Annotated in this window: 33 protein-coding genes; 24 read left to right on the forward strand and 9 right to left on the reverse strand. The window is 36.0% G+C overall.

Annotated features, from left to right (window positions below):
• Positions 1–235 precede the first annotated feature (235 nt).
• The 3 genes from J2786_RS22605 to J2786_RS22615 all read right to left on the reverse strand — a co-directional run bounded on the left by J2786_RS22605 (position 236) and on the right by J2786_RS22615 (position 3444).
• Positions 236–1795 (reverse strand): Rne/Rng family ribonuclease, encoded by a 1560-nt coding sequence (locus J2786_RS22605; protein WP_047429450.1) that lies wholly within the window; start codon positions 1793–1795, stop codon positions 236–238.
• 368 nt (positions 1796–2163) lie between these two features.
• Complete coding sequence (locus J2786_RS22610) at positions 2164–2454, reverse strand: HU family DNA-binding protein (protein WP_002984212.1); 291 nt, start codon at positions 2452–2454, stop codon at positions 2164–2166.
• A 318-nt stretch (positions 2455–2772) separates the two neighbouring features.
• On the reverse strand, positions 2773–3444 hold the full coding sequence (locus J2786_RS22615) for a response regulator transcription factor (protein WP_047429454.1): 672 nt from the start codon (positions 3442–3444) through the stop codon (positions 2773–2775).
• Between the two features lie 180 nt (positions 3445–3624).
• Here J2786_RS22615 and tssO point away from each other — a divergent pair, with 180 nt between their 5' ends.
• The 19 genes from tssO to polA all read left to right on the forward strand — a co-directional run bounded on the left by tssO (position 3625) and on the right by polA (position 28193).
• Positions 3625–4161, forward strand: a complete 537-nt coding sequence (tssO, locus tag J2786_RS22620; protein WP_047429458.1) for a type VI secretion system TssO — start codon at positions 3625–3627, stop codon at positions 4159–4161.
• 11 nt (positions 4162–4172) lie between these two features.
• On the forward strand, positions 4173–4697 hold the full coding sequence (locus J2786_RS22625) for a type VI secretion system transmembrane protein TssO (protein ID WP_034697149.1): 525 nt from the start codon (positions 4173–4175) through the stop codon (positions 4695–4697).
• Positions 4698–4746: 49 nt separating this feature from the next.
• On the forward strand, positions 4747–5658 hold the full coding sequence (locus tag J2786_RS22630; protein WP_047429461.1) for a PKD domain-containing protein: 912 nt from the start codon (positions 4747–4749) through the stop codon (positions 5656–5658).
• A gap of 47 nt (positions 5659–5705) precedes the next feature.
• Positions 5706–8111, forward strand: coding sequence for a type VI secretion system protein TssR domain-containing protein (gene tssR / locus J2786_RS22635; RefSeq protein ID WP_047429464.1), 2406 nt, complete (start codon positions 5706–5708; stop codon positions 8109–8111).
• A 356-nt stretch (positions 8112–8467) separates the two neighbouring features.
• Entirely contained in the window at positions 8468–8875 is a 408-nt protein-coding gene (gene tssD / locus J2786_RS22640) for a type VI secretion system tube protein TssD (RefSeq protein WP_034697144.1), read from the forward strand.
• 173 nt (positions 8876–9048) lie between these two features.
• Entirely contained in the window at positions 9049–10980 is a 1932-nt protein-coding gene (locus tag J2786_RS22645; RefSeq protein WP_047429467.1) for a type VI secretion system Vgr family protein, read from the forward strand.
• A 95-nt stretch (positions 10981–11075) separates the two neighbouring features.
• The gene (locus J2786_RS22650; RefSeq protein ID WP_310026875.1) at positions 11076–12368 is read left to right on the forward strand and encodes a hypothetical protein; all 1293 of its coding nucleotides are present in this window, start codon (positions 11076–11078) and stop codon (positions 12366–12368) included.
• Positions 12369–12374: 6 nt separating this feature from the next.
• Positions 12375–12983 (forward strand): toxin-antitoxin system YwqK family antitoxin, encoded by a 609-nt coding sequence (locus tag J2786_RS22655; RefSeq protein ID WP_082001930.1) that lies wholly within the window; start codon positions 12375–12377, stop codon positions 12981–12983.
• Positions 12984–13008: 25 nt separating this feature from the next.
• Complete coding sequence (locus J2786_RS22660; protein ID WP_156121391.1) at positions 13009–14085, forward strand: hypothetical protein; 1077 nt, start codon at positions 13009–13011, stop codon at positions 14083–14085.
• Positions 14086–14112: 27 nt separating this feature from the next.
• Entirely contained in the window at positions 14113–14511 is a 399-nt protein-coding gene (locus J2786_RS22665; protein ID WP_310026881.1) for a hypothetical protein, read from the forward strand.
• Between the two features lie 270 nt (positions 14512–14781).
• The gene (locus tag J2786_RS22670) at positions 14782–17280 is read left to right on the forward strand and encodes an ATP-dependent Clp protease ATP-binding subunit (protein ID WP_047429478.1); all 2499 of its coding nucleotides are present in this window, start codon (positions 14782–14784) and stop codon (positions 17278–17280) included.
• 63 nt (positions 17281–17343) lie between these two features.
• Positions 17344–18207: a lytic transglycosylase domain-containing protein gene (locus tag J2786_RS22675; RefSeq protein WP_142018779.1), complete on the forward strand. Its 864-nt coding sequence runs from the start codon at positions 17344–17346 to the stop codon at positions 18205–18207.
• 343 nt (positions 18208–18550) lie between these two features.
• Complete coding sequence (gene tssD, locus J2786_RS22680) at positions 18551–18964, forward strand: type VI secretion system tube protein TssD (RefSeq protein WP_047429480.1); 414 nt, start codon at positions 18551–18553, stop codon at positions 18962–18964.
• Positions 18965–19165: 201 nt separating this feature from the next.
• A complete protein-coding gene (locus tag J2786_RS22685) occupies positions 19166–21334 on the forward strand; it encodes a type VI secretion system Vgr family protein (protein WP_082001931.1) in 2169 nt (722 codons plus the stop codon).
• 4 nt (positions 21335–21338) lie between these two features.
• Complete coding sequence (locus J2786_RS22690) at positions 21339–22391, forward strand: LysM peptidoglycan-binding domain-containing protein (RefSeq protein WP_047429482.1); 1053 nt, start codon at positions 21339–21341, stop codon at positions 22389–22391.
• Between the two features lie 14 nt (positions 22392–22405).
• Positions 22406–22936, forward strand: a complete 531-nt coding sequence (locus J2786_RS22695; RefSeq protein ID WP_047429485.1) for a hypothetical protein — start codon at positions 22406–22408, stop codon at positions 22934–22936.
• Positions 22937–23013: 77 nt separating this feature from the next.
• Positions 23014–24324 carry a hypothetical protein gene (locus J2786_RS22700; RefSeq protein ID WP_047429489.1) on the forward strand — a complete coding sequence of 437 codons (1311 nt, stop codon included), beginning with the start codon at positions 23014–23016 and terminating at the stop codon, positions 24322–24324.
• A gap of 357 nt (positions 24325–24681) precedes the next feature.
• Complete coding sequence (gene tssD, locus J2786_RS22705) at positions 24682–25095, forward strand: type VI secretion system tube protein TssD (protein ID WP_047429492.1); 414 nt, start codon at positions 24682–24684, stop codon at positions 25093–25095.
• A 263-nt stretch (positions 25096–25358) separates the two neighbouring features.
• Complete coding sequence (gene polA / locus J2786_RS22710) at positions 25359–28193, forward strand: DNA polymerase I (protein ID WP_047429495.1); 2835 nt, start codon at positions 25359–25361, stop codon at positions 28191–28193.
• 84 nt (positions 28194–28277) lie between these two features.
• On the opposite strand, the gene J2786_RS22715 is transcribed toward polA, so the two are convergent.
• On the reverse strand, positions 28278–28982 hold the full coding sequence (locus J2786_RS22715) for a hypothetical protein (RefSeq protein WP_047429498.1): 705 nt from the start codon (positions 28980–28982) through the stop codon (positions 28278–28280).
• 216 nt (positions 28983–29198) lie between these two features.
• Here J2786_RS22715 and J2786_RS22720 point away from each other — a divergent pair, with 216 nt between their 5' ends.
• Positions 29199–29360, forward strand: coding sequence for a hypothetical protein (locus J2786_RS22720; RefSeq protein WP_167497905.1), 162 nt, complete (start codon positions 29199–29201; stop codon positions 29358–29360).
• Positions 29361–29470: 110 nt separating this feature from the next.
• On the opposite strand, the gene J2786_RS22725 is transcribed toward J2786_RS22720, so the two are convergent.
• From J2786_RS22725 to J2786_RS22735, 3 genes are all read right to left on the reverse strand, one after another.
• The gene (locus tag J2786_RS22725; RefSeq protein ID WP_047429502.1) at positions 29471–30205 is read right to left on the reverse strand and encodes a protein phosphatase 2C domain-containing protein; all 735 of its coding nucleotides are present in this window, start codon (positions 30203–30205) and stop codon (positions 29471–29473) included.
• Between the two features lie 137 nt (positions 30206–30342).
• On the reverse strand, positions 30343–30741 hold the full coding sequence (locus J2786_RS22730) for an immunity 22 family protein (RefSeq protein ID WP_047429504.1): 399 nt from the start codon (positions 30739–30741) through the stop codon (positions 30343–30345).
• Positions 30742–30756: 15 nt separating this feature from the next.
• Positions 30757–31341 (reverse strand): hypothetical protein, encoded by a 585-nt coding sequence (locus J2786_RS22735; RefSeq protein WP_047429511.1) that lies wholly within the window; start codon positions 31339–31341, stop codon positions 30757–30759.
• A 187-nt stretch (positions 31342–31528) separates the two neighbouring features.
• Between J2786_RS22735 and J2786_RS22740 the strand changes: the two genes are divergently transcribed.
• Positions 31529–32176, forward strand: coding sequence for an MgtC/SapB family protein (locus J2786_RS22740; protein ID WP_047429520.1), 648 nt, complete (start codon positions 31529–31531; stop codon positions 32174–32176).
• 41 nt (positions 32177–32217) lie between these two features.
• On the opposite strand, the gene J2786_RS22745 is transcribed toward J2786_RS22740, so the two are convergent.
• Positions 32218–32703, reverse strand: coding sequence for a copper resistance protein NlpE (locus J2786_RS22745; protein ID WP_310026893.1), 486 nt, complete (start codon positions 32701–32703; stop codon positions 32218–32220).
• Between the two features lie 289 nt (positions 32704–32992).
• Between J2786_RS22745 and J2786_RS22750 the strand changes: the two genes are divergently transcribed.
• The 3 genes from J2786_RS22750 to J2786_RS22760 all read left to right on the forward strand — a co-directional run bounded on the left by J2786_RS22750 (position 32993) and on the right by J2786_RS22760 (position 37274).
• Positions 32993–35131 carry a S46 family peptidase gene (locus J2786_RS22750; protein WP_082001932.1) on the forward strand — a complete coding sequence of 713 codons (2139 nt, stop codon included), beginning with the start codon at positions 32993–32995 and terminating at the stop codon, positions 35129–35131.
• 71 nt (positions 35132–35202) lie between these two features.
• Entirely contained in the window at positions 35203–36201 is a 999-nt protein-coding gene (locus tag J2786_RS22755; protein ID WP_047429524.1) for a polysaccharide deacetylase family protein, read from the forward strand.
• Positions 36198–37274, forward strand: a complete 1077-nt coding sequence (locus tag J2786_RS22760) for a GNAT family N-acetyltransferase (RefSeq protein WP_310026897.1) — start codon at positions 36198–36200, stop codon at positions 37272–37274. Before J2786_RS22755 ends, J2786_RS22760 begins: the two co-directional genes overlap by 4 nt.
• Before the next feature lie 184 nt (positions 37275–37458).
• On the opposite strand, the gene J2786_RS22765 is transcribed toward J2786_RS22760, so the two are convergent.
• Positions 37459–40326: a M16 family metallopeptidase gene (locus tag J2786_RS22765; RefSeq protein WP_052186926.1), complete on the reverse strand. Its 2868-nt coding sequence runs from the start codon at positions 40324–40326 to the stop codon at positions 37459–37461.
• Positions 40327–40850: the final 524 nt, after the last annotated feature.

Below are 40850 nucleotides of genomic sequence, written 5' to 3' on the forward strand. Positions count from 1 at the left end.
AGATAAAAGATAAAAGATAAAAGATAAAAGATAAAAGATAAAAGATAAAAGATAAAAGATAAAAGATAAAAGATAAAAGATAAAAGATAAAAGATGTTGTTGTTAAAATTCAATAGGGGTGGGCTTTAGCCCAGCCTGCATAAACAAAAAACATCCATTGGCTTTAGCCGAAACTTATAGCAAGAAAAGATAATAAAAAAAACCTCCAGTACAACTGAAGGTTTTAAATTTTGTCTTAATTAGAAAATTCTATCAATTCTTCTTTTTTGGAATTGTAAATTTTATATTCTAAATATTTAAAAGAATCCCTTGGAACAATGGTTACCCACTTTTTGTATTTGATAAACCATTTCATCTGGATACTTTTAATGCCTTTTGTAAGGTAGGCTTCCACAAATGGGTGTACATGCAGGTAGATTTTTCCTTTTTCTTTCTGCAGGATGTTTCTTAAAGTTTCACCCATTCTTTCCACGATAACAATAGGAGCTACAATTTCTCCGTCTTTGTTCGGGTTTTCTTCTTTGGTGTCGATCTGTTTTTCCGGACGGTTTCTTTGTCTGGTGATCTGGATCAGACCAAATTTACTTGGAGGAAGGATTTTATGGCGCGCTTTGTCACGCTTCATTTCCTCTTTCAGATGCTCGTAAAGATCTCTTCTGTGATCAGAATTTGGCATATCTATGAAATCGATAACGATGATACCTCCCATATCGCGGAGGCGAAGTTGTCTTGCGATTTCTGTAGCAGCCATTTTGTTCACTTTCAGTGCGTGCTCTTTGTTGACAGCAGTTCCGGTAGTAATATTGTTTCCGGAGTTGACATCTACTACGTGAAGTGCTTCTGTGTGTTCAATAACAAGATAAGCTCCTTTGGAACTCGGAATGTTTACATGTTTTCCGAAGCTCTGTTTAAGCTGTTTTTCAACATTGTAATATTCCAGAAGTGGAATATGAGAATCATAAAACTGGACAATATTTTTCTTTTCAGGCGCAATTACTTCAATGTAATTTTTCATTTCGTTCACCATTTGCTCGTCGTCGCAGATGATATTCACGAAGTCCTGATTAAAATTGTCTCTTAGAATAGCTGAAGCTTTGTCTTCTTCGCTTAAAACTTTAGACGGAACTTTATTTCTCTGGATGTTTTTGAAAGTGCTTTCCCACTTCTGAACCAGCTGGTTCATGTCATTATGCAGGTCTGCAACTTTTTTTCCTTCTGCTACCGTTCTGATGATCACTCCGAATCCTTCAGGCTTAATGCTGTCGATAAGGGTCCTCAGTCTTTCTTTTTCCTCAGAGCTTCTGATCTTTTTGGAAATAGAAACTTTATTGTCAAAAGGAATTAAAACCAGGAAACGTCCTGTTAAAGAAATCTGGGTAGAGATTCTTGGACCTTTGGTAGAGATAGGTTCTTTGGTAATTTGTAACAGAACTAAATCGTCCTTGGCAATTACTTTGTCTACCGTTCCGTTTTTGTCTATTTCGGGTTGTATCTCGAAATTTTTTAAGCTCGAAGTGCTTTGTTTTTTAGAAATAGTATCTTTTAAAAACTTTCTGTACGTAAGATACTGAGGGCCCAGATCCTGGTAATGCAGAAATGCATCTTTGTCATATCCGATATTGACGAATGCTGCATTCAGATTGGGTGCCAGTTTTTTTACTTTTCCTATAAACAGATCTCCAACTATAAAATCGCTTTTGTCTTCTTGCTCATGAAGTTCACATAGTCTTCCGTCTTCCAGCAGCGCAATCTTTGTAAGATCATCTTCATGCGAAACTATTAGTTCTTTCTTCATTTTTTAATAAGATAAAATTGTTAAGATTATAGGAAGTGGATGTTTTTTATCGATTAATTCATCTATTAAATATAAGGATTTTGAATGAAAATCATTATATGTTTATTAAAATAATATTTGAAACCCTCCGTTTTCCGCGGAATCTTATAGTTGCAAACAAAAATATAGTTAGTGAACTTTAAAAATTTAAATCCACCAACTATATTATTATATTGTAAATCTCGAGAAAAAGAGATTATTTTTTCTTATGTCTGTTTGCTCTTCTTCTTTTCTTTCTTTTGTGAGTCGCAACCTTGTGTCTTTTTCTTTTCTTTCCGCTTGGCATAATTTTAATTTTTTAGTAACTAGTTAATATTCAGTTAATGTTCTTATTTTACTGCAACTTTAGTTTTTACTTTCTCAACAAAAGATTTTGATGGTTTGAAAGCAGGAATGTTATGAGCAGGAATCTCAATTGCAGTGTTTTTAGAAATATTTCTTCCTGTTTTAGCAGCTCTTGTTTTAATGATAAAAGATCCAAAACCTCTTAGATAAACGTTATCCCCATTATACATAGAAGTTCTGATCTCCTGCATAAAAGCTTCTACAACTTTCTGTGTTTCATTCTTTTCTGTTCCCAACTTATTTGAGATGGTGTTTACCAATTCTGCCTTTGTCATTTCCTTATTTTAATTTTAAATTTTAGGTGTGCAAATTTAGTTAAAAAAATTGAATACTAGCAAATTAGTGGCAAAATATTTTTATTCAAAGAGTTGGACTTTTTATGGATACACTAAATTAAGGTCGGGTGATGATAATTTAACAATAAAATAATACAGCCGGATAAAGGTACAAAAAATAGATGAACAAAATTTAATAAATGCTGGTTATAGCTGCCTTTAAAGCACTTTATAATCTTGAGCAGGATATGGTAAGATCCTCTTATCTGCCTTCATTCTTAAACCCGGATTACTTTTTTTAACCAAAATCAAATTTTTTTACAAACTCGAATTATAATATCCGTTTTCTACACAGAAACGGATAAGATGAAGCTTTGTTTTTAATCCCAGTTTTTCTGTAAGCCTGTTGATATAGGTATCAATAGTCCTGGTGCTCAGATTAAGCTTTTCTGCAATTTCTTTATTGCTGAAACCTTCATAGCAGAATCTCATAAGCTGTATTTCTGATGGTGAAAGCTCTTCCTGTCCTTTCTTCTGCCTGTCCATATATTCCTGTACAGCAAGCGGTTGCTGCTCCCATTCTTTGGAATAAGCCTGGTAATCGAAGTCGTCAGATGCAATACTTCCTTTGATAATATCCTTTATAATAGTGCTTTTTTTCTGACAGTAATAGATATTGGGAATCTTTGAAAGAATTTCAGCCATGTCCTCCTGATAAGTACCGGAATAGGTGATGATAGGGGTTTCTGTATTGTTTTTTCTGATGTATTTAATGGCTTCAATTCCACTTAATACCGGCATGAAAAGTTCAATAATGAACACATCTTCCTGTCTTCTGTAGATTCTGTTTACCAGTTCATGCCCATTGTTACAATCATTCAGAAGCATATAGAAGGGATTTTCCATAAGTGTTTTGATCATTATTTTTTTAAAATAAAAATCACTGTCAGCAATGGAAAAACGTACGGTATTAGATAATATTTTACTCATTCTTAATATCGATTTGGCGAATGATATTTAAAATTTAGAGGTCTAATTTATGAAAAACTTATCAAAGTGAAAATTAATATTAATTTAATCAGGGTTTTCACGAAACAGGCCTGGGGGAAATTACGTATTGTGCATAAAATTTTTTTTTTATATTTTCACAGGCCAAACAAATCGCAAATTATGTCTTCTAACAGGGAAAAAAAATTAAACAAATCTGACGTCAGAACGGGCATTTGGAAGTTTATTCTGTCATTTGCCGTTTTGTCAGTTGTATCTTTTGCTTGCTTATATCTCTTCTTTAAGAGTTATGATATACAGCGGGAGGGGATCAGCCGTGAAGCTGAAGCCTATAAAGAACTGATGCTTCGAAGTGACGTGCTTAAGGATCACATTGATGATATCTACGACAAAATGAACCAGCTTAGCATTAATAAGGTGGAGAATGAAGTGTTTCTCAGAACCAGTATTATGGATAATGTGAGAGATGCTAAAAATATTATGGGCAAAGACAGTGTACAAAGCTTTAAACACTATGCTGTACTAATGAAACAGATTGTACCCATGATGACTTTAAAAGCCAAGATCATTGAAGTGGAGTATCAGAAGAAAACAATTTTGAGAGATCTTGATGAATGTATGGGCAAGATCAAAGTGACCAATAATGAGCTGAGAAAAGACCCTACAAGAAATTTCACAGGAAGTAAAAGAAGAAGATAAAAAGAAAAGATATGCAAGGACAAATCACATTATCTAAGAAAGAAAGGCATTATCAGTTTTTTTATTTAATACTGATGCTGGTAACTGCAATGTTATTTTTGGGAGTGATCTTTTTAAAAGGATTTGTATCTCCTTTTTCTGATGAAGACGTAAGAGGAATTCAGAATCTTGAGCAGAAAGCAGAATTTGAACAACATCAGAAAGTTGTTCTTCCCATCATGGACAGTACATATACCATGATTACCAAACTTACTGATGACGGACCACAACCTTTTATCGAAAATAATATCCAGCTGGGTGTTAACGATCTTAACAGCTATTTTAATAGTACAGACGTGGTGGATATCCGTAAAGATGCCTATCCGCAGATTGCAAAATTTTATAAAATGTATTTTGATGACAAAAAAGTCATTTCAACAACCTCTGAAGACATTAAAATTTTCCAGAAACAGGTAGATGAATGCAGAATCGGATTTAAAGATAAGCAAAATAAGCTCTATCAGCGCGAGCAGGATCTGAAAGCAAGAATGCAGTAAGCAAATAAATACTAGGAATTTTAAATAAAACACATCACAATTACTAACTATGAATTATTTTCAAAAGAACAAGAAAAACATTATTATCGGTGTTATTGCAACTTTGCTGATCGCAGCATTGGTTGCTCTGTGGCTGCAGAAAAAGGTAATACATTCAGCCGATGATATTGTTGGGGTGGTTTATCCGTCTTCATTGGCGGTGGGAGACACACTTTTATTCGAAGATAAAACCCAGTTTGCGAAAACCAAAAGATGGAATTTCGGAGATGGGACAACTTCAGATAAAAACAGTGGTATTCACTTCTATAATAAACCAGGATATTATCAGGTAAGTTTGATCGTTGACAACAAGTACACGAAATCTTTCCCTGTAATGGTAGGCGCAAGAAGCGTTCAGAAACCAAAAGATACTGCAACAGCAAAAACAACCATCGAAGCTGTGAGCCAGGCCATGCAAAATGAAAATGTGACTTTCCGTGCCATTTCTGATGCAAAACAGTTTGCATGGAAATTCGGGGAATCCGGAAATACAGATGCTAAGGATAAATTTACCATCTATTCCTATAAAAAACCCGGAGAATATCTGGTAACACTGTATACAGAACAAAGCCAGGATCCTATCTATCACCGTATCAAAATTCTTCCGGCTTATGATGCTCTTGCAGAAGACGAAGTTTCAGTAGAAGACTCTTATGCAAAAGTAGATAATGATTTCAAATATCACCTGCAGCAGATTGCTAATGGAAACAGCTTCAACATGCATTACAATTACTTGTTGAAAACCTATCTGTGTAACAATGAAAATACTGTTGTAAAAGTAAATGACAGCAAAGTAAATAATTTTTACATGTATTGCGCAGGCCTTCAGTTTGACAAAAATACAGTGATCCAGACGGTAAAAGTAAATCTGGATGACACGCAAAACTGTGTAACTAAAGTAGATATTAATCAAAGCAAATAATTTCGTCCGGTCTTACGGATGTGCCAATCATAAAAAGATTAAATAGGATGAAAAATAAATTTCCTCTAGCAGCATATTATATAGGGTTATCAGTATTATTGACGAGTTGCCAGGTAAAACTGCCGTCAAAGAAAACCCCGGAGCCTTCACAATATGGGCAGGTGGATGCTTCCCCTGTCGTTAACGGATACCCAAAAAAGTCAGTTCCATGGATTGTTATTTCAGACAGATCAAGGAATACGGCTTATTTGGATAAAGATGATGAGAAGTCTTACAAAGAAGTGAAATTCCTTGAACCTTTAATGGTTTTAAAACATAGAGACGGAATGGTAAAAGTAGCGGAATATGTTCCGGATGCTTTAATGAAGAAAGTCTCGTCAAAATCTGTCAAAACATATGGCTGGATCCAGGAGTCTGATCTCCTTCTTTGGAATAATGCTCTGAAAAGCGAAAAAACAGGGTATCCTGTAAGAGTAGCCGTAGTACCTAATAACAGCGAAGTCATCAGAAATGCTGAAAGGTACTATAAAAATGACTCTATTATGGTGTTTAATTCACCAAGTCTTATTGAGACAGCCAATGTAAAAATTCCTAACGGACAGATTGTATATGTATACAAGATGGCTGAAAATAACAAACGTTTCCTGGTAGGTAAAAAACCGTCTGTGGATATGGACAGTATCAACAAAGGTCTTTACGGATGGGTAAGTTCAAACGTAATTTCAAGCTGGGGAGAACGTTCTGCTATCAAGCTTAAAAATACAACAGGAATTACCGATACAACACTGGGGATTCATGAAGGACATCCAGGCGGATCTGCTTCAGATGCTGATAATAAAACGGCTGTTCTTCTTACGGATGTAAATAAGAGAACGCCGCTGGAAAATATCTTCCCGGTAAATCTTCCTTTAGAAGAAACTCCAACTCCTGATTCAAAGACAAAATACTTCACCAATATTTTAGATTACAGCAAGAACTTTGTTTCCAATGTATTAGGTGAACCTATCTATTTTGACCGTTACCGAGAGATTACGGAAAGAGATAAAAATATCAATATTGTTTTTGCATTAGATGTAAGTGCAGCCAATGCGCCTTATGCACCTATTGTAAAATCACTTTTACAGGATCTTCAGCTTAGATTTGAAAAACCATCGTATTTTAATAATGTTAAATATGGTGTGGTTTTATACAAAAACAATCCATGTGGAGAAAATATCTCTGTGTCTAACTTAAGTACAGATTACAGTAAGATTACCACATTTATTGATCAGAAGACCAATGAAATGAACTGTGCAAGCACTACCGGTTATCAGCCGGTAGGAGAGGCTCTTACAGCAGCAGGAAACCTTCTTTCAAATGTTTCTGATGAAACCAATATTGTGGTGACTGTAGGTACTTCTGCCAACCAAAGCGGAAATATGTACAGTGTTATCAGCTCGTTGACACAGGCTCAGGCAAGGTTAATCATGTTCCAGACCAGTGCAAGATCATCTGATACTTACAATGATTTTGTATTGATGGCTGAAAATGTGGTAACCAATACAGCGAAAAATATTGCTGAGCTTAAAAAGCAGAAGATCATTAACCAATATGATGTTTTGACCAAGAACAACTTCAGCCTTGTAGAAGGAGATACCGGATTCTTCTCTTTAGCTTATCCTAAACAGAGTATGTCTCAGGGATTTGTTATCTTCCCTAAAAAAGGAGACATTACCACTCCGGGATACCTGAAAAAATCTGTTGACAGCCTTATTGCCCAGGTGACTTTGGATAATCAGACTGTTGATAAATCTCTTAATGAATATTTCCATTCATCCGTAGGAGCAGGAAGAACAGATGTAGATTTAAAATATAAATATCTGTACCCGGGACTTACCAATCCGGTTTCTGCCGGAATTGCAGCACAGCTGATCAACTATGGAAGCCCATTCCTTGTGAAAGGGTATATTCCAAAAGAACTGAAAGAGTTTACGCCGGGAATAGAAAAGGGAATCCTTATTTCTGAATCGGAATATGACAACTTAAAAGCTTTCTATACGGAAGTTTACAGAAATACTCAGGCCGACCGTGCGGACTTTAATCAGGCAAGAGCAGTGAAAGAGTATGTAAAGCTATTGAAGAAGTATAATCCTACGATAAAATTCTTAGATAAAGGAGCGCTTTATGAGCTGCCAATGTCTTACGCAATCGGAATGAGTACAGGATTTGACCTTTCTGAAGAAGAATTGATGGCCAAATATAAACTGAAAGGTTGGAAAAAATCAAAAGTTGTACCTGGTGAAACAGTAAAAAATTATTTCCAGCACTATAAGAACTTAGCAGACAGAATGCTTGCCAACAGAAATAACCCGGCTGTAAAAATTCAGCAGAACGGACAAACCTTCTACTGGCTTAATGAGTACTTTACCCCATCAAGAATTCCAACAGAACAACCGGAATATACAAAACATTAAGAAATTCATTTTATGATATCAAAAGCAGGAGTACATACTTCTGCTTTTTTTGTAGTATAAAGACAAATCAACAAACCTTAAATCTTAAATTTTTAAACTTTGAACCCTTATATTTCTCTTTTATGTGTAAAAATATTTTTTATCCAAAAACTGAGATATAATTTAAAACATTGTGTTAATGGATGTTATAGTGTGGTTCGTAAATCCATTGTCGTAGAATTACGACAACAAATCGTAGAACTACTACAAAATCTCAGATTTATAGGGAAAAGTTTTTTTTAGCCGAAAAGAGCCTCTATATTTGCTAACACAATCACCGAATCACAAAATATTACTAACGATTAAATTTACTAATCATGGCCGAAAGAAATTCAAGAGGAATCTTAAAATTCAATAATGGAGAAGGGCAGAAGCTGTTAAAAATGAATTACAGCGTATCAAGATCTACAGACGTTTCAGGACGTGTAGCATCAGATCCTTCTAACGCATTAATCAAGGTTACAGTAGAGGCTACTGAAAAATCAGACATCCTTGAAAGCTTACTAAACGGTAAATATAAGCCCACAGTAGGAGAGATTACTTTCAATAAGTCTCACGAAGAAGGAACATTGATTACACTGAACTGGCAAAACGGATATGTGATCCAGCATCAGGTAGACTTTGACGCAATTGACAGCAACAGTATGCTGATCAGCTTCGTCATCAGTGCTGAAACAATTGACTACGGTACTTCTCAATACGCTGGGCTATGGCCATCCAGCTAAAATTTACACACATTATCAACATTCATAAGAAAGAAGACTGTCCCTATTTAAGACGGTCTTTTTTTGCCTGAATAAAAAATATACCTGAGAATTTTTTATTTTATAACGTGTTTATATAATGTCTGTTATATAAAATATTGTTATCTTTAATACTAAACACAAACACAAAGCATATGAAAACCGAGTCAAAGACCAAAGGATCTTCTTTCCGCCCATCTCAGAATGCAGACGGGATATCCGAGAATCATCATGCAGGCATCAACCGGTTGGTCAAATTATCACTGGTTGTAGAAGGTAAAATTATTAAGTACTATAAACATTTCACCCTTAAACAAAAAGCGGGTCACCACCACGAATTCCATCTTATTCTTGCTCACGATGCGTTGGGAGACCGGCAGAGCCATACCCTTGAAGAAGCCAACAAATTTCTGGGAAAACGCCTTACAGCTGTTATCTCCTACAAAGATATTGAGAAAAGTCCGGAAAGGAATTTTGTCGGGATCATTACGAAAGTAGGATTCAGTCAGGAAAAAATGAGTCTGGGAAATATTGTGCTTTCCGGATACAGCCCGACGATCCTGCTGGACGGTGCCCCACATATTCAGAGCTTTGGCGGCAGCCAGCCTGTTAATATGGGAATCATAGCCAAAGAAGTAATAAAACAGGGAATAGATAAAGAACGGTTTGATATAAGAATCGATACCAATGATTATTCCCAGATCATTTACAGCAGCCAGTATAACGAAACCCATTACAATTATCTGTCGAGAATGGCAGAAGCTTATGGGGAACAATTTTATTATGATGGTGAAGTCTTGCATTTTGGAAAACTTCCTCCACAGAATAAACCTATAAAACTATTATATGGAAGCAATGCTGATAACATAAGGGTAGAGCTCAAAGCGGCTCACACAAAACCTCAGTATTATGGCTATAACAGCAGTAAACATGAAAAACTGACTTCCGGGGAAACTCCGGTTGACCATTTAAGTGATTTAGCCCGTACAGCATATACGCATAACGATAAAATATATAAAACCCCGGCACTGCAGGTTGCACCTATCAAAGCAACAACGCACCTGGATGTGGAGCATTCTCAAAGAAGCGCATCGGGAAGCGAAGCAGTTAATGTATTTTCGGTTTCCGGATCTACAACCGTTCCTTTTTTACATCCCGGATGTATTGCTGATATTCATATGAGAAAACCGGACAGCAGTGAAACATCTTATTTTACAAAGGTGATGGTGACAGAAGCCGTTCATGAAATTGATACCATCGGACATTACACAGGAACATTCGAATCCATTGCTGCAGACACGGGTTTTCTGCCCAAACCGGAATTTACGGTACCGGCTGCCCAGCCACAGATTGCAACGGTAATTTCCAATACTGATCCGGAAGGCCAGGGAAGGGTTCAGGTAAGATTCGACTGGCAGATGAATGATACTACTCATTTTATCCGGGTAATGAGCCCTGATGCCGGAGGAACCGATCAGATCACGCAAAACCGTGGTTATGTAGCCATTCCGGAAGTAGGAGATCAGGTGATGGTTAATTTCGTTCATAGCCATCCGGACAGACCCTTCGTGATGGGAGGAATGTTCCATGGAGGAATAGGACTTGGCGGTGGAGCAGACAACCGGGTAAAATCTATACAAACACGAAGCGGCCACAGAATCGTTTTCACAGAAGATGAAAGTATCATTATTACAGACAAAAGCGGCAATGAGATCCATCTTGATACAACCGGAAGTAATATCAATATCACGGCACCGGAAACAATGACCCTGAACTGTAAGAATATGAATATTAATGTTGGAGAGAATATGACGACTACGGTGGGAATGAATAAAGCAGACAGTATCGGATTAAATAATACTGAGACTGTAGGCGCAATGAAACTTACTTCGGTCATAGGAAATGTAAGTACATTCATTACGGGTAAACTTACTGAAATTATTGAAGGAGATGTACACAGCGAAACAAAGAAGGAAAGAAATGAAATTTCTGAAAAAGAAATTAACATTACCTCCAATGCTTCCATTAATAAACACGCTCAGCAAGAAGTACAGAACAACAGCGGAGAGAGATCTAAAGCCTATTAATTATGAGCAGAACGAGAATTGTAAAAGGCACCTACAACAAAATCTCTCATGAAAATCATAATATGTATTCTCAGGAGAGTATTATTTCACGTGCCATGAAATGGATTTCTGAAAAGGGTAATGCTAAAGGAGTGAGTCATAATACGCCACAATCTCCACCACTACAACAGCTTATACAATTGATTGTACAATTCAGACCGAATAAAAACTGGAAAGGAGAGTTTGGCTTTGATTGGATGAGAATAGGGGATACGAGCCTTTTTAATGATCAAAAATTTGAGGATATTGTAGCTTATCAATATGAAGATGCCAAGTTTACTACAAAAGTAAAAAATGGCAATAAATATGATGGATACTTTGAGGTTAATGAAACGATGTTTAATAACCTGAAAAAAGAGTATAATCCTTTCTCTGTTGCGTGGAAAACGAAAAAAGATAAAAAAACAGGAAAAGATGTTCCTGAAGAATATCTTATACCGTGGCTATCCATCCTAAAAGATAAAGAAGTTAAGATTACTTTTTTTGCAGAAATCCAACAGGAAGCTGATTATTTGGAGTTTACCAAATCTGATTATTTTACTTTTACTCCTGATAAAATAGAAATAAAAGGTAAAAAGAAAATAGCTTTGAACGATTATGAAGTGACAGTCAAATGCATAAAAGAGTTTACGAGTAATCAGATTATAGAGTTAAAAGCATTTAAAACTGAAGCAGGTGCAACGGTTGAATCAATTGCCGGGAAAATAAATGTCTGGGCAAATGATAATACGAAACAGAAGAAAAAGGATGTTGTATTTGTTGAAATAAAAACTCCAGAATTGTCAACAGGATCAGGGAAGAATAAACCTAATATTAATGATGAAAAAAATAGGATTAATCAATATCTTGAGCAAGCATATATCAAATTATCGGATGATTCAGATATTGTTGAATTGGATTTAACGGCAGATAAAAATTTTATTGATTTCGTAACCAATGGTCAGGTAGATCCTGATAAAAAGAGTGGTGGAAAAGAACTACAGGATTATTTGAAAGTCCAATTGGAAAAGGCTTATCCTAAGAAATACACAAAGCATTTCAAAGCATTTTATTTTGCTGAGCATGGTTACGATGTAGGTGGACATGTTTCCGGATATTCAAATTATGGAGCAGATTATGTGGTCGTATTTAAAAGTAAAAACGATCAGACAGCAGCACATGAATTTCTTCATTCTATGAATTTAGCCCATACATTTGCAAATAAGGAAGCATCTTCTCATGCATTGTATACGTATGAGTACAAAAAGACAGATAATTTATTAGATTATTCGCATCATGGAGGGAATGACAATAAGCGATGTTCATTATATTATTGGCAATGGAAAAAAGCCAATTCATCTATAAAATAGGTAGTTATGAATAAAATAATAGTGTTAATGTGGTTGAGTATATTTATACAATGCCAATCTCAAAAAATAGATAAATATATGATACCAAGTGTTGATAATAAGTATGAAAAATTTGATATTGAAAATTTCCAAAAGAAATCAATAAGAGGTTACTTGAAAGTGCGGGAGGATAGCAATACCTACATTCAGGATTTTCAATCACCAGGTTACAGAGAAATAATTTATAATGATAATTTGTTTTATAAGGTTACTAAATTTTTCTATGGTAATGGTAATATTGAGAAAAAAGGATGTCTGTTCAATGAAGGCTCAGTAGTTGGTATTTGGTATCATTTTGACGAATCTGGTAAACTCCTTAAAGAGGAAAACATGGATGAAGGCTATGACTTCAAACCTGCAGATATTATTGCATACTGTGAAAAGAATAAAATTGATCTACCTAAAGGCTACCATGATTCTGGTTACCAAGCTAGAGTATTAAAACAGGATTTTGAAGGCAAAAAAGTATGGAGAATTTCTCATCAAATTGCAGGTGACAAAATTGAAGAAATCATTCTGGATGGTAAAACAGGAAAAGAACTTCAAAAGAAGACAGTACCATTTTATAATCCATAATTCTATTGAAAGATAGAAAAGAATAATGAAATATTTAAAAATATTCGTAGGTATAATTTGTTTGCATATTTTATTCTTCTCCGCTAGTTGCTTTAAAAAAAGTTCATCTAAAGAAGAAAGTGTTGCTCAAATGAAATGGATCTCAAAATATGACTTTTTTGATTTGTATAAGAAGAATGTAAGTAATGGAAATTTTGGTCCTGAAACTGGTCTAAAATTAACAATTTTAAAATTTTTGAATGAAAATACTATTCTTTTGGCAGGAAGTAAAGACTTACATAGTTTCTACAATAAACCGGGATATTCCGCTGTAGTATTTATTTCAACAGATAAAGGAAAGAGTTATCAGGAAATTGCTTTTCCGGAAGAAACCGTAAAATTTATTACTCCTTCAGAAAAATATACTTTAATTGAGACAGGTAGCGGTGGTAATAGCCAATCTGGGAAAGTAGTGCTTTATCTCATGAATAATCATACGTTAGAATATAAAAAAATTGATGAATATTCTTCTAAATCTAAAATTATGTATTCGCAGTTTAATGGTGAAAATGTTGTTTATTCAGAAAATGATAATCAAAAAATAGTAAATCTTCTGACAAAAGAAGAAATCGAATTACCGGAGTATTTGAAAAAGACACCTTTTATTCTGAAAAAAGATAATACAGTCACTTCTTTATTGAAAGATGAAATACAAGAATATAATTTAAAAACCAAACAACAAAAAGTCATCAAAAAATTAAAAAGTAATTATGATGTTCTGTATTATGAAAATGAGGAATATTTATTAGGAAAGTCTGGCAGATTTAAAACTGAAATGACAATTTATAATCAGAATGAAGGAGAGCTATTTGTGGAGAATGAAAAAACAATAGAGTATTACCGCTACAGAAATTTCGCTTGCTATTTCAAAGAAACCCGTCCTTATGTTACATTCTATTATTCTTATGATTATGGTAGAACGTGGAATGAATATCATGCAAAAGATTTTTTTACAACTACTATTCCTAAAGGCTTCTATAAAGATCAGCTTATTGTTTTGGATGTAGCATTTTATGATAAGAATGATAATAGCCACATTATTGTAGGAGAGTTTCAGAAATAGAATATTTCATATGTAATGTTAATAATTATGAAAGAATTAATTTACATCGTATCGATATGTAGTTTATTTTCATTGTTAGGATGCAAAAGTAAAGAGCAAAAATTTTTGGATAATCATAAAGTAATTCTTTCTGAGACTAAAGAAGCAGAAGATTTCATTAATACTGCAAACATACAACCTGAAGAAGCAAAGCAGATTCAAGCAGATTTTGCTATAAAAAATAATAAGAAACCTGAATCTTATAACTTCTTTATAATAGACAATAATTATGTTTTTACCTCTTATTTTCATCCGAAAGTTCCAGAAGCTTCAACAAGTGGAATATGGGTAGATAGTAAAACGGGGATTGCAAAATATATGGAAACTGGAGTATGGTTAAGAGCTTACCAACCTTATCTTGAAAATGGTGAATCCTATCCTTTTTAATAAAAACTTAACCATACTATTCAAGTAGGGGAGTAATTTGCCATAAAAATGGACCTTCAAAATCAGTCTTAAAACAAAAAAACATGCTTCTTACTTCTCTAATTGAAGAATTAACTATCTTTATATCGTTTAGAATAAAATAGTTAATTTTAGCTTCACAAAAAGAACAAATTTTTATGCTTTGGTAAAAAAGTGTGAATAATATAGATTAAAATCATCAAATCTGCATAATAAACAGAACGCAAATATATTAATATAAGAAAATTATAAATGGGAGTACTAGTAACCAACGAAACAGTAAAGCAACTATTTCACATTGCTCAGTCGATAGCGAAGGAAAATTATAATGGAACTTATGGAGGCCCGCATATTTTGCAGGCTTTAATGCATAAAGATATCGGACTTAATGAATTCCTGAAAAGCATAGATAAAGATCCGGGCTATTTCTACGAATGGGCAGATGTCCGTATCGAAGAATATCCGAAAACCAACCACCTTCCCGATGAGGTTGGTCAGGATGATGCCATAGATACCCTTATTGAAGAAGCTGATGATATCCGGTTAAAATTAGGGCTGGACGAAATTACTCCAATTTGTATCCTTACCGCCATTGTAAAGCCACAGGTGGTATTCTCTCTTCAGCAGCTGAAATCACTTCCGCTGAGAGAACATGAGATATTCAATCTGTACAGAAAGGATACTCCGTTTACCGTTTCAGAAGACGGAAATTTCTCATCACTGTTTTCAAATGGTTCAGCAGATTATTCCGATGCTTCCTTTCCTTCCATTAAAAGCTATTGTGTAGACAGAACAGCACAGGCAAGAAAAGGAGAAATCGAAAATATTATCGGTAGAGATAAAGAACTCAGAATGCTGGTAGAAATCCTTTGCCGTAGAAGCAAACCGAATGTGATCATCATCGGAGAGCCGGGAGTAGGAAAAACAGCTTTGGTAGAAGGTTTTGCAACAGAAATTATTAAAGGAAATGTTCCTGAAATGCTTAAAAACGGTACCCTTTTAGAACTGGACACCGGGGCATTACTGGCAGGAACTTCTTATAAGGGCGAAATTGAAGACCGCCTGAAAAAAGTCATCAATGAATGCAAAAAGATTGAAAAAGCCATTCTCTTCATTGATGAAATTCATACCCTTTTAGACCCGAAAGGAAGCATCGGAAACGTTGCCAATCTTTTGAAACCTGAGCTTGCCCGAGGTGAAATTACCGTAATCGGAGCTACCACTCAGGAAGAATACAGAAAAATTATTGAGCCGGAACAGGCTTTTAACCGCCGCTTTGAAGTGTTAACCGTTCTTGAACCGGATGAGAAAACCTGTGTCAAAATGATAGATGTACTCCTTGAAGGATACAAAAAGCACCACGGTATTGAAGTGGAAAAAACAGCCCTTCCGGAATGTGTACGTCTTGCCAAAAGATATGCAAAAGGTAAAAAATTGCCGGACGCCGCTATTGACTTACTAGACAGAACAATGGCCGCCATCAAAATGCTTGATGAATTATCAGAAAAAGAACTGAACAGCTGGAAAGAAAGCTATGATGCTATTTTAAAAGAAGAATATGCAGACAGTAAAGATAAAGCAGATGAACTGATCTGGACTTATAACCTGTTGAGAGATAAGATAAGTCCGATTTTGTGGGGTTCACTGAGTGAGCAGCCATCGATTGACAATTCTATGCCTGTAGATCAGATTCAGAAGATTATTGAAGATACATACGCAGAACTTTTACAGCATGCCGCCAAAAAAAGAGAAAAAGTAGACCGATTGGAGCTTGCTGCTGTAATGGCTGCCAAAACCAATATCCCGATCGGAAAAATTCAGGCTCAGGAAAAAGAAAAACTCCTGAATATGGAATCTCTTCTGTTGAACAGAGTCGTAGGACAGGATCATGCATTAAAAATCCTTTCTGATGCTATTGTTGAAAACCGAAGCGGATTAAATAAACCGGGACAGCCCATCGGATCATTCTTCCTCCTGGGACCTACCGGAACCGGGAAAACTGAGCTGGCAAAATCAATGGCAGAATTACTTTTCAATGATGAGAAAGCAATGGTACGCTTTGATATGTCAGAATTTAAAGAAGAACATTCCGCAGCTTTGCTATACGGGGCGCCTCCGGGATATGTAGGATACGAAGAAGGAGGTATGCTTGTTAATAAAATCAGACAGCAGCCTTATACCGTTGTATTATTTGATGAAATTGAAAAAGCCCATCATTCAGTTTTTGACGTATTCCTTCAGATTATGGATGAAGGAAAAGTGCATGATAAATTAGGGAAAGAAGGAGATTTCAGCAATGCATTGATCTTGTTTACCTCCAATATCGGAAGTGAAGAAATTGTAAAACAGTTTGAAGAAGGAAAAATTCCGGAATCATCTTCACTGATGCAGATTATGTCAAACTCCGGACGATTCAGACCTGAGTTCCTGGCAAGAATCACAGAGATTATTCCTTTTGCACCGATCACAGAATCTATTGCAGAAAGAATCTTTAATATTCAGTTGAAATCACTTCATACTTCATTAACAAGATTGGGAATTGCTTTAAAAATTAGCGATGAAGCAGTGAAGAATCTCGCATTGGGAGGATTCAGCAGCAAATATGGAGCGAGACAGATCTCTGGAGTAATCCGTGCACAGCTTGCAAGACCAATCTCTAAAATGATTGTCAGAGAAGAAGTAAAATCCGGCCAGACCATTCATGTAGATTGGAATAAAGACGAAGAAAAATTAAGCTGGAACGTAGAGTAAATATAAAGTAAAAAGGCAAATTTATTACCCGCTTTTGTCTTTTAGCTTATAAATAGAATTACAATGAAAACAATTGTCAGAAATATCTTTACAGGTTTTCTATTATTAGGATCCGTTATCATGATCAACGGACAGTTTCTTGCCGCTTCCGACACCTCGGAAAGCAGTGTGAAAAAGTATAAAGGTATCATTAATGCCAATAAAGATCTTGTAGAATTTATTGAACAATTACTCCTTCAGAAAGGGCTTCCCAAGCATTTGAGAAACCTGGCCCTGATAGAATCCCATTTTGACAGAAATATTACCTCAGGAGCCGGAGCAGTAGGTATCTGGCAGTTTATGACATCACATGCCAACCAGTACGGACTTACAGAGCAGGGACGTACAGATATTTATAAAAGTACTAAAACCGCTACGATTTCTTTAAGTAATCTTTATAAAAAGTACAATAATTGGGTGACTGTGGTGGCTGCCTATAACTGTGGTGAAGGAAATATTGCCAAAGCGATGGAAGCCGCAGGTTCTTCCCAATACCACGTGTTTTATAAATACCTTCCGGGAGAAACCATTAATCATGTGAAGAAATATCTTAATGCATGCTATGCAACAGGAGAGCTTCAGAGTGTATTGAATAACTATAATTCTGCAAGACTCAACAAGATTTTCTTTGAAGGCGACCGTAAAGAGACTGCTGCTGCGCTTTCGGAAACGGAGATCAATGCAGGGTTCAACCTGAACATTGTTGCTGCTGAATTGAACGTTGATGTAGACAAAATCCTTGCCTGGAATCCCGGAATCGTGGAAGAACTCCAGAAAAAAGGAGAAAGCCCATTCTATCTTCCGGTGGATCTGATGCCAGATTTTCTTTTGAGAAAAAATAAAATATTGGTTCGCTCCATAAAAGAAGGCGGAAAAACTCAACAGTAAAATGATATCAATACCATAAAAAGCAATCAGTTAATCTGGTTGCTTTTCTTATTATGCGACCTGTTAAAATCAGCCAATTTTTTATTAATAAACTCTTAATATTTCTCACTTAAGTGTAAAATTATTGTTTTTATCATTTGGTTTTTAGTTAATTAAAAACCTTTGCTGATGAGGTTTTGAATGGGTTTTTTAAATCCATTGTCGTAGAATTACTACAAGAAATCGTAGAATTACTACAAATTTTCAGATTTCGATTCAAAAGCTTTTTTTAGCGGAAAAGAGCCTCTATATTTGCTAACACAATCACCGAATCACAAAATATTAACGATCAAAATTTACAATCATGGCCGAAAGAAATTCAAGAGGAATCTTAAAATTCAACAACGGAGAAGGACAAAAGCTGTTAAAAATGAACTACAGCGTATCAAGATCTACAGACGTTTCAGGACGTGTAGCATCAGATCCTTCTAATGCATTGATCAAGGTTACAGTAGAAGCTACTGAAAAATCAGACATCCTTGAAAGCTTACTAAACGGTAAATATAAACCCACAGTAGGAGAGATTACTTTCAACAAATCTCACGAAGAAGGAACATTAATCACTTTGAAATGGGAAAACGGATACGTAATCCAGCACGAAGTAGACTTCGACGCAATCGACAGCAACAGTATGCTGATCAGCTTCGTCATCAGTGCTGAAACAATTGATTATGGTACTGCTCAATTCGCTGGGCTATGGCCTTCAGCAGGTAAATAAGCCTATTCATCATCTTAGTAAAAATAAAATTGGTACAGAACAGTACACTCATCCGGGTATACTGTTCTGTTTTTCCGTTTAGAAGAATTCCGTAAATCATTTTAAAAAAAATGATTGATGCCCAAGTGATTCATCAACCTCTTATTTCTATGCTGCAAATATCAGCAGTTTATTGACTATTTAACTTAAATACAAAATGCTATGTTTCAGGATGATAAAAAAATTAAAGTAGCAAGCCCGAAAAACGAGATAAAGGCGGGTAAACAGCAGTTGAAAAATACAGCAGAGGAGAATGTTACCAAAAAAACAGAAGGAAAATTGAATAAGGCAGATGAAAAAGTAAAAAAGGTAGCAAAAGCCGGACAACAAAATTTAAATGCTCTGCAAGGCGCAGATATGTTTATGAACCAAACTTTTGTACCAAACAATCCTTCTATTGTTGACAATAAAGTGTGGGCGAAACAGCCTACTTCAAAAATACACAATGCTGAAGCCATTGCAGAAAGTTTTATTGCAGGAATCAATCGTGTGGTAAGGCTGGATATTATAATTGAAGGACAGATTATCAGACATTTTAAGCATTTCAAACTTACTCAAAGTGCAACAAAACACCATGAATTTAGTTTAATGCTTGCTCATGATACCCTTGGCAATGCAGAAAATCATAACCTTCAGGAAGCCCAGAGCTTTTTAGGGAAAAGAATTACCACTGTATTTAAATATAAAGATATTGAAAAAGGTGCTGAACGTAACTTTGTGGGAGTTATTACAGAAGTAGGATTCAGCCAGGAAAAAGGAAGTCTTGGAAATATAGTCCTTAAAGGTTTCAGCCCGACAGTACTTTTGGATGCAGCTCCACATATTCAGAGTTTTGGAGGTGCACAGCCGGTTAGTTTGAACAGTATTGCTGATCAGGTCATCCGTGAAGGGCTGGGGCAAAATAAATTCGATTTCAGAATTGATGCCCAGCATGGAAATGTTGCCTACAGTTCGCAGTATGAAGAAACCCATTACAATTATCTGGCTAGAATGGCTGAAGCATATGGAGAGCAGTTTTATTATGATGGTGAAGTATTGCATTTTGGAAAACTCCCTCCTCAGGAAAAACCTGTTAAGCTTACCTATGGAAGCAGTGTGAACGATATTGCTGTCAGAATGAAGGCACAGCACGTCAATCCTACATTTTATGGCTATAACAGCAGTAAAAATGAAAAACTGACCACCGGAAGCTCGAAGATCAGCCATACCTCAGATATTGCAAGAAGAGCCTACGAAATCTCAGAAAAAACCTTCACCACACCTTCTTTGAGAGTAGCTCCCATAAAAGCAGCTTCTTTTATGGATATTGATGCTTCTCAGAAAGGAACAGCAGGGAGTAAGGCCTCAGAAGTATTTGTTACTTCCGGAACGACAACTGTTCCGTTTTTGTATCCCGGATGTACAGCAGATATCGAAATGCGTAAATCCTCAACCAATGAAACCTCTTATTTTACCAAACTGATGATTGTAGAAGTTACCCATGAAGTAGATGCAAGAGGCTACTATGATGGTAAATTTGAAGCGATCGCGGCCGATACAGGTTTCCTGCCACGTCCTGAATTTGAAACTCCGAGAGCTGAGGCTCAGTTTGCAAAAGTTATTTCCAATACAGACCCGATGAATCAGGGAAGAGTTCAGGTACAGTTTGACTGGCAAAACGGACCGGATAGCACAGAATTTATCCGTGTCATGTCTCCGGATGCGGGAAGCAGTGATAAAGTCAATAAAAACCGTGGGTTCATGTCAATTCCCGAAGTGGGAGATCAGGTTATTGTCAATTTTGTACACCAGCATCCTGACCGTCCGTTTGTAATGGGAGGAATGTTCCATGGAAGTATCGGAGCCGGAGGCGGCGCCGGAAATAATATAATGAGCTTTAGCGGAAGAAGTGGTGCAGAACTCAAGTATGATAACGGAGCAGGATCTATGAATCTTAAAGATCAGGGTGGCGCCAATATGTTCTTTGATGGATCAGGAAATGTAGTACACAATGCCAATAACAACAGTACTAAAACCGTTGGTAATGATAAAACAGATAAGGTTGGAAATAATAAAAAACTGGAAGTAGGCTGTGACCATATTGCTGATGTGGGTAATACCCATAAAGTTTCCGTAGGTAAAGATCAGAGCGTCTTTACGATGGATAACGCAGGCGTTATTGATTTGACAGGAGCTCAGAAAATTACGATCAAAGTAGGAAACAGCGAAATTGTCATTACCGGAACTAAGGTTTCTATTAAAAGTGATGAAATAGACATTAGCGGAGGTGGCGCAACAGCTAATTTTAAAGGCATTACAAAAATAACAGGATCAGAGGTAGATATTAATTAACAGGATGGAGTTTATAAAATACGAGATTAAAAAAGGAGATACCTTAGAATCTCTTGCAGAGAAACAAGGTACGTCGGTTAAAGAGCTTGTTAATTTCCATAACCTGTATTGTGGAACAACAAATTTTATTATTGGAGAAAAACTTCCTGTTCATCTGCAATATCTGCTTTTGGAAAAGAAAACGGGAGAAGAAATCAATAAAGCAATAGAAGACCGAAAATTTCCTCATAAAGCAAGATACAGGTGCGAACAGTTCAATACCACAAAGGTTGAAGATAGAATCACATTCCATTGCAATACAAAAAAAGAATACGTCGTTGAAAAAGATGCATCCCTTTCAAAAGCTAAGGTTCAGCTTAAAGAATATCTATATAAAATAAATCCTGAAAATATGGCTCTCGCTATAGAAGCCGTAAAAGAACTGGAATTTGATAAGGAAAATGTAATTTTCGATTTAAATGATGACCAAACCATAAAAGGAGTACAAAACTTTCCTGAGATCAAAGAGAAATGGGAGCTTTTTAAGCCTAAATTAAAAGCTTCGGAATTTTACAGACAGGTGGAAAAAATCAATTCAAAAGCTGCTGAAGACATCATCAAGGGCGGCGGATTAGAGTTTGAGAACGAAGCCAATCTGAGAAAAACCTATGACAAATCCCTTCTTTATCACGTATTATTTAATGATTATGATGCGCGAAAAAAAAAGGAACAAAATGATGTTTTAAAGTTTATTTCACAGATATTTGTTAATATCCCTATTGAACTGGAATTGCAGCACAGCATCATAAAAGAAGATGATTATTTTATAGAGTTCCGAACTGTGGGAACACTTTTAAAAGATAAAATAGATAATAGGACACTGGAAGAACAATACAACAAATTCTACAAACCTATTATCGAATATGGTTTTAGTGAATATAATTATGATTATCGGATCAGAAGAATGGTCGATAAAAAAACAGGAACTATTGTGAATGCTTCGGCATTAATGAAAGAAGAAGTGAAAAATAATTATCAGTTTGTAACCCAGTTTGATCTGAAACAAATTGAGTATTAAAGTAATTTTTAAGTATGGCCGAAAATAAAGTCTTTACATTCAATAACGTTTTGCCGTATCATATTGCCAGAACTCTTTTGGTTATTATACCATGTCTGATTTTATACGGAGCATTATATTATTTTTTATTCAAAGGAATATTCAGACTTTCATTTGTGATGTTCTTTACTCTCTTTTATTTTGGAACCTGTTATCTGGTTCTCAAAGCCCTTTCCGTTAAAGTAAAGATGTGGTTTGATGAAAACTATTTTTATATCCAGAAGGGAAAACAATCTCCTGAAAAATATTCCAAAACAGACATTGAAGGCTTTTACGCTTATGATTATGAAACCAAAGCAGCATCGTTGAAAAGTTCAAAAATATATTTCAGATTTTGTCTGAAGAATAAAAATGATATCTATTTAAATGACGTTGAATACAAGAATAAATATGAAGAGGAAAAAGGAAATGAGCTTACAAAATTTCTAAAGTCTGCTCAGAAAGAACTTCATTTTTCAAAAACAGAAAAGAAAAGTCTTCAGAATATTTACTGGTATTCACCATAGAGTTAAAGCCTGTAACTCTGAAAATTTAAATGAATTCACTTATTTCAGGATGTTTTTAATCAATAAAATGTAACATTATGAGTGCTTCCTATATACCCAAAGATGTTTACACGGTGTGTACATTTCAAACCGATTCAGAACCAAGACAATTAATCCCTACAAGAGAACCCATTACTGTTTTCTATGGATCAGACAGGACACGGCCTTTATTAACAATAGAAGACCGTAATATTAATAAAGAATTTCCCTGTAAAAGCCCTAAAAATGCAATGTGGGGATTCCTCTGCTTTGGAGCAGGCCTTATTGTGGGAGCGCTTCTTGTATTATCCGGCCCTGTTGGCTGGGCGGCATTGGCTGTGGGAGTAGCGGTTCTCGCATGTGGAGCTGCGGCGGCATATCATGCTACGAAAATAAACCACTTATGTACAGGCTCTTTAGGAAAAGGAAACTGGAAAATTGAACATGAAAAAGTAAAATTTGATCAGTTTAAGGCCATTACCCAGAACTCTATACTGGTTTGTGATACCGGTGGCTTGTTAAGCCCTATTTTCAGTTATTCTGTTGCCAAAAAATATGCACTGCAGATTGAGAGTAATAATGGAAAAGAAATCGTTCTCAACGCAGCGGCTTCTTTCTTTGGAGGAGCAGGGATTGTTATTGCCGGAGCAGAAATGGGAATCGCTAAAACACTATTATGGATGGGAGGAACCATGGCTGCAATGAACGAAGGAAGTTACTGGGAAAGAGAGATAATCAGAAATAATTCATTGGAAGATAATAGCCATTATCAGGATATGAATAAAGAAGCTGATGAAAACAGCCGAATTCCGGGATATTTAAAAGATCTACCGGAGAGTGTTACAGGAATAACACCATCAGACCTTGCCAGCCCGGATATTCTGGAGCTCAATGAAAAAGGAGGATTAGCCAGCAGAGATGGTAAAACCCCTATTTTCTTTAATGGAAAATGGTATGTTCAGGATTGGCAGAAAAACTTAATAGAAATAAAACAGGGAACCGCTTTATCTCAGGATTTGACAGCTCTGGAAGGAGTAGATTCCCGGGAAGTATGGAAAACACCCGAAGGAAAGGCCATTGTAGAAAATATCCGTAACGGCAAATATTCAGAATCTCTGGTAGCAACCGCAAAAGATGGCTTAGGAAGAGTGCGTCCCCGTAATTTACCGAATTTAGCCAAAGAACTTCCCAGCATAAAAATGCAGAATATTAAAAATATTGGTAAACTGGGAGTAAAAGGCGGTGGGTTTATCGGTTTCTTTTTTCCATTTATCGCTACTTATTTTTCTGAAGACTCAAGAAGAATATTAGCCAATGCAATGGCTGAAGATGCCGGAAACGGAATACATATCATTGCAATGGATGCATAATTCAAACCTATTTTTTTAATTAAAAAAAGATAACATATGGAGACCTGAATAAGGTCTTTTTTTATACGATTGAATACATTTTCTGTATTTTATTTCTCTTGGCAGTGTAATAAATTGCGATCTGTTCATGTTTTTTAAATGTATTTAAAATATTTATTTATAACGTTTTGTATTTTGTTTTTAAATCTAATGTCGTAGAATTACGACAACAAATCGTAGAACTACGACATCAAATCGTACAATTACGACACTTTTTCAGATTTCCGTTCAATTGCTTTTTTTTCAAAACCAGGGGCTTTATCTTTGTTATATAATTATTGAATTACAATTTATTACTAACGATTAAAATTTACAATCATGGCAGAAAGAAATTCAAGAGGAATCTTAAAATTCAACAACGGTGAAGGACAGAAACTGTTAAAAATGAACTACAGCGTATCAAGATCTACAGACGTTTCAGGACGTGTAGCATCAGATCCTTCTAACGCATTAATCAAGGTGACAGTAGAAGCTACTGAAAAGTCAGACATCCTTGAAAGCTTACTAAACGGTAAATATAAGCCAACAGTAGGAGAAATCACTTTCAACAAATCTCACGAAGAAGGAACACTGATCACTTTGAAATGGGAAAACGGATACGTAATCCAGCACGAAGTAGACTTCGACGCAATTGACAGCAACAGTATGCTGATCAGCTTCGTAGTAAGTGCTGAAACCATTGACTATGGTACTTCCCAGTACGCAGGACTATGGCCTTCTTCAGGTAAATAATCCCATAAACTTAAATAAAAAAAGAAACAGTATGCCTTTGGGTATGCTGTTTTGTTTTTATAAAGACGTAGCTGTCAAAATAATGAGAATGGAAAGCTATTGAAATGAGAATGAACAAACCCATTTCAAAACAATAGCTGCTAAAAAGAGATTACCATACTACGCACCTCGCACCCGCTAACCCCGAATCTCCAATCCCGAAACCCTTCCTCAAACTATCAACTTTTACTCCTATTTTCTTATATTTGTTCATTATTCAAAATATGGACGCAACACAAGATAAAAGGCTGTTTCTCATCGATGCTTATGCGATGATTTTCAGAGGATATTACGCATTAATCAGGAATCCGAGACTCACCAGCAAAGGGCTGGATACTTCTGCCATCTTCGGTTTTACCAATTCTTTGATAGAGTTGATCAGAAGAGAAAAACCAACACACCTAGCAGTAGTTTTTGATGTGGGGCAGGCGAGTGTAAGAACGGATGACTATTCAGATTACAAAGCTAACAGAAGTGAAACTCCTGAAGCAATCAAAATTGCGGTTCCATATATTCACAAAATTCTGGAAGCCATGCATATCCCCATTCTTGGAGTAGAAGGATATGAAGCCGATGATGTTATTGGGACTATTGCGTGCAAAGCCGAAAAGGAAGGATATACCACTTTCATGGTGACACCGGATAAAGATTTTGCACAGCTTGTTACCGATAAAATCAAAATTTATAAACCAGGTTTAAAAGGTGGTGACATTGAAATTCTCGGAGTTGAAGAAGTAAAGGCAAAATATGAGATTGAAGACCCGAAACAGGTTATTGATTTCCTTGCCATGATGGGAGATGCGGTAGATAATATTCCGGGATTGGAAGGCGTAGGAGAGAAAACTGCCATGAAGTTCCTGAAAGAATTCGGCAGCATTGAAAATTTATTAGCCAATACGGATAAACTGAAAGGGAAACTGAAAGAAAAAGTAGAAGCTTCTGCAGAGCGTGGTATTATGTCTAAAAAATTAGCGACCATCATCTGTGATGCTCCGGTAGAATTCCATCAGGAGCAATACGATCTTGAAACTCCGGATTTTGAAAAAGTAAAAGAGGTCTTTGACGAAATAGAATTCAGAAGATTATACGAAAACCTTTACAGGGCTTTTGCTCCTGCTGCTGTAGAAACAGTGGTTGTAAGCGAGGTAGAAGTAAAGCAGACTCCGGCCGGAACCGAAGTAAAAGGACAAGTTATGCAGCTTGATCTTTTTGCCAATTTTGAGGAATTGGATCAGGCGACTTCTACAAAGTCGACGATTGAGAATAATGATCACCTTTATCAGTTTATCAATAATCCGAAAGCACAGAAAAAACTGGTAGACAACCTGCTGCAGCAGAAAGTGGTTTGTTTTGATACGGAAACCACATCATTAAATGAGCTGGAAGCAGAATTGGTAGGAATGAGCTTCTCTTATAAAAAAGGACTTGCTTATTACATTCCGCTCTCTGAAAATAGGGAAGAAGTATTGCAGACTTTGGAGATTTTCAGACCATTTTTTGAAAAAGAAGACCTGCTGAAAATTGCTCACAATCTTAAATTTGATTACAAAGTTTTAAAACAATACGACATCACCGTGAAAGGCGCCATGTTTGATACCATGATTGCCCACTACCTTCTGAACCCGGACGGAAGACACGGGATGGATTATCTTTCAGAAGTATACCTGAACTATAAACCGGTATCCATTGAAACCATCATCGGAAAAAAAGGAAAAAAACAAGGCAATTTCAGAGATGCTGATCTGAGAACGCAAACAGATTACGCCGCGGAAGATGCAGACATAACTTTCCAGCTGTATGAGCTGTTCGCACCACAGCTGAAAAAAGAAAACCTTGAGGAACTTTTCTACAATATAGAAATGCCTCTGATGGAAGTGCTGGCGAAAATGGAACTGGCAGGAATTTATCTGGATGAAAAATGGCTGGCACAGGAAAGTGTTGACCTTGAGAATGATCTGAAGCAACTGGAAACAAAGATTTTTGAACTTTCAGGAGAAGAATTCAACATGAATTCACCTAAACAGCTGGGAGAGATTCTTTTTGAAAAAATGCAGCTGGATCCGAAAGCCAAAAAAACAAAAACGGGACAATATGCAACCTCAGAAGACGTTCTTCAGAAGCTGACTTCAAAACATGAGATCATCAAGCATATCCTGGAATACAGAACATATCAGAAATTAAAATCAACCTATGTAGATGCCCTGCCTTCACAGATTGAGAAAAAAGATAACAGAGTACATACCAATTTCTCACAAACCACAGCCGCTACAGGCCGTTTGGCGAGTGTAAACCCGAACCTGCAGAATATTCCGATCCGAACCGTGAGAGGACAGCAGATTCGTGGAGCTTTTGTTTCCGGAGAAGGAAAGAAGATTATTTCTGCCGATTATTCACAGATTGAACTTCGTTTAATTGCTGAAATTTCAGGAGAGGATAATATGATCAAAGCCTTTCAGGATGGAGAAGATATCCACGCTTCTACGGCTGCAAAGCTCTTTAAAATTCCTCTGGCTGAGGTATCCAAAACCCAGAGAAGCCAGGCTAAGACCGTAAACTTCGGTATTATTTACGGGCAGGGAGCTTTTGCTTTGGCAGAACAAACCGGATTATCCCGTACAGAAGCTAAACAAATGATCGAAGCTTATTTCGAAACCTATCCGAAACTGAAGGAATACATGGCAGAGCAGGTGAGCAAAGCCCGTCAGTTAGGGTATGTGGAAACCATTTTAGGAAGAAAACGTCATTTGAAAGATATTAATTCCAATAACTTTGTGGTAAGAGGTCATGCAGAAAGAAATGCCGTGAATGCACCTGTTCAGGGAAGTGCGGCAGATGTTGTAAAGCTTGCCATGATTAAAATAGACAGAGAGCTTAAAGAGCAACAGCTTACAACAAAGATGCTTCTTCAGGTACATGACGAATTGATATTCGAATCTCCTGCTGATGAGATTGAAGCCGCTTCAAAACTGATTAAAACTGAAATGGAAAGTGCCCTGAAAACACAGGTTCCGTTATTGGTAGAAATTGGAGTAGGAGACAACTGGCTCGAAGCGCATTAAAATACTGAAAATTAGATCTTAAATAAAAAAACTTCCGCCTAAGAGACGGAAGTTTTTTTATTTAAGCACCGGAACAGTCTACTCTTATTCTACAGCATTGTAAACATTCGTGACAACATCATCAGGAGAAACATTTTCAAATAAAAATCTTTCTTTCTTCACCTGTACTTTTTTAGTTTCTGACGGCATTGCTTCTTCCATAGTATTCACCGTTTCCAGTGTTACTTTACCTTTCATAGGCTCGTAATAGAGGGCAGAGTGAGAACCCGCACCCATATTATAGGTTTCAATATAAGTAAGTATCAGATTGTCATTCATATATTTGAATTTACTGAACCGGTTACCATAAGGTCCGATATCGTAGAGATTGATATTCAGTGTTCCTTTTTCAATACTGATGTCTTCAGGATCGTGTATTTTATAACCGGATTCATTGTATTCATCAGGAAAAACAGTTTCAGAACGTTTAAATAGCCGGTATGTTTTGTCAGGATTTTTTAAAAGAACAATCATGGTTCTCTGTGCTAAAGTGTCCTCTTTTTTTCTCAGAACTAATGCTTTATCAGGAAATCCATCCTGGTTGAGATCACCTTCGGTTTCGTATTGAATTTCATATTGATTGGACACAAAATCTGAGACTTGTTTTCCTGATGTTGATGGCTCTTTCTGAACCTGCACTGTATCCTTTTTTATAAAGTTTACAGAGTTTTTTGGAGTATCTGTTTTGGTTTTGTTACAGGAGTAAACAATTAAAGAAGCGAAAAATAAAGTAGAAATTATTTTTTTCAATGGTGTTTGTTTTTATAAGATACAAATCTAGCTTTTATTTCCTGATAATGTAAAAGTGAAATACACAAACATCCCAGAAAGAGAACCGGAAAAAAAGAAAGTGAAATTGTATATTGAATCTCAGCATTGAAATCATAGGTACTCCATGAAGATTCTCTGTCTACAAATATGGAATAATTCCAAAATAACCAGACAAAAATCAACAATATAAACTCAATGCCAATTTTGATTAATATCCTTTTAATAAAGGAAAACAAACAAAAAATAACAGAAAGAAAAATGCCGGTTATCACTGACATGAATAATGCATCTTCAGCAAACAAACATTCCAGACAGCCACTTGACATCCGATCTGAAAAGGTTCCCATTGACCAGTAAAATTGCAAGAATGTAAGCGGTGAAATAAAGATTGTATTGATCAACCATTTCTTCAAAAAAGAGTAGAACTGATGAGGTTTGGACTTTTTCATGAGGCTCAGATATCTGAATTATTTTATTATTCTTATCATGGCTAAATCATCTGTAGGTTTTACTCCATATTGATGTTCCAATTGCTTAAGTTTCTTGTTAAGCATGTCCTCAGTGTTACTATTCTGACGGTCTATCATTAAATAGTCAGCAAAATTGATCATGTCTTCAGAATTCGTTTTTTTAATTTTTGAAAAGCTCAAAATACCATCAGTTGCAATGGAAACGTCATTTAAATGATCAAAAAAAAGTATATGGGACTGACGGGAATACCATTCTTCAAAGTCATTATGAAGGTGGTATGCTAAATAATCAGGTCTGTTATCACGATCAAATTCAGTAATATTTCCATTGATGCACACAACACCATCACCAATCGTTAAGACAATTCCTTCGTCCTTTGCATGGTCATAAACCAAGAGAATAAGAGTCGCTAATAATTCTTTTTCATCCAGCATCAGATAGTTTTTCACAAATTTGAGTTCATTGAATAAACTTTTTATGATTTCTTTGAGCTCTTCCTCCAGACTGTGGTGGCAGCTTTTTTCATATAATGCCTTATAACCGTTTTCAACAATAATTTTACGTAAAATCTTCCCAATAAGTGTTGATGCAAAATGACTATCCATAGCTGTAGAACATCCGTCCATTACAGCACACAAAATCTTGTCAGAATTGATTTTTTTGATGAGAAGATCATCTTCGCAATGATTAATATGATAATCTCCGATTTGTAGGGTAGAATATAAATTCATTACATGCTAAAATAGATTTATTTTTTTTAATGTAACTTTATTTCTTCCTCATTATAGTATAAAAATAGCAACAAATGATCACACATATCATGAAATCACTTGTTGCCGGTGTTAAGAAAGCAGTTTTGCTTTGGTTATTAAATATCATATTCTACTTCACCCACATAATGCAGTGAAAAATCGTCATTTTCTACAGAAACCGGATTAGGAATCACAAATCTTGTTGCAAAAATGATAGCATTCACAGGGGTATCCAGACTTAGTTCATTCAGCTTTTTCTCTAAGATGGGAAGCCATTGGTCTGCATAAGAATATTCAGCAAACTTGTCATAAAGACTAAGGCTTTCATCTTCAAAACCATATTCTATAAAGTCATCGTCAAACCACTTAATGTTCTGTGATTCTGCGAACTTGGAAACATACTGATCGTCAGTTTCTTCCTCTATATAATAATTTTCATCTTCTTCTACGAAGCTATAGAAATCTTCTTCATTTTTGAAATATCCTAACCAGAAGTGTGAAATTTCTTTATCCATAATTGTATATAATTTTTATTTTTTAATATTTTTGAGCAAGTGAGATTTTTCACCGCTGATAAGCATACTGGTCATTATTGTGAAGCCTGTTTCGTCTCCTATATTTACATTGATTTTTTCTGAAAACTGCTGAATGAAATCTCCATTATTAAGATCATAAAGCCGGAATAGTGCATTTCCAAAGGTCATTCCCGCAGATTGGTTGATATTGAAAACTACCGGAAGCAGTAATAGATCTGCATTGCCGAATTTTTCTTTAATATAGTTCATTTCCTCACCGGTTATTATGCCTGTAAGATTAGGAAACATTTTTACTTCTTTGGATTTATAATCTTTCTCAGCAACTTTCTTTAAAATATCGATCACCCTTGTATCCATATTAGCCCGTAAAACAGCTGCATCTTTAAATTTTAATTGAAGTGTATCACTTAAAATTTGATTTGTAATATCGTCATTATCTCTAAAATCATTGATAATGGGTACAAAAGCAACCGTTGACCCATCACTTTTAAAAGAATAATTTTCATTAAACACTTTTTGGGCATGTAACAATGTGATTCCGGATAATACGGTAAATAATGCAAAAATAAGGTTTTTCATAGGCGTTTTTTTATAACAATCTTCTTGTTGAATCCTTTTATACTGGAAAATTACTGCAATTAAAATGTAACATTACAAAAGTTTTTCATGCAACAAATTTTTTGGGGTACCAACGCAAAATCTCCTCAGCAAAGATAGTTCTTAATAGGATTTATTGTAAATTTATTCTCTGTTTAAATTATAAAAGATGGATTTTCTTCAGGACCACTATATTGTTAAAAATGAATTGCTGCTGATCCTTATTTCTGTTATTCTGGGACTGTTCATTGGTGCTGAAAGAGAATACCGTAATAAGTCGGCTGGTCTCAGAACATTTATTCTCGTATGTTTTGGTGCCTGCCTGTTTACCATACTTTCCATAAAAATAGGAGTCGCCAATCCGGATCGTCTTGCCGCCAACATCATTACAGGAATCGGATTTCTGGGAGCAGGGGTTATTTTCAAAGGAGATAATAAAATTGAAGGAATTACCACGGCAACTACTATTTGGGCCACAGCTTCTATAGGAATGGCAGTAGGTTCCGGCTATATTTATATTGCATTGTTGGGGACTACGTTGGTATTACTTATTTTAAGTGCCCTGACTTATCTCCAGAATTTTATTGATAATTATAATAAAGTAAGAGAATACAGAATTGCTGTAACAGACTCCCAGGATATTAAATATTGTGAAAATGTATTCAAAGAAAATCATTTAAGATATCAGATGCTTAAACAGCAGTATTCTCAGGAAAGCTTTACCATAATATGGAGGCTTACCGGAAAAAATAGCCATCATGAGGAAGTGATCAGACGGCTGGTAGATGATCCGAAAATTAAAGCGTATCAGTTTTAGATCATAAAAAAGCAAAAAAATAAAGGCCGAAGCCTTTACTTTTATTTTTTCTTGAAAACATAAAGATCTTTGTTGGGACCATCGATCTCTTTTCCTTCCATATCCAGTTGGATCAGAATATTCTCACCTACTTTATATTTATATTGGGCTGTTTTTCCTTTTAAAGTAATCATACTTCCTGTAGCATCCCATTCAAAAGAGCCTTTATCCTGGTTTTTTGAATTTCTCTCAAGATATTCCTCAGTAATGCTGAATGTCTTGTCATCGTTTAATGTTAAAGAAGTCTTGATTCCCGGACAGTCAGCGCAAGGAACTGTTGCTTCATAAGTTCCCGCCCAGTCCAATGCATTTTCCGAGGTGTCACCCGCTGCTGTAGGAGTAGCTTTAGTAATGCTGTCTGTAGCAGCGGGTTGTACAGCCGTAGCAGAATCTGTAGTACCCGTTGTTTCAGTCGTTTCTTTTTTAGAACATGAAGCAAGGAACAGAACAGATGCCATTCCTAACATGAGCATTTTGCTTTTCATCATAATAATTAATTTAAGTATGTTTTTAATAATAAAGTTACTTCCAATCAACAAAAACTGAGCCATAGGGGGATGGCGGTTAATGTTTAAAGTTTAAAGTTTAATGTTGCTGGTTGATAGTTGTCAATATACGGTTCGGGTTTACTGTATAGATCATTAAATGAATTTTCTGCTCCCTTCATTAATACATTTTACTTTTTACATTTACAAAAACCTACTCTTAGTAACTTTTCCACCTGTTTTATAAAGCCTGTTCATATTTTTCTTTGTAAATTGGGGCAAAATTTTGATTATGACAAAAAAGATACTTTTATCTGTATTTCTTTTGCCAGCTGCAATGGCATTTGCGCAACAATATGGAGGAATGTGGATTCCTACGGAGCTGAATGAAAAGGAAATGAAGGATTTAGGAATGAAGATTTCTGCAAAAGATATTTTCAACCCTCAGAAACCAAGCATTAAAGATGCGGTTGTACAGTTTAACGGCGGATGTACTGCAGAGATTATTTCGCCTAAAGGATTGCTTTTAACCAACCATCACTGTGGTTTTGGTCAGATTCAGGCACATTCTACCGTTCAGAATGATCTTCTTTCAAACGGATTCTGGGCAAAAAATACAGAAGGTGAACTTCCTAACCCGGGAGTGAAAGTAGACTTTATTGTAGATATAAAAGAAGTTACTGATCCAATACTGGAAGGTACGGACAACCTTACGGAGCCCGAGCTTACTAAAAAGATCAACAACAATATTGAGGTGTATAAAAACTCTCAGAAAATTGAATCTTATCAGTCGATCATGGTAAAGCCAATGTATTATGGAAACAAATACTATGCTTATACCATTGAAACGTATAAAGATATCCGTCTTGTAGGAGCTCCTCCTCAAAGTATCGGTAAATTCGGAAGCGATACAGACAACTGGGTCTGGCCAAGACACACCGGAGATTTCTCTATGTTCAGAATTTATGCAGACAAGAACAACAAACCTGCAGAATATTCAAAAGACAATGTGCCTTACGTACCCAAACACTATTTACCGGTTTCTATCAAAGATAAAAACGAAAACGATTTTACTTTTGTATTCGGATTCCCGGGGAAAACAACAGAATACCTTCCTGCAGTTGGGGTAGAGAAGATCATGAAAGATATTGATCCTGCAAGAATTGCAGTACGTGATGTGGCTCTGAAAACGTTGGACGAAAAAATGCGTGTTGACAATGAAACACGTATCAAATATGCTTCAAAATATGCTTCTGTTGCCAATTATTGGAAAAAATGGATCGGTGAAGTAGAAGGACTGAAAAAATCCAATGCTGTAGAAAAGAAAGTAATGTATGAAGGTTCTTTGGTAGCTAAAAATCCTGAGATCAAGACTACTTTGGATCAGTTAAATAAACTATACAATGATCAGGCTCCTTACGCATTAAACAATGCGTACTACACTGAAGTCATCAGAAATGCGGAAACCTTGAAGCTTGCGGGTGATTATTATGACTTCGTAACTTCAGTGGAAGCCGGAAGAATGGATGAAAAGGAACTTTCAAAATTAAAAACAAAACTAACTTCTTTCTATAAGGATTATAGTGCAGAGCTTGATGCTAAAGTAACCGCAAAATTACTGGCTTTATACGTTAATAAAACTGCAGCACAGTTTTTACCGGCAGGATTCAACAAATATAAAGATGAAAATGCCAATATTCCTGTTGTAGAAGAGATGTCTAAAAACTCTGTTATCACAGGAAGAACAGCTGTAAACGGAGGAACATTAACTACTGATATTGATAAAGCATTTTCTAATCAGGATAAACTGATCAGAACTTTAAAGAAAGACCCTGTTTATCAATTATATGTTTCGATGAAAGAAACGTATATGAAAACTGCAGATCCGCAATATACTTCTATGCAGGCAAAAATTGATGCTTTGCAGAAGAAATTTATGGCACAGCAGATGCAGACGGATAAAGACAGAAAATTCTTCCCTGATGCGAACTCAACACTTCGTGTAACGTATGGTAAAGTAAAAGGTTCTACTCCCAGAGATGCTGTTTCTTACGGATATCAGACTCACCTTGCAGGGGTAATGGAGAAATACGTTCCTGGAGATTATGAATTTGATGTTCCAAAAAAACTGATTGATCTTTACAACAAAAAAGACTTCGGAATTTATAAAGATAAAACAGGTGATGTTCCTGTAGGATTCACTGCCACCAATCACACAACCGGAGGAAACTCAGGAAGCCCAGCTCTTGATGCCAATGGAAACCTTGTTGGATTGAATTTCGACAGACAGTGGGAAGGAACAATGAGCGATATCAATTATGATCCTCGTTTCAGCAGAAACATCATGGTAGATACAAAATATATCCTTTTCATCATAGATAAGTTTGCTGATTCAAGGTGGCTTGTTGATGAAATGAAGATCATAAAATAATTTTAAAAGTTATACCTTTAAGAATCTATTTGAATTTAATTTTGAATAGATTCTTTTTTATTTAAAATAGGATGAAAGAAAGGATCATCAATGTTTTGGCAGCTTTTGAGTCTGAGAATATCGGGAAATCATTTCCGCTGGATTACTGTCTGCCACTTTATCATAGTGTTTCCGATAAAGAACTTCCTCATTTGAAACATGTGATCCGCTATAAGACCACTCAACAGTTTGAAGACGATCTCGATCATATGGCCAGGAATTTTCAGTTTGTGAACTGGCAGGAGTTCAAAGATTATAGTTCCGGAAATTTTAAACCTTCGAAAAAGATTGCCCTTTTAACTTTTGATGACGGTTTCAGAGAGTTTTATGATGTTGCGTCTCCCATTTTGGAACGAAAAGGAATCTATGCCTGCAATTTTATTAATCCGGCTTTCGTAGATAATAAAGAGATGATGTTCAGATGCAAGGCAAGTCTCCTGGCTGATGCTACTGAAAAAAAGAAAACCATTGACCCCGGAATTTATTTTATCTTATCACTGAAAAACGCAGACAGAAGCATTTTACAAAAGAAAATTTTATCTGTAAATTATCAGGAAAAAGATGTTCTGGATCAGCTTGCTGAAAAGCTTGAGGTAGATTTTAAAGCGTATTCAAAACAGTATCAACCTTATCTAAGTACGGATCAATTAAAAGAACTTACCCGAAGAGGTTTCGGAATCTCTTCGCACAGCTGGGACCATCCGAAATACGGAGATTTATCTTTGAAAGAACAGATGGAAACAACAGATAAGACTTTTAATTATTTAAAAGAAAATGATTTCCTCTATGAAAGTTTTGCTTTTCCGTTTACCGATTTTGAAGTAAAGAAAAATTTTTTTGATGAACTTTATAAAAATAAAGAAATCTACTGCAGCTTTGGATGTGCTGGTATAAAACTGGACAGTGTAAAGAGAAATTTCCAAAGAATTCCTATGGAAATGGGAGAGAGCGGAGTGAAGATCCTGAAAAAAGAAATCGCTTACTTCAGATTGAAAAGCCTGATTAATAAAAATACGATTGTGAGAAAATGATAGCGCTGAAGACATACAACAGAAGAGAACTGGAAGATTTTATATCCTCCGGAGATTTTCAGCATTATGATTTTCTTCCGGTTACCAGACATCGTGCGCTGTCTCATATTCAAAATCCAAAAGCATCAGATGAAGATGTACTTCTAATTCTGGCTTTTTTTGAAGAAAAACTGGTCGGTTATATGGGATGTTTTCCGGACTCTTTTATGATTGATGGAAAAGAAATCCGCTATGCCTGGCTCAGCACCCTGTATGTAAACCCGGAATACAGAAAGAAAAGACCAGCCAAAGCATTATTGAAAAGAGTTTTTGAAGAATACGAAGGCAGAATTGCCATCACAGAATTTACCAAAGAAGCAGAAGCACTCTACAATATTATGGGTGTTTTTGAATATGTTTTTCCTAAAGAAGGGAAACGCTATTATTTCAGAACCGATGCGGCTAAAATGATTCCTGAAAAGAAACCGGTAACACAACCATTGAAACCTCTTTTTCAAATCCTTGATGCTGCAGCTAACGGCCTGATCTCAATAAAGAACCTGACCACCTCAAAACCAAATTTCAAATATGAAGTGCTGGAGAAGATCGACAAAGAAAGTGCGGATTTTATGAATAAGTTTTCAGGGATGCGCAACGCAGACGAAATCAATTCTTTTATAGAAAATCCCTGGGTCCTGGAAGGTAAAAAAGAGGAAAAATACCTGTTTTCAAGTTTTGCCGACAGCTTTAAGTACTATTGGATAAAAATTACGGATCAGAATAATAAACTTACCTCTTGTTTTCTGCTGCAGCTGCGCGATGGCTATCTTAAAATTCCTTATCTTTTTTCGGATGGTAATTTAGATGTGGTTGTCCGGTTTTTAAATTATTTCATTGTGACCCATAAAGTGAAAGGCTTTACCTCTTACCAAATCGGCTTGAACAAAGAAATACAACAATCAAAAGTATTTTCACATCTCTACGAACGTGATTTCAATAGAGCGTATCTGTTTCATAAAAATCTTTTGGAATTACTTCCCGGTCATTTTAATCCAAACTATCAGGATGGAGACGGGGATTGTATGATGACATAATAGAATTATAAATGATGAATGATGAATGATGAATGATGAATGATGAATGATGAATGATGAATGATGAATGATGAATGATGAATGATGAATGATGAGTTATCTGTGATCAATTATCAATTATCAATTATCATTTATCAATATTAAAAAACAAACCGCACGATAATTCTATCGTGCGGTTTGTTTTTTAATGTCCAAATATATCTTTCAGACTTACTTCTTTAAATGTTCCCATTTTGTTGACAGCTTCCATATCAAGATTCTCTTTTTTGCCAATAATGGCAGTATTAAAATGTATTGATTGGATTTCTGTCTGATAAAAATGTTTGATATCTTCAAACTTCAGGTGTTGGATCTGTTCATAGATATCCTTTCTGAAATCATGATAGATGTTCAGTTTCTGTAGTCTTAAGGTATTGAAGAATATATTGTTTCGGGTAACTCTTGTAGAGGCAATCTGTTTCAGAGCTGCATTTCTGGCATTTTCAAACTGAATAGGTACTTCAGGAAGTTCGTTCATCAGTTCATTCAGCGTATCTACAGCGATCATCAGTTTGTCAGGCTGAGTTCCGATATAAGTGGTGACATAATCAGGATGGTTCAGCTCAGCGTTTGCTGCATAAGAAACATAGGCAGAGTAAGCAAGACTTTTACTTTCACGCATTTCCTGGAAGACAATGGAAGATAGCCCTCTTCCAAAATATTCATTGAAAACATTGATCTTTCCGAAATGAAGTGGATTCACCACGTTTCCTTTACCAATCTTACTCATTTCCATCTGAACCATGTCATAGTTGATGAAATATACGTTTCCTCCCGTTGCCGGTTCAGGATATTGCTTGGCTTCCGGAATCTGAAGGCTTTCAGGTTCTGTATACTGACCAATATATTCTTTAAAGTTTTCAAAATCTTTACCGTAGAAAAATACCTGATAAGGATATTGGAAAAGCTTTTTCATTCTGTCTGTGAATACTTCAGGATTGCTGTTTTCAAGTTCTTCCTTAGAAATAACATCTGTAAAGCGTGAGTTGCTGCCCAGTTTGGTATAATTGTTCAGCGCTGTTATGATACGGTTTTTATCTTTCTTAATGGCCTCGCGATTTTCCAGTACTGTACCTACAAACTGATGATAGATTTCCTGATCAGGCTGTACATCGTGCATCCAGTGCTGCAGAAGAGCAATTCCTTTCTCTATATTTTCTTCCAGTCCGCTTAAAGAAATAATCAACTGGTTGTTTGTAGTCTTAAAATCATTGCTGATTCCTATTTTGAAAAATTCCTTTTTTAAATCTTCCGGTGAAAGAACATCAGTTCCCAAATACTGTAAAAGCTGAGTGGAAATTCCTAAATCTCTGTCATGATCACTCCCCAAAGGAAAAATAAAATGCAGCTGAGCAATATCGTTGTATTTATTCTTTACAAAACTTAATTTCTTTCCGTTAAGCTGATCCGTAATGATTTCTTTTTGATAATCAATGAATTCGGGCTTAATATCCTCAGTTTTATCCGCCAGAATCTCTTTCAGAAACTCTGACTGCGTATCACGGTTGATCTTAACGGGAGTGATTCCGGGATTCTCAACCCTGATCAATTTGTCGTTGACTCCTTTTTCTTTGTTGACAACCACATAGTTTTCTTTAAAAAACGCATTGGCAAAATTCACCACATCATCTTTAGTAAAAGCGGCATACTCATCCATTTCGTTCAGTTCCTCTTCCCAGGTTCTTCCTTTTATATAAGAATCATAAAGGGTAGTAGCAAGACCCTCTGCAGTTTCAAGTCCTTTCATTCTCTGCAGTTTGAAATCATTGATGATGGCAGGCAACATCCAATCCGGAAAATCACCTTTCTTGATCAGTTCAATTTCACCAAGTACCATATTCTTTGCTTCCTCCAGAGTTTGCGTTTCCTTAGGAACAGCAACAATGGAAAAATATCCATACTGTCTTAGTCCTACGGAAAAGGCCTGCGCCCACAGCATCTTCTGAGTCTGGTTAATGTGTAAATCCAATAATCCGGCTTCCCCTCTGTTGCTGAGGATATTGGCAACCACATCAGCCAGCATAGCTTCTCTTGTTCCGTAGCTATCTGTTCTCCATGCAAGCTGAGTGCGTGGAGTAGTAGGGCTTTTTACCGTTCTTGTTACAATTTCTGTAATAGGCTCTTCAATAACAGGTGTCTTTTTAGGAAGCTCTTTATAAGGTAAAGTCCCGAAATACTGATCAATTAATTGGACCGTCTCATCAAAGTCAAGATCCCCAACCAGAACCATTGCATAATTATTGGGAACATAATATTCATCGAAATATTTATGAATAGCCTTCATCGAAGGGTTCTTTAAATGTTCCGGTTTTCCCAGTGTCGTTTGCTGTCCATTGGGATGAGTAGGGAAAAGGGCATCCATCAGTTCGTAGTTCACAAGTCTTGTGTCATTATCCTGCGCTCTGTTGAATTCCTCATACACCGATTCCAGCTCTGTATGAAAAAGACGAAGTACAATTTCAGAGAACCTTTCCTTTTCTATTTTCAGCCATTTTTCAAGTTCGTTATTCGGAATATTATTTTTATAAACCGTTTCATCAAACCAGGTATGGGCGTTGGTACCACTGGCCCCCAGAGAAGAAATTGCTTTGTCATATTCATTGGCAATAGCGTATTGGCTGGCTTCCTGGGAAACTTCGTCTATCTTTTTATAGATTTCCTTCTTCTTTTCAGCATCCTGTTCTGCTTTATGCTCTTCATACAATGCTGAGATCTGATCAAGAAGTTCCTTTTCTTTCTCCCAATTCTGAGTCCCTATTTTTGAAGTGCCTTTAAACATCATATGCTCAAGATAATGAGCCAGCCCCGTATTGTCGGCCGGATCATTATTACTTCCGGTTTTTACAGGAATGAAAGTCTGTATTCTTGGTGCGTCAAAATTCTGCGCAAGAAAAACCTGTAATCCATTTTTCAAAGTATAGTTTCTGACATTATTTTCGTCGTGGGTTACTGTAATATATTTGTAGTGGTTTTTATCTGTATGTACCGTTTCCTTATATTTTCTGTCTGTCATATAAAACTCATTTCATTCCTTAGAAACCGGAATGCACTACAAATGTAAGGAATCAAAAAAAATGTTGACCCTTTTTTATCATTATTACATCTATTGTTACAGTTGAAAACTTGAATCATTCATCAGAAACGGCTTCTCAATGCTGAATATCATCATATATTATATAGTATACTCCAATTTCATACTCTTACTCCTAAGAACATCATTTTCTGTTTTTCTCCAACTCCTCAAAAGCTCACACACTCAAAACTCAAAACTCTAATACTCTATTATTCTCAAACCCTCAAGCTCTCCAACTTTCTCAGGAGCTATTTCCTGCTATCCATTCATACTCCTCGCGCCAGCGCACTCCCACGCTCAGTCCCACCACTCTCCAACCCCTGCTGCGGGGTAACCATTACTATCAGGGCTAGGGAAGGAGGGGAGGATATAAGTAATAAGTAATAAGTAATAAGTAATAAGTTGGCACAAATGAAAACAAGTTCACATAGGCTATAATAAAATATTAAACATGATCCGTGTCA

Source organism: Chryseobacterium vietnamense (assembly GCF_031454475.1).
GTDB classification, from domain to species: Bacteria; Bacteroidota; Bacteroidia; order Flavobacteriales; family Weeksellaceae; genus Chryseobacterium; species Chryseobacterium vietnamense.

Coding starts and splice junctions, on each gene's coding strand:
- J2786_RS22605 (WP_047429450.1), bottom strand. CDS start 1,795: ATGAAGAAAGAACTAATAGTTTCGCATGAAGATGATCTTACAAAGATT.
- J2786_RS22610 (WP_002984212.1), bottom strand. CDS start 2,454: ATGACAAAGGCAGAATTGGTAAACACCATCTCAAATAAGTTGGGAACA.
- J2786_RS22615 (WP_047429454.1), bottom strand. CDS start 3,444: ATGAGTAAAATATTATCTAATACCGTACGTTTTTCCATTGCTGACAGT.
- tssO (WP_047429458.1), top strand. CDS start 3,625: ATGTCTTCTAACAGGGAAAAAAAATTAAACAAATCTGACGTCAGAACG.
- J2786_RS22625 (WP_034697149.1), top strand. CDS start 4,173: ATGCAAGGACAAATCACATTATCTAAGAAAGAAAGGCATTATCAGTTT.
- J2786_RS22630 (WP_047429461.1), top strand. CDS start 4,747: ATGAATTATTTTCAAAAGAACAAGAAAAACATTATTATCGGTGTTATT.
- tssR (WP_047429464.1), top strand. CDS start 5,706: ATGAAAAATAAATTTCCTCTAGCAGCATATTATATAGGGTTATCAGTA.
- tssD (WP_034697144.1), top strand. CDS start 8,468: ATGGCCGAAAGAAATTCAAGAGGAATCTTAAAATTCAATAATGGAGAA.
- J2786_RS22645 (WP_047429467.1), top strand. CDS start 9,049: ATGAAAACCGAGTCAAAGACCAAAGGATCTTCTTTCCGCCCATCTCAG.
- J2786_RS22650 (WP_310026875.1), top strand. CDS start 11,076: ATGAAATGGATTTCTGAAAAGGGTAATGCTAAAGGAGTGAGTCATAAT.
- J2786_RS22655 (WP_082001930.1), top strand. CDS start 12,375: ATGAATAAAATAATAGTGTTAATGTGGTTGAGTATATTTATACAATGC.
- J2786_RS22660 (WP_156121391.1), top strand. CDS start 13,009: ATGAAATATTTAAAAATATTCGTAGGTATAATTTGTTTGCATATTTTA.
- J2786_RS22665 (WP_310026881.1), top strand. CDS start 14,113: ATGAAAGAATTAATTTACATCGTATCGATATGTAGTTTATTTTCATTG.
- J2786_RS22670 (WP_047429478.1), top strand. CDS start 14,782: ATGGGAGTACTAGTAACCAACGAAACAGTAAAGCAACTATTTCACATT.
- J2786_RS22675 (WP_142018779.1), top strand. CDS start 17,344: ATGAAAACAATTGTCAGAAATATCTTTACAGGTTTTCTATTATTAGGA.
- tssD (WP_047429480.1), top strand. CDS start 18,551: ATGGCCGAAAGAAATTCAAGAGGAATCTTAAAATTCAACAACGGAGAA.
- J2786_RS22685 (WP_082001931.1), top strand. CDS start 19,166: ATGTTTCAGGATGATAAAAAAATTAAAGTAGCAAGCCCGAAAAACGAG.
- J2786_RS22690 (WP_047429482.1), top strand. CDS start 21,339: ATGGAGTTTATAAAATACGAGATTAAAAAAGGAGATACCTTAGAATCT.
- J2786_RS22695 (WP_047429485.1), top strand. CDS start 22,406: ATGGCCGAAAATAAAGTCTTTACATTCAATAACGTTTTGCCGTATCAT.
- J2786_RS22700 (WP_047429489.1), top strand. CDS start 23,014: ATGAGTGCTTCCTATATACCCAAAGATGTTTACACGGTGTGTACATTT.
- tssD (WP_047429492.1), top strand. CDS start 24,682: ATGGCAGAAAGAAATTCAAGAGGAATCTTAAAATTCAACAACGGTGAA.
- polA (WP_047429495.1), top strand. CDS start 25,359: ATGGACGCAACACAAGATAAAAGGCTGTTTCTCATCGATGCTTATGCG.
- J2786_RS22720 (WP_167497905.1), top strand. CDS start 29,199: ATGCCAATTTTGATTAATATCCTTTTAATAAAGGAAAACAAACAAAAA.
- J2786_RS22725 (WP_047429502.1), bottom strand. CDS start 30,205: ATGAATTTATATTCTACCCTACAAATCGGAGATTATCATATTAATCAT.
- J2786_RS22730 (WP_047429504.1), bottom strand. CDS start 30,741: ATGGATAAAGAAATTTCACACTTCTGGTTAGGATATTTCAAAAATGAA.
- J2786_RS22735 (WP_047429511.1), bottom strand. CDS start 31,341: ATGAAAAACCTTATTTTTGCATTATTTACCGTATTATCCGGAATCACA.
- J2786_RS22740 (WP_047429520.1), top strand. CDS start 31,529: ATGGATTTTCTTCAGGACCACTATATTGTTAAAAATGAATTGCTGCTG.
- J2786_RS22745 (WP_310026893.1), bottom strand. CDS start 32,703: ATGATGAAAAGCAAAATGCTCATGTTAGGAATGGCATCTGTTCTGTTC.
- J2786_RS22750 (WP_082001932.1), top strand. CDS start 32,993: ATGACAAAAAAGATACTTTTATCTGTATTTCTTTTGCCAGCTGCAATG.
- J2786_RS22755 (WP_047429524.1), top strand. CDS start 35,203: ATGAAAGAAAGGATCATCAATGTTTTGGCAGCTTTTGAGTCTGAGAAT.
- J2786_RS22760 (WP_310026897.1), top strand. CDS start 36,198: ATGATAGCGCTGAAGACATACAACAGAAGAGAACTGGAAGATTTTATA.
- J2786_RS22765 (WP_052186926.1), bottom strand. CDS start 40,326: ATGACAGACAGAAAATATAAGGAAACGGTACATACAGATAAAAACCAC.